We start from the raw sequence: 57380 nt of genomic DNA, 5'->3' as shown, positions 1-57380 counted from the left end.
GAAGCCGGTCGCGCCGTTCAGCCATGCTGTGGAGGCCGACGGCTTCGTGTTCGTCACCGGGCAGATGCCGGACACGCCGGCAATGCCGGGCGTGCTGCCCGATGGCATCGTGGCACAGACCGAAGCGGTGATGGAAAATCTGCGCGTGGTGCTCGCGGGGCTCGATCTCGGCTTCGAGCACATCACCATGACGCGGATCTATCTCACCGAATTCAAGCGCGACTACGTGGCGATGAACGAGACCTATCGCAGCTATTTTCCGCCGGATCGTTTGCCGGCGCGGACCTGTGTCGGCGTCACGGGCCTCGCTTATGACGCTCTGATCGAAATCGACCTAGTTTGTCGACGGCCCAGATAATGGTCGGTGCGAAGAGATGGAAAACCTAGTTCGCCTTTTCGATCAGGCTTTCCAGCAGGCGCTTCAGGTCGGCCGTTGCCTTGTTGCCGTAGTTCTCGGCGATATGGGCTTCCTGGCTCAGCGCCAGCGAGTTCAGCCGCTGGGTTAGTGTCTTGCCGCGGTCGGATATGAACATCACCACCTTGCGGCGGTCGTCGGGGTCCTGCACCCGGTAGACCAGTGCATCAGACACCATCCTATCGACCATCTTGGTCAGGGTCGGATGATTCAGCAGAACCGCATCGGCGAGGTCGCCCATGGAGTGGCCCTTACCGTCAGACAGCACTTTCAGAATGCGCCACTGTTCGACCGGCACGCCTTCCTTCTTGAAGCGAGCATCGAGCTGGCGATTAATCTCCCGGTTCGCCTGCGCCAGCAGATAAGCGAGGTGTTCGGTGATGGGCGTGCTCGGCGATTTGGCCACGGCTGGGAGACTTTGCTGGAAGGGGTGATGAATATTAAGCGACTTTGCCTGATCCATATGCACGGGAATCGTTGAATATTCAATATTTTCCTCTACGATATTTTCTTTCGCACGATTTTACTGCCGATAAATTGACGCCGCACCGCCGCTGACAACGTCGAAAGGAGAGCGACATGCTCTCGTCACTGCAGATTGCAACAACCGGCGCGCTGCCGATGCCGGCGCCATGGTTGCTGAAGGGCTTTCAGGACAGCGGGGAAGGTCGTGACGCGATTGCACGTCCCGATCTGTTTCCGCGGCGTCGCAATCGCGAAAAGCTGCGCGTCGTCAATTTTATCGGCCTGTCCGGCCCGGCCGGGATCTGGGGCCTGGCGGGCACCAATAGCATGATGCTCGCGGCATCGGAGATCAATCGGCGCGGCGGCATTCTCGGGCGCGAGATCGAGCCGGTGTTTCATGACGCCGGCGGCGATATCGATGGCGTTGTCCGCACGGCAGCCGACATGATCGCGGCTGGCGATGTCGATGTCATCATGGGCTCGCATATCAGCGCGGTCCGCGTCGCGTTGCGCAAGGTGATCGCCGGGCGCGTGCCCTATATCTATACGCCTGTCTATGAAGGCGGAGAACGCACGCCCGGCGTGATGGCGATCGGCGAGACGCCGCGCGATCAGTCGCGCCCGGCCATCGAATGGCTGGCGAATGAAAAGAAGGCGAAGCGCTGGTATCTGATCGGCAGCGATTACGTCTGGCCGTGGCTGGCCCACAAGGCCACCAAGACATACATCGCCGGTGCCGGAGGGCGCGTGGTGGGTGAGGAATTCGTTGCGCTTGGCGAGCAGAATCACGATGCCCAGATCGCCCGTATCCGGGCCGCCAAGCCGGATGTCGTGGTCATCTCGCTGATCGGCACCGACAGCATCGTGTTCAACCGCGCCTTCGCCGAACATGGTCTCTCGTCGAAGGTTCTCCGACTGGCGGGGGCCATGGATGAAACGCTGCTGCTCGGCATGGGCGCGGATAGCTCCGAGGGGCTCTATTGTGCATCGGGCTATTTCGTCGACCGTGCGTCGGCGGCGAATGATGCATTCCGTGCGCAATATGAAGCATCGTTCGGACGCTGTGCGCCTGTGCCGGGATCGGTCGCGCAGTCGAATTACGAGGGGCTTAGGTTTCTCGAATCCGTGGCGACCAAGGCGGGCTCATTCGACGTCCGGCCGATGCTGAACGCGGCGTCCAGCGTGGCCTATCACGGCGCCCGCGGTGAGGTCAGCATGCGCGGCGGGCGGGCGAAAATGCCGATCTATCTTGCCGAAGCAGACGGTCTGGATTTCAGGCTCATCCGGACATTCTAGGTCAGTCGCAGACCCGATCAGGACGATCCCGAAAAATAATACTTGAAAAGGAAAATATTTCTCTTTCTAATGATGCGTGAAAGGCGACACCGTCGTCGCCTTTTCGGTGTGGGCATCCCCGAAGAAATACCGCGCCGGTTGCATCGTGGATATTAGGAGAAATCATCGTGGCCGTTTCACTTCCCACTCCCGATCAACTCCTCGCCGTCGCCGATCAGTGCGGCCTCGCGCTGTCCGATGAGGACGTCACCTCGTTCCGCGCGCTGATGCAGGGATCCGTCGATGCCTACAACGTCGTGGCGGCGATGCCCGACGAAGTACCCGAAGTGAAATATCCGCGTACACCTGGCTATCGGCCCGCGCCGGAAGAGAACACGCGCAACGCCTGGTATCGCAAGTCGGTGGTGAAGGGTGCGCCCAGCGGCAAGCTCAAGGGCAAGACCGTCGCGCTGAAGGACAACATCATGCTGGCCGGTGTGCCGATGATGAACGGCTCCTCCACGCTGGAAGGCTATGTGCCGGATTTCGACGCTACCATCGTCACGCGCATGCTGGATGCCGGCGCCGAGATCATGGGCAAGGTGCATTGCGAATCCTTCTGCATGTCCGGCGGCAGCCACACCAATTCGACGGGTAACGTGCATAACCCGCACAAGATGGGCTATTCCGCCGGCGGGTCTTCGTCCGGCAGCGCCGTTGTCGTGGCGCTTGGCGAAGTCGACATGGCAATCGGCGGCGATCAGGGCGGCTCCATCCGCATGCCGTCGTCCTTCTCCGGCACCTATGGCATGAAGCCGACCTGGGGTCTGGTGCCTTATACGGGCATCATGCCGATCGAGATTTTCGTCGATCACACCGGCCCGATGACATCCAATGTCGCCGACAATGCGCTGTTGCTGGAAGTGCTTGCCGGCGATGACGGTTATGATCCGCGGATCAAGTCGCCGGAAGTGCCGGAATACACCAAGGCGCTCGGCGCCGGTGTCAAGGGCATGAAGATCGCCATCGTCAAGGAAGGTTTCGAGCAGCTCGGCGCCGAGGATGCGGTCAACCGCAGCGTTCGCGAAGCGGCCAAGCGCTTCGCCGATCTGGGCGCGACAGTGGAGACGATCTCGATCCCGATGCATCTCACCGCGGCGGCGGTCTGGACGCCGATCGGCACCGAAGGCATGACCCAGACCATGATGGTGGGGGACGGCTATGGCCTCAGTCGGTCGGATCTCTATTCGACCTCGCTGATGGATGCCCATCGCGGCTGGCGCGGGCAGGCGGACTCGCTGTCCGAAACCACCAAACTGCTGCTGCTGTTCGGCACCTATATCAATAACAATTTCGGCCCTCGTTTTTACGGCAAAGCACTGAACATCTCGCGTCGTGTCACAGCTGCCTATGACAAGGCACTGGCGAGCTATGATCTGTTGCTGATGCCGACCACACCGATGAAGGCGACACCGCTGCCGGCGCCCGGCGCGCCGCGTGAAGAAGTCGTCGGCCGCGCCTTCGAGATGATCTCCAACACCTCGCCCTTCGACATCTCGCATCATCCGGCGATGTCGATCCCCTGCGGCATGGTCGATGGTCTGCCGGTCGGGCTGATGCTGGTCGGCAAGCATTTCGATGAGATGACCATCTATCGCGCCGCGCACGCTTTCGAGCAGTCCGCCGATTGGAAGACGATGTGAGGCATCCATGCGGAGACGAGGGTCGGTGATCGCGCATGGATAATCTGATCATGGCGATCTTCGAGATCGCCAGTTTCGGGGCGATCGTCGTGCTGGTCGTGCTGGGGCTGGGGATCATCGCCAGCATGATGGGCATCTTCAATTTCGCGCAGGGCGAGTTCGTTCTGCTCGGGGCCTATGTCACCTACATTGTTCACACAGCGGGTTTGCCGGTGTGGCTCGGTATGGTCGCGGCACCATTTGTTGTCGGCGCACTGGGCTTCGTGCTCGAGCGGCTGATCGTCCGGCGCTTCTATGCTGCGCCGATCGTCGCCATGCTCGGTACCTATGCGCTCGGACTGATCATTCGCGAGATCGTGCGCGGCCTGATCGGCGGACTGTATCTCTCGGTGCCGGAGCCGGTCGGCGGCTCGGTGGCCATCGGCGGCATGCATTTCTCAACCTGGCGTCTGGTGATCATCGTGATCACTGCGCTGGTGATGGCAGGGAGCTATCTGCTTCTGGCGCGCACCGCGTTCGGCCTGCGCATCCGCGCTTCGCTGGAGAACCCGGCGCTGGCGCGAGCCTCCGGCATTTCGACCAACGCAATCTATGGCGCAACCTTCGCGTTCGGCGCCGCGCTCGCAGGTCTGGCCGGCGCGCTGATCGTGCCGGTGTTCACGCTGTTCGCCGATCTCGGCATTCGCTTTCTGATTCAGGGCTTCGTCGCCGTCATGGTCGGCGGCATCGGCTCCTTTGCCGGACCGGTGGCCGGCGCAGGCCTGATCGGCACGCTGAGTGCGGCGCTGCCCTGGGTCATCTCGCCCGTTATCGCCGATGTCGCCGTATTCGTGCTCGCCATCATCTTCATCAAATTCCGGCCGCAGGGCCTCGTTGCAGGAAAAGGGGTTTAGTCCAATGTCTCAAGACGCCAACACTCTCAGCCGTCGCCGCTTTCTCGGCAATGCGGCGCTGTTCGGTACGGCCATCGCCACCGGCGTCGGCAGCTGGGTCATCCCCGCAGGCTGGGCCAACGCGGCTGCCGGACCCATCAAGGTCGGTGTCGGTACCGATCTGACCGGGCCGATGGGCTATGCCGGCAATGCTGACGCCAATGTGGCCAGGATGGTGATCAAGGACATCAACGATGCCGGCGGACTGCTGGGTCGGCCGCTGGAACTGTATATCGAGGACACTGCGTCCAATGAATCCGTCGCGGTCGGCAATGTGCGTAAGCTGATCCAGCGCGAGAAGGTCGATCTGGTCATCGGCGGCATCACCTCGTCGATGCGCAACGCCATCAAGGACGTCATCGTCTCCCGCGGGAAGACGCTCTATATCTATCCGCAGCTCTATGAGGGCAAGGAGTGCACGCCCTATCTGTTCTGCACCGGGCCGACGCCGGCGCAGCAATGTGACGAATTCATCCCCTGGCTGATCAAGAATGGCGGCAAGAAGTTTGCGTTGCCCAGTGCCAATTACGTCTGGCCGCACACGTTGAACGTCTATGCGCGCAAGGTGATCGAGGCCAATGGCGGCGAGGTCGTGTTCGAGGAATACTACCCGCTCGACCAGATCGATTTTTCGTCGACCGTGAACCGCATCATTTCGAACAAGGTCGATGTCGTCTTCAACACCGTCATTCCGCCAGGTGTCGGACCGTTCTTCAAGCAGCTCTCCGAAGCAGGCTTCCTCAAGAATGGCGGACGGCTCGCCTGCGTCTACTATGACGAGAACACGCTCAGCATCAATCAGCCGGCCGAAATCGAGGGCCTCGCAAGCTGCCTCGATTACTTCAAGGCGCTGACGCCGGAAGATCCGTTCAGTGCCAAGCTCCAGGCGGCCTACGAAAAACAGTTCCCGGGCAATTTCCTGTTCGCGGCTGGCAGTGCCGCGACCGGCACCTATCGCGGCCTGAAACTGTGGGAGGCGGCCGTCAAGGAAGCCGGCAGTGTCGATCGAGATGCAGTTGCCAAGGCACTCGACCATGCCAAGATCGCCGAAGGCCCGGGCGGTCCAGCCGAGATGGTCCCCGGTCAGCGGCACTGCAAGATGAAGATGTATACGGCTGTGGCCAAGGGCGGAAAGTATGAAGTCGTCGCGCGCAGCGCCGGTCTCGTCGATCCCAAGGAATGCTGAGTCGATAGTTCGAACCTCGCGGGAGTGGCCGATATCACTCCCGCTTCTCTTTCTCTCATGCCGGCGACCTGATGACCGAGACGACGCCACTCTCTACCGTATCTCTGACGCGAGGCATCAGCGCATCTCGCCAATGGCGCGTGCTGCCGATGATCGAGATCGCAGTGCTGGTCATTGGCCTGCTGCTGCCGCTAGTGCTGCAGGACTATCTCACCGTCTATGCCACGCGCGTGCTGATCCTCTGCCTGTTCGCGCTGTCATTCGACCTGGTCTGGGGCTATGCCGGAATCATGAGTTTCGGCCAAGCTGTGTTTTTCGGCTCGGCCGGGTATGGCGTGGCGCTGCTGGCGCGCGATCTTGGCATTACGTCCATCCTGCTCGTGCTGCCCGCCGGCCTTCTGATCGGCTTCGCCTTTGCGCTGCTGCTCGGCGGCTTTCTGTTGCTTGGTCGCCATCCCGCCAGCGTCATCTTCGTCGCGCTGGGCACGCTGACCGGTTCCTATGCCTGCGATCGTCTGGCGCGGGGCTGGTACTATCTCGGCGGCCAGAACGGCATTCCCTCGATCCCGCCGATGACAATCGGCAGCTATGAGCTCACAGAGGGACCTGTCTATTACTACATGGCCATCGGCTTCCTGATCGTGGTCTATCTGCTCTGTCGTTTCCTGATGCGCTCGCAATTCGGCCTCGCGCTGGCCGGCCTGCGCGAGAACGAACAGCGCATCGCCTTCTTCGGCTACAAGGTGCAGCACCTCAAGGCGATCATCTTTTCGCTGAGCGGGGCTATCGCTGGGCTCGCCGGCAGTCTCTATGCGTTTCACGAAGGCTTCGTCTGGCCCAACATGCTGGGTGTCGTGATTTCCACCCAGGTGGTGCTCTATGTGTTGTTCGGCGGTTCCGGCACGCTGATCGGCGCCGTGATCGGCACGGTCGTCATTGAGGCCGTCAGCTTCTGGCTGTCGAACAGCTATCAGGACATCTGGCCGATCATTCTTGGCGTATTGCTGCTGCTGGTCATCCTGTTCCGGCCCGCAGGACTGATCAGCCTGTTGTTGTCAGAGCGGGAGCGGGTCGGCAGCTTCGGCCGTCCGGGGAAGCGATAGTCATGGCGCTTCTGGAAGCAAAAGGCCTCATCAAAATATTCGGCAAGCTCACGGCGCTGAACGGCGCCGATCTCACCATCGCTGCCAATGAATTTCACGGCCTGATCGGACCCAATGGCTCCGGCAAGAGCACGCTGATGAAATGCATCGCCGGTGCGGAGACGCCGACGCAAGGCACCGTCACTTTCGGCGGTCGCGATATCACGCAGGCCTCGCCAGCCGAGCGCGCCCGCGCCGGCATGAGTCTGAAATTCCAGATCACCAGCGTGCTTCCGGCTCTGACGCTGTACGACAACATCTTGCTGGCGCTGCAGGCACAGACATCGCTGCTCAATCTGGCGCTGTCGCGCACCCGCGGCGTGCTGCATGACAAGGTGATGGCGATGCTCGAACAGTTTCGCCTCGTCGATCGCGCCCACGAGCCGGCCTCCGCGCTGTCGCACGGGCAGCAGCAATGGCTTGAGATCGCCATGGCGCTGGCACCCGAGCCCAAGCTCCTGCTGCTCGACGAGCCGACCGGCGGTATGAGTCTGGAAGAGCGGCGCGTCACCGGCGAATTGCTGCAGCCGATCAAGGCGCGCTGTTCACTCGTCATCGTCGAGCACGATCTCGATTTCATCCGCGATATCTGCGACCGCCTGACCGTGCTGGATCAGGGCCAGATCCTGCAGACCGGCACGGTGCAGCATGTGCAGTCGTGCCCCAAAGTCCAGGAGGTCTATCTCCGCCGTGCCTGACGATAAATTCCTCGATATCCAGTCGCTGGATGCCGGTTACGGCCGCAGCCAGGTGCTGTTCGGCGTTACGGTCAGCGTGCCGTGGCGCGGCGGCGTCGCCATTCTCGGCCGCAACGGCGCCGGAAAAACCACGCTGATGAAGGCTATTGTCGGCGAGTTGCCGGTGCTCGGCGGTGCGGTGAGCCTCGATGGCCGCGATGTCGGCAAACTGCCGACCGAGCAGCGCATCCGCCGCGGCGTCGGCTATGTCCCGCAGGAACATTCGGTGTTTGCGAAACTCTCGGTGCGGGACAATCTCGCCGTCGGCGCGCTGACCAATCGCGACAGCGGGGCGGTCAACCGCGTGCTAGAGATCTTCCCGAAGCTCGGCCAGCGGCTCGATCAGTTTGCCGGCACATTGTCCGGCGGTGAGCGCAAGATGCTGGCGATCGGGCGCGCCATGCTGTCCGATCCCAAAATCTTGCTGCTGGATGAGCCCACTGAGGGCGTCTGGATCGGTGTCATCGAGGAAATTACCGAGCGCCTGATCCTGCTGGCGAAGGACATTGCCGTCGTCATCGTCGAGCAGCATCTCGATCTGGCGCTTCGGGTCGCGAGCCGCGCTTACGTGCTGGATCGCGGCCGGGTTGCATTGACAGGTTCGGCCGGCGAGATTCGCGACGATCCGAGATTGTTGCAGTATTTGGCGCCTTAGAGCCAAGCGGGGTCGTTGGCATCTACCTCTTTGCAGCCTTCGCTTCAGGGTGAATAGTGTCCGCGTTTGGCGCAAAGCGGACATCGTCATAAAACGCTTTTGATCCGGAAGTCCGGCCTTACTGAGTGTTCGAGGTCGCCTTTCGGAATGCCGGATTCCAGGCGGCACATTTATTCAGAGGTCTAAAGTGACATCATAAATTCCATGATCTTCTGCGTCGGCCATGACTTCGAAACCCAGCTCCCTACACATTTGAAGCATGATCGTGTTTTCGCGCATGATCTGGCCAACGATCTGTTTAAGCCCTTCGGAGCGGGAATACTCAATAATCAACTGCATCAAAGCCCAACCGAGCCCTCTGCCTTTGAGGTCCGATTGAAGGAGGATGGCATATTCACCGGAAACGCCGTCATCTTTACGATGCATCCTGACGACGCCAAGCGGCTCCTGGCTCGCCTCATCGAACGCGATGAATGCCATGGCCTTGGCATAATCAATCTGCGTCAAGCTTACGAGAAACGGGTGGGAGAATTCTTTGATGGCACCAAAGAATCGAAGCCTGAGATCGCCCTTATTAACGCGGGAGAGAAGCGTCAGAACCAGAGGTTCATCCGCCGCCGTGATCGGCCGCGTAAAAATTCTCCAGTCAGAATTGAGAACGAGATGTCGCTCCCATTCGACCGGGTAAGGACGAGCTGATCCACCGACTGCGTTCATGTGTGGCTCGTGGCTCGATCCTGCATTAAAAACTGCCCTGCAGCTTGGCAGAGAGCACCTTCAAAATACCTTCGTAAGTGGTGATCATCTTCTTGTGCCGATCGATTGTCTCGGCCGTTATGTCCTGCCAATCGGCACCGTTGGCGCGCTTGCCGATCTGCAGTTCGCCAGCTTCCATAGGCGACATGTGCTCGTGGCATTCGTCCAGAGCTTCCCTGATGCCATGTGCGTATGTTTCAAGATTTATCATGGGGGCCTCGTTGGTTATATGGTGCAGATGGGTAGCCCGTCGAATGTCTCTCGGTAGTTTGAAGCAGACGGTGGATCTCCTAGGCTGGATCGGAGATGCTATCAGCTAGGTTCCTTACGCAATAACGCGCGATGACCAATTCCTCGTTCGTCGGAATGATCCGTATTTCAACACTGCTATCCCAAGTGCTGATGCACGCGGATCCTGCATCGTTTGCGTCTGCATCGACGGTTAAGCCAAGCCAGCTCATCCGCTCGCAAACGCGCCGTCGAATTTCCTGTGCGTGCTCTCCAATCCCCCCTGTGAAGATCAGGCACTCCATGCCACCAAGGCTATTGACCATCATCGCTGTTTCTCTGGCGATGGACGTCACGAACAGATCGATGGCGTCGGAGGCATGCGGGTCTTTGCTGGCAAGCAGTGCTCGCATGTCGCCTGATAGTCCCGACACTCCAAGTAGCCCGGATTCTCGATAGAGCAGATTTTCGAGGTCGGTTGCCGACATTCCGCGCTCTTGCTGCAGATAGAGGAGCACGCCGGGATCAATGGCGCCGCAGCGGGTAGCCATCACCAGGCCGTCGAGCGGTGTGAAGCCCATCGTGGTGTCGATACTGGCGCCTCCACGCATGGCGCATAGGCTGGCGCCGCTACCCAGATGCGCGACAACGCATCGTTTCTCGGCGCAAGATGGTGAGAGTTCCAGGAATCGTCCGGCAATGAACTCGAATGATAGGCCGTGAAATCCATAGCGGCGGATGCCGGCGTCATGGAGCTGGCGTGGAATGGCAAAGCGGGTGGCGGAGGCGGGAAGTGAGTGGTGGAACGCCGTGTCGAAGCAGGCGATTTGGGGCAGTTCCGGCCTTTCGGTCATGATCGCACGTATCGGCGATAGACAGCGTGGCTGATGCAGTGGCGCTATCGGTGTCAGTTTTTCAAGCTCATTGACTATCGATCCCGTCAATCGAACCGGCGCTGCGAAGGCCAATCCGCCATGGACAACGCGATGACCAACTGCAACCAGATCGTCACTGGCAAGATAGCCATCGACCCAATTCAACGCATCAAGCAGCAGTTCTTCTCCGTGGCCGTCCGCGACCTTGCGATGCCGATCATAGAGAATGGCCCCGTCGGTCTCCCTGATCGTCAGGCGCGGCTCGGCGTCGTGCTCGTCCAGACTCCCCCGGCAGAGCAATCTCGGCTCTCCATCTGATACGATATCGAATAGCGCAAGCTTAATGCTTGAGGAGCCGGAATTCACGACAAGGACGGCATCAGGCATCGCTTGTCCTCAGTCGGCGGTGTGCTTGGGGAAGCGGTCTGGCCAGCTCCAATCGCGAATCTGCGGCATGTCTTCGCCATGGGCGCGCACATAAGTTGTGTGCTCCAGCAGCTTGTCGCGAAACTGCTGCTTGATCGCCGCTGCTGTGATGCCGAGGCGAGGAACGCGTTCGATGACATCGATGGCGAGATGGAAGCGGTCGAGCCGGTTCAGTACCACCATGTCGAACGGTGTGGTCGTCGTCCCTTCTTCCTCGAAGCCGTGCACATGCATGCCGGCATGGTTGGCGCGGCTATAGGTCAGGCGGTGGATCAGGTTGGGATAACCGTGAAAGGCGAAGATCACGGGCTTGTCCCGGGTGAACATGCCATCAAAGTCCCGGTCATCCAGTCCGTGCGGGTGCTGCGTCTTGGGTTGCAACGTCATCAAATCAACGATGTTGACGACACGGATCTTCAAGTCGGGTACGGCCTGCCGCAATAGGTCCACCGCGGCCATGGTTTCCAGGGTAGGCACGTCGCCACAACAGGCCATCACGACATCCGGTTCGCTGCCTGTGTCTTCGGTGCCAGCCCATGGCCAGATACCGATTCCGGCATCGCAATGAGTCGCAGCTTCCTCGATGCCGAGCCATTGCGGCGACGGCTGCTTGCCGGCAACGATGACGTTGATGCGGTCATACGTCCGAAGCACGTGATCGGCGATCCAGAGCAGGGTGTTTGCGTCGGGCGGGAAGTAGATCCGGACGATATCGGCCTTCTTGTTGGCAACCAGGTCGACAAAGCCCGGATCCTGATGACTGAAGCCGTTGTGGTCCTGGCGCCAGACATGGGATGTCAGAAGATAGTTGAGAGAGGCAACGGGGTGTCGCCAGGGTAGCGCCCGGGAAACTTTCAGCCATTTGGCGTGCTGATTGAACATTGAATCAACGATGTGGATGAAGGCCTCATAACAGGACAGCAGTCCGTGGCGGCCGGTCAGCAGATAGCCTTCCAGCCAGCCCTGGCAAAGATGCTCGCTGAGCACTTCCATCACCCGGCCGTCCTGGGCGAGGTGGACATCATACGGCTCGATTCCTTCCATCCAGACGCGCTCGGTCACGTCGAATACCGCGTCGAGCCTGTTGGATGCTGTCTCGTCTGGACCCATGATGCGAAAGTTGCGCGCAGCTGCGTTCAGCTTGATGACGTCGCGCAGGAATTGCCCCATCACGCGGGTCGCTTCGCCTTCGGTCCCGCCGGGATGGGGAACATCGATGGCGTAGTCGCGGAAGTCGGGCAGCTTCAGCTCGCGCTTCAGCAAACCGCCGTTGGCATGAGGATTCGCTCCCATGCGCCGGCGCCCCTGCGGCGCCAGAGCCTGCAACTCAGGTAGCAGCCGGCCGGCTTTGTCGAACAGATCGTCGATCCGGTAGCTGCGCATCCATTCTTCGAGCAGACTGAGATGTTCGGGATTGCCGCGCGGATTGACAATCGGTACCTGGTGAGCGCGCCAGAAACCTTCGACCTTCAAGCCGTCGACTTCCTTGGGGCCGGTCCAGCCCTTTGGACTGCGCATGACGATCATGGGCCATTTCGGCCGATCCACCGTTGCGCGACCGTCACGAGCGGAAGCCTGGATCGCACGAATCCTGTCGATCGCGCGCTCAAGCGTGTGTGCCATCAACGGGTGCATCATGGCGGGATCGCTGCCCTCGACGAACATCGGTTCATGACCGTAGCCATGAAACAGATGGCGTATTTCGTCGTCGCTCATCCGTCCCATCACGGTGGGACTGGCAATTTTGTAACCGTTGAGATGAAGAATGGGCAGTACCGCGCCGTCATGCTTCGGGCTCAAGAACTTGTTGGAGTGCCATGACGCGGCGAGGGGGCCTGTCTCCGCTTCTCCGTCTCCGACGACACAGGTGACGATCAGGTCGGGATTGTCGAAGGCTGCGCCATAGGCGTGTATCAGCGCATAGCCGAGTTCGCCGCCTTCATGGATGGAACCGGGAGTTTCCGGAGCCGCATGACTGGGAATGCCGCCCGGAAACGAGAACTGTCGAAACAGTTTCTGCAGTCCGTCTTCGTCCTGGGTAATGTCCGGATAGACCTCGCTATAGGTACCCTCCAGATATGTATTTGCTACCATCCCCGGGCCGCCATGGCCGGGGCCGCAGATATAGATCATGTCGAGGTCGTGGGCTCGAATAACGCGATTCAGGTGCGCGTAGATGAAGTTTAGCCCAGGCGTGGTTCCCCAATGGCCGAGCAGCCGGGGCTTGATGTGGTCCTTGCGCAACGGCTCGCGCAGCAGGGCGTTGTCGAGCAGATATATCTGACCCACCGACAGGTAATTTGCGGCGCGCCAATAGCGATCAATCAATTGCACCTCGCCGGTACTGAGGAAAGCTTCTCCATAACGTGGCATATGCTGCACCTTGATCCAGTCGCCGCGCAGCGGCAAAATATTTGCCGCCAATATTCGCAATAGCTTTGCCGTAAATTTCAGCGGCTTGCGGGCGCGTCGCCGCGCAATGTGCCGATCTTGAAGTGTTTCTTTGCGTAAGCGACGATTTGGCCATCGGTGGGATGGTCAACGGCCTCGACGCCGACAATGCGGCTGCCGATATGCGTATGCTCTCGCAGATAGGTCGCCAGTTCGGTTTTCGCCTGCGCCGGACCAATGATCAGAATCTCACCGGCATCACTCACCGCGCCCGCCACATCTTTCATCAGCCCCTTGTCTTCGTGGACATGACCGCTTCCGATTTCGTTGGCCTTGTGATGAATGTGGCGTGTCTCGAACGTCGGATGAAGATCGAGTTGATCTGTCCCGGTGAGGCCGACATGGAATATCTTCGCTTCGCGATGGTCGATCCAAACGACCGCATGATAATGATGCATCCTGTTTCCTTGTTTGCGATTTGCTTTCGCGTCTAACTTGCTCTTGCAGCTGTGTTATCCTCTGCAGAAGCCAGGTACATGCTTGCTGTTGCAGAATATCGTCGCAGAACAGTACGGCAAACGGCGAGCGGCCGTTTGACATACGTCAAACAGCCGTCACGTCAGAAACGATCTAATGGAAAAAGACCAGAACGCGCGTGATGATCTAGTTCACTTCATCCAAACCGCCAGAGCGGCGTAAGTTCCGAAGATAAGTTACAGGCCGACGATAAACGGAGTTTCGTTCCGGTGATCAGGCTGAAGGAACTTCGTTGTATGATTTGAGGGCGATCCGTGTCACCCAACATGTAGCCTCCACTTCAACCCGCGTGTCGTCCTGCTGACGATGCTCGATGGCGCCTCCACTGGCCTATTTTGGCATAAGCGCAGGAGATCGTCGTGAGTGCACCTTTGCTGATAGCCAGCGCCAGTGGCGATGAGCTCGAATTACGCCCGACAGGAAGTTGGACCGTCGTCAATGCGGCAACTCTGGAGCAACTATCTGCCAGCATAGCGCCGCAGCTCGCGCGGGCACGGTCGGTAACCGTGAACATGTCCGGCGTCCGGGAGCTCGACATGTTGGGCGCTTGGCTGATCGAGCGATTATCGCGACATTTGGCCAGCGGCGGCCAACGCGCGCACATTGTGGGAGCTGCAGAAGACTATATCGATCTGATCGAGGAATTGAGACAGGTCAATCGACGACGTAATCCGGATCCCACAGAGCGTAACTCCATCGCCGACAGATTGGAAATGCTGGGTCGGGCGGCGCTGGCTGCAGTTCTGGATCTGTCGGCTTTCCTTCAAATGCTCGGCGCGATTTGCCTGGCCGCTGTCGGTGTGCTTCGCCGCCCGAGATCGTTTCGGCTGACATCGCTGGTGTACCAGATCTATCGGGTTGGCTGGCAGGCGCTCCCGATCGTGGTCCTGATCACATTTCTGATCGGTGCCATCATCGCACAGCAGGGTATCTTCCACTTCCGCAAGTTCGGCGCGGAGGCATATGTAGTCGATATGGTCGGGATCCTGGTGTTGCGTGAACTCGGGGTTTTGATCGTTGCAATCATGGTCGCCGGAAGATCCGGGAGCGCCTACACCGCTGAACTGGGCTCCATGAAGATGCGCGAGGAGATTGATGCTCTATCGACGATGGGTCTTGATCCGGTCGATGTGCTGATCCTGCCTCGCGTCGTCGCGTTGATCGTCGCGTTGCCGATCCTAGCCTTCGTGGGGGCGGTCGCGGCGCTTTACGGGGGAGGCCTCGTCGCATGGTTTTATGGGAGAATGTCGCCGGTAACATTCATAGCCCGGTTACATGAGGCGATTTCGGTGACGCATTTCGAAGTGGGTATCATCAAGGCACCATTCATGGCGCTGGTGATCGGGATCGTCGCATGTAGTGAGGGGCTCCGCGTAAAAGGGAGCGCTGAATCCCTAGGCAAACAAACAACGACATCCGTCGTCAAATCGATCTTTCTCGTCATCGTTCTCGACGGACTATTCGCCGTGTTCTTCGCATCGATAGGAATGTAGCGATGCAGGAGACAGATACACATCTTGCCATTCATGTTGAGGACCTAGTTGTCGGTTTCGGTCGCCATATCGTCATCGATCGTCTTTCACTCGATGTTCGGCGCGGCGAAATCCTGGGGCTGGTCGGTGCCTCCGGTGGCGGGAAATCGGTGCTGATGCGGACCGTGATTGGTTTGATTGAGCGGAATAGCGGAAAGATCGAGGTCATGGGGAGCGATATCGGTCTGACGCCCGGGCGCCGGACAAGGGATGTCGCTGCAAAATGGGGAGTGTTGTTTCAGCAGGGGGCACTGTTCTCGTCACTTACGGCATTGCAGAACGTCGAGTTTCCACTTCGCGAGAATGCAACGCTCTCGGACGAGCTCATGACCGAGATTGCGAGTGCCAAGCTGGAAATGGTGGGTCTCGCGCCGGAAGACGGTGCCAAGTTTCCGTCGGAACTTTCCGGCGGCATGACAAAGCGAGTCGCGCTTGCACGCGCATTGGCGCTGGATCCGGCCATCGTCTTTCTCGATGAACCGACTTCCGGCCTCGATCCTATCGCAGCTGGCGATTTCGATACGCTGATCAAGACGTTGCAGAAGACGCTGGGACTCACGGTCTTCATGGTCACGCACGATCTCGCCAGTCTGAATACCGTTTGTGATCGCGTTGCCGCCCTGGCTGATGGAAAAATCGTCACGATCGGACCGATGAGCGAGCTGCTTCGATCCGAGCATCCATGGGTTAAGGCTTATTTCCACGGCAAGCGCTCCCTCATGCTCCAACCAAAGGCGATTTGATATGGAAACGCGCGCTCCTTTCGTCATCGTCGGCGCATTCGTTCTCGCAGCTATCGCTGCGGTATTCGGCTTTATATTCTGGCTGCATAGCACCGGAAATTCAGGTCCGCGGACTACCTATCAGATTCAGTTCGACGGCTCTGTGCCGGGTCTGCTGGTGGGCGCCGCGGTGCTCTTTAACGGCATTCGCGTAGGGGAGGTGACGCGTCTCGATTTGGCGGCCGATAGCCCCAGTCGCGTCAATGCAAGCATCTCGGTTGTGAACACCACTCCCGTTCGCCGTGACACAAAGGTGGGATTGGACTTCCAGGGACTGACGGGGGTGCCGGTAATCGCATTGGAGGGAGGTAAATTGTTGACGAATTCCGCTCCCGTGACGATGCTGGTAGCCGAACCCGGCGCTGGCCGCAGTATGACACAAGCGGCACGCGATGCCCTTGGGCGGGTCGACGGCGTTCTGGCGGACAATGCCGCGCCGCTCAAAAGCACGATCGCCAATCTTCAAGTGTTCTCAGAAGGACTCGCTCGCAACACTGGAAAGCTCGACGGAATTGTCAGCGGTCTGGAGCGAATGACGGGCGGCGGCGCTTCTCCGGTATCTAAGGTGACCTATAATCTTCGCGCTGCTGTTGATTTCCCGGCACCAACCAAAATACTTAAGGGGCAGTTCGCGATACCCGAGCCAACAGCTGTCGTCCTTTTGCAGACGCAACGATTCTTGTTTTCGCAGCCCAAGGACACGGCGGCCTTCCCCGATGCGCAGTGGGCAGACAGCATCCCCAAGCTCATCCAGGCGAAGATCTTGGAGAGTTTCGAAAACTACGACGTAACACATGCACCCACGCGGCCGCTGGACGGCGTTCAGCCCGATTATCAGCTTTTGATCGATGTCAGACGATTTGACGTTGGGCCTGATGAAACACCTGCGGCAGAAATTGAGTTGTCTACAAAGATTCTGGATAAGGATGGAAAGGTCATGGCTTCACGGATATTTCGCCAGAGCCAGAGGATCGAAAAGCTGGATGCACCAGGAACCGTTCGGGCTTTCGACTCCGCTTTCTCAAGCCTTGCCAAAGAGCTCGTCTCTTGGACTACCCAGAGTTTCTGACTTCGGAATCAGCAATGGTTGGCTTGTCCGCTTTGCGATCGAGATTTTAGCGGCTGGAAGCGTCTTGGCTCCGATCTCAACCCGTGTGCAGGGCGCCTGGCGAGCTCGGCCATCGGGGTTGTACGGGCGATGTGGACGTCCAGCCTTCCGTGCTGCTACGTGTTCGGTCGCATTCATCTTGATCGTTTGTCCGGGCCCCGTTTCGCATGCAGAATTCCACTGGCCAGAGGAGGCGGATGTCGCTGGCGGGCATCCGTCTTGACCGGGCTTCGTCAGTTGCATTGCCCCAGCAAATCGCGGCGCAGATGCGCGACGGGATTCTGCACGGGACGCTGCCGGCGGGCACCCAGTTTCTCGGTTCGCGGGAGATTGCGCGCGAGCTTGGTTGCTCGCGCATGGTGGTGTTGAGTGCCTGGGACATCCTCTACGCCGAAGGCTATCTGGAATCGATGCCGCGCGGCGGTGTCTCGGTCGCCGCAGTGAGCCGCAACGCGGCATCGCCGGTGGACGTGTCTGCGGATACCTCTCGTATCGCCGGTCCCATCTCTCAGCGCTGGCAGTCGCTGATTGGCTTCACCTATGAGACCAATTGGGCGTCCGATTTCAGCCCCGGTGCGCCCGATATCTCGACCTTTCCGTTCGGCGACTGGGCTCGGTTGCTGCGCCAGACGTCGCTGCAACCCGACAAGGAGGAATGCCTCGATTTGTCCCCGGCCGGGCTTCCCGAGCTTCGGCGCGAGATCGCGGATTTCCTCGGCGCGGTACGTGGTCTCGTCTGCACGCCTGAGCAGATCGTCGTGACCTCGGGCACTTCCAGCGCGCTCGACCTGTGCAGCCGCATGATCCTCGATCATGGCGACGAAGTTTGGGTGGAGGAACCGGGCTTCGTCGAGGCGCAGTGGTCGCTGACAGCGGCGGGCGGTAAACTGGTGCCGATACCGGTGGACGACAAGGGGCTGTGCGTCACCGAGGGCATTCGCCGCGCGCCGAAGGCGAAGCTGATCGTGGTGACGCCGTCGCATCAATATCCGCTCGGCGTCAGCATGGGGTTGGAGCGGCGGCTGGAATTGCTCGACTGGGCCAATCGCAACGATGTCTGGATTGTCGAGGACGACTACAATTCCGAGTTCCGACATCAGGACAGCATGATCGCGTCGCTGAAGTCGCTCGACCGCGAGCAGCGCGTGATCTATCTCGGCACCTTCTCCAAGATCATGATGCCGAGCTTGCGCCTGGGCTATATCGTCGCGCCGGAGCGCTTCGTCGAGATCTTCACCAAGGGCCGCGCGCGTATCGACGTGCACAGTTCCGGCATCGGCCAGCGCGCGCTCGCCGAATTCATGCGCGAGGGCCATCTGCTGCGCCATCTCCGCCGCATGCGAAAAGTCTATGCGGAGCGGCAGAAGGCCCTGATGGATGCGATCCGTCAGTATTTGCCTGATGATCTCACCGTCGCTCCCTGCGCAACCGGTCTTCATCTCGTCGCTCTGTTCACCGAGCGCCTGAAGGCGCGGATGAGCGATGTGGAGGCGGCACGGTTGTTGAAGCAAGCGGGTCTCCACGTGCAGCCGCTATCGCAGAACCATCTGGAGACGCCGATCTATGCCGGCCTCGTATTGGGCTACGGCCGCCTCAAGCCCACCGATGCGACGCGCCTGATCGCGAAAATGGCGCAGATTCTCGGTGTGAAGCCATCTGCAGCGAAAAAATAATCCGATCCGCCATATGCGTTTCCCGGCAGTGGTCACGCGCCCGCGAATTGCGCAATCTTCGGCGGGGTGCTCCCGGCCGCCGCCAAGGCGCGATCGCGTCGAACCATCGATAGCGCGATAACTGCCGCACATCCTGCGTCTGAATGGATCGGCGCGCCGATGGGATCGTTGCTGCATTCGCGTGCAGCATTTGCACTGTAACCAAGCACCTTGGCCCATCGCTCGCGCGTTACGCTGCGTCCGGCAATCTGGCCTAGTCGTTTCCAGCGAGTCTGGCTCTATCCGGATGCGCGCGACGCGCCAAGATTTGCAGAACGAGGTTCGACAGGGGACGGTGGCAGATGATGGCTGATCGCGGACGTTTGTTGAGATTGACGGGCAGCGTGCTGCTCATGGTGCTCACACCAGCGGCGGCACAGGCGCAGACGCGTGCGGAGACGCTGCGTCAGGTGACCGGTAACAATATCCCCACGCTGGACCCGACCACGCCGGGGGCGACGCGCGAGGCGTTCGGCGTCTCGACCAGCATCTATGACCGCCTTGTGGCCTTCGACCGCAAGCGCGACGAGAACGGCGTCTGGGTATTCGACCGCAGCAAGATCCGCGGCGAATTGGCCGAGAGCTATGAGGTCAGCCCGGACGGGCTGAAGATCACCTTCAAGCTGCGCGATACCAAGTGGCACGATGGCACGCCCGTCACCGCAGAAGACGTGAAATGGTCGCTCGATCGTGCCGTCACGGCCAAATCTATTGCTGCAGGGCAAATGGGCACGGGATCGCTGACCAAGGCCGAGCAGTTCGCGATGGTCGATGATCGCACGATCACTGTAACACTACCCAAAGCGGATCGTCTGGCGCTGGCCAATCTCGCCACACCGCTGGCGCCGATCTTCAACAGCAAGCTCGCGAAGCAGCATGCGACAGCCGAAGATCCCTGGGCTCAGGAATGGCTGAAGACCAATACCGCCGGCTCGGGCGCCTACACGGTCGAGATGTTCAAGCCGGGTGAACAGTTGATCCTGAAGCGCAACGACAACTGGAAGAGCGGTCGTGACGGCAAGCTTCCTTACTTCAAGCGCGTTATCGAACAGACCATCGGCGATCCCGCTACGCGGGCCAATCTGATCGAGAAGGGCGATGCCGACATCGCCATCGATCTGCAGGCCAGCGACGTACCGTCGCTGCAACAGCGCGGCAAGGTCAAGGTGGAATCGACGCCGCAGACCAACGGCTTCACCATGATCGCCTTCAACACGCAGATGGCGCCGTTCGACAATCTCAAGGTCCGTCAGGCCATCGCCATGGCGCTGCCCTATAACGACATGTTCAGCGCAGCAATCTTCAAACGTGGCTTTCCGCTGTTCGGCGCATCGTGGACGTCGCCGCCGAATGCCGATTTCCCGCAGCCGATGCCGGCGAAGACCGATATGGCCAAGGCCAAGCAGCTTCTGGCTGAAGCCGGTTTCGAGAAGGGCTTCAAGACCACTTTCAGCATCAATGTCGGCTCCGCCGCTGTCACCGAGCCGATGGCGGCGCTGCTGAAGGAGGCGCTGGCGAAGCTCAACATTGAGGTCGACGTGCAGAAGCTGCCGGACTCGCAGATGTCGACGCAGATCACCGAGAAGAAGCTGCCGTTCTTCACCGAAGGTTCCACCGCCTGGCTGCCGACCACCGATTACTTCTTCCGCAATTTCTTCACCGGTAACCAGCGCTGGAATTACAGCTCCTGGAATGACGAGCTGGTGGTGAAACTGGCCAATCAGGCTCGGTTCGAGCAGGATCAGGCCAAGTATGATGAGATGGGCAAGCAGATGATCGCGGAATACGTCAAGGAAATTCCGCTGGTGCTCTTGTGGCAGGCTAACCAGGACGCCGTGACGATCCCGCAACTCGATGGCTACACCTACTGGTTTCACCGCCAAGTCGACTTCCGCGATCTCGCCCGCAAGTAAGCGAAGACGAACGACCCGACGATGTAGCCCTTGTGCTGCATCGCCGGCCCTGAACGAAAGCGGGACCAACGCGCGTGACGAATATCTGGGAAATCGGAACCGACATCGGTGGCACCTTCACCGATATCATCGCCATTCGGCGCGACACGTCAGAGACGCGGATCGCCAAAGTGCCGTCGCGCCCACATGCGCCGGTGCAGGCGATGCTGGAAGCGATCGAGGCGGTCGGCCTGCGCAAGAGCGATGTGAAGCGTTTCATTCATGGCACCACCCGGATCACCAATGCGATCGTCGAGGAGCGTCTGCCCAGGATCGCCCTGATCGCGACCAAGGGGTTCGAGGACGTTCTGGAGATCGCCAGATATCGCCGCCGCGATCTCTATCGTCTGGACATCGCGCCAAAGGCCAAGGCGCTGGTGCCGCGTGAATTGTGCTTCGCGCTCGATGAGCGTCTCGACCATGAAGGTCAGGTTTTGAAGCCGCTGGCCGAAGCCGAGATCGAACGCCTGATCGCCTGGCTGAAGGAGACCGGCGTGGAAAGCGTCGCCGTCTCGCTGCTGCATGCCTATGCCAATCCCGTCCATGAACAGATGCTGGCGGAACGGCTGAAGACCATCGTGCCGCATGTCTCGCTGTCGCATGAGATCAATCCCGAAGCGCGCGAATATGAGCGCACGTCGTCGACGGCGTTCAATGCGGCGGCGATGCCAATTGCGGTGGAATATCTGAGCGAGCTTGAAGAGCGTCTGCCCATCGGTCCGGGCCTGCAGGTCTTTCATTCCGCCGGCGCGATGATCCCGATTTCTGCCGTCAAACGCCGCCCGCTGGTGATGGCGATGTCTGGCCCGGCCGCCGGCGTCGCGGCCTCGGTCAGCATCGCGCGCCAGCTCAAAAAATCCCGCGTGCTCACTTTCGATATGGGCGGCACGACGACCGACGTCTGCCTCATCGTCGATGGTCAGGCGGAGATGGCCGACGGCAAGATGCTTGGCGATCGCCCGCTGCGTCAGCCGATGCTCGCGGTGCATTCCATCGGCGCCGGCGGTGGCTCCATCGTGCGCGCGGGCGCAGGCGGTCTGACCGTCGGGCCGGAAAGTGCCGGCTCCGAGCCGGGCCCAGCCTGCTATGGCCGTGGCGGCACCAGGCCGACCATCACCGATGCCAATGCGCTGCTCGGTTATCTCAACCCCGAAACCAAGCTCGGCGACCGCATCGGCATAGCTGTCGATGCCGCAGCCCGCGTGATCGAGCCGATCGCGCAGGGCCTTGGACTCAGCCTTACTGAGACCGCGCTCGGCATCATCCGCGTCGCGAATGCCACCATGGCCCGCGCGCTGCGCCGCGTGACGGTCGAACGCGGCATCGATGGTCGCGACTGTACGCTGTTGGCGTTTGGCGGTGGTGGCCCGATGCATGCGGCGGGCCTCGCCGAACTCTACGGGATCACAGAGATCGTGGTGCCCGCTGCGTCCAGCGCCTTCTCCGCGCTGGGATGTCTGACTGCGGATTTCAGCTTCCTGCAGCAGCAGACGTTGCGCGTGGCGCTGGACGGAATTGACCTGGCCAAGGTCACGCAGCGCATCGAAGCGCTGGTCGAGCAGACCTTTGCACCTCTGCTGGCCAATGCGATTCCGCGCGCGTCGATCCAGACCGAACTGGTCGCGCTGATGCGCTATGCCGCGCAGGCCGATGCGATCCCGGTGCCGTTCACGATGCCGCTGGACGTCGACAAGCTGCGGCAGGACTTCCTCGTCAAGCATCGCGAATTGTTCGGCTATGCGACCAGCGAGAGCTGCGTGATCGAATCCGTGCGTGCGCAGGCCCGCCAGCCCTCGACCACCGAAGTCAGCCGTCCAAAGACGGCGCTGCGCACCATGGCGACTCCCAGGCGCCGCTGTTCGTTCGATGGCGCACTGGATGTGATGACCGATGTGATCGATCGCAGCGCGATGACCGACACCATTATTGGCCCTGCGATCATCGAAGACGCTTGGTCCACCGTGGTGCTGCCACCGCAATGGCAGGCGACGCCGGATGCCAATGGCAACCTCTATCTCGCGAAGGTGATGTCATGAAGCTCGACCCGTTCGCCGTCGAGGTGATCCGCCATGGCCTGTCGGCCGCAGCGGAAGAGATGAGCCTGGTGATGACACGTTCGGCGCGTTCACCGCTGCTGCGCGAGGCCGGTGATCTGTCTTCGGCGATCACCGATGCGCAGGGCGAACTGGTCGGGCAGGGCCGCGACATCCCCGTTCATCTCGGCGCCATGGCCTATACGATCCGCGAATTGCTGAAGGTCGTGCCGGCTGCGACGCTGAGCGAAGGCGATGTGCTGATCTATAATCTCGGCGCGCTCGGCGGCAATCACCTCAACGACGTTAAGGTCGTTCGCCCGGTGTTCTTCGAGGGGGACATCGTCGCTTTCGCCGTCAGTCTCGCGCATTGGCCCGATATCGGCGGCACCTGGCCTGGCAGCTATCTCGCCAAGGCCATCGACACCTTTCAGGAAGCACTGCGGATTCCGCCGATCAAGATCGCCACGGCAGCAGGCGTCAGCGATGCCATCGTCCAGTTCCTCAAGGTGAATGTCCGCGATCCCGAATCCTGCGAGGGCGATCTGCTCGGCCAGATTGCCTGCACACTGGCCGGCGAAAAGCGCATCGTCGAATTGTGCAAGCAGCACGGCAAGGCAATGTTCGTGGCGGCGCTGTCGCGGCTGCACGATCTCTCCGAAGCCGAAATGCGCGAAGCCATTCTCGGGCTACCTGACGGCGTCTATGAAGGCGAAGATTTCCTCGATGACGGCGGCCCTGGCGATGAACCGGCCCGCATCCATGTCAAGATCACGATCAAGGGCGACGAAGCGACGTTCGATCTGTCCGGCAGTTGCGACCGGGTCTCGAATTTCTGCAATACGACGTCCTTCATCGCGAAATCCGCGGTGGCCTATAGCGCGCGCATCATGAGCGGGCGTGATATGCAGCAGAATGGCGGCGCGTTGCGTCCGCTCACCATCATCACCCGTCCGGGCTCGATCTTCGAACCCGGTCTCACCGCGCCGGTGGCGGCCGGTAATCACGAGACGTCGCTGCGCATCGTCGATGCGATCTTCCTGGCCATGCAGGATGTGATTCCGGAGCGGCTGTCGTCGGGCGGCGCCACCACGTCAGGCATGCTCTCTTTCGCCGAGCCGCGGCAGGATGGCTCGTGGAAGATGCTGTACGAGGTCCATGCCGGCGGCGAGGGCGCGCGGCATGACCGCGCCGGCTGCGCTGCGACCCGCGTGCACCTGACGAACACCTCCAACACGCCGGCGGAGGCCATCGAGGCCAACTACAATATTCGCGTCGAGCAGCAGGCGATCCGCTGGGGCTCCGGCGGCGCTGGCGCCTATCCGGGCGGCGACGGTGTCGTGCGCAGCTACCGCATCCTTGCGCCGAGCATGCATCTGACCAGTTGCGTCGAGCGCAAGCTTATTCCCCCGTTTGGCCTGAAGGGCGGCGCACCCGGCAAGACCGCACGCCTCACGCTCACGCGGGGCGACGAGGTGATCGATGTCGAGGGCAAGTCGAACCTCGTGCTGCAACGGGACGATCTCATCACCATCGAGATGTGCGGCGGCGGCGGCTATGGCCGCGCGTGATGCACCTCCGCAAGGAAAAGGATAATCGATGAGCAGACTTTTGCGGACGGGCCTCAATGCAGGCGATAGCGCACCCCTGACCGTGGTTGGCGGCGAAGGCGTATATTTCCATCTGCAGGATGGGCGTCGCCTGATCGACGGCAGCAATACCGGTGGCGGGCTCGGTCATCGCCACCCGAAAATGGTGGAAGCCATTCGTGCAGCCGCGGATACGCCGGTCGTCAACGAAGGCTGGACCTGGATCGGTCGCGAGAAAGCTGCCGATGATCTGATCGGCACGGCCTTTGCGGGCGAAGAGGATTGGGTCGGCGGCGTGCGCTTCTGCATCAGCGGCAGCGAGGCCAACGACATGGCGCTATCGTTGTGCCAGGCCCTGTCGCAGAAGACGGCATTGGCGACGCGCGAGCGCGCCTATCACGGCCTCGTCGGTCTCTCGCGCAGCATGACTGTGCAGCCGCACTGGCATGGTGGGCTCGCCGTGCAGGCCGGCGGTTCGCGTCTGCCGGCCCCGATGGCGCCGGTGAAGATCCTGCCTGCACCTGACGGGGCGATCTTTGGCGCGCCGCTGAGCAACCAGCCGGTGAAGGATGTTCTCGCCGATGCTGGCACTATTCTGGCGGACACGGCGGCGACCATCATCGACTACACGCAGGGTGGCAATTACTACGACGGCGAATATCAGGACGAGGTCGCTGATCACGCCGCCAAGGCGAATTCGATCTGGATTGCCGACGAAGTCGTCACCGGTGCCGGCCGCTCCGGCCGCTGGTTCGCTTTCCAAGGCGCCAAGAGCCGTCCGGATATCGTCACCATGGGCAAGTCGCTCGGCGGTGGTGCTGCAGCGGTTGCCGCAGTGGTGGTCTCGAAGAAGATCGTCGAGCAGCTCAAGGGATCGAGCTGGCAGAACTACGGCACGCTCCGCGGCCATCCGATCAGCATGGCCGCCATCAGCGCCTATCTCAATGTGGTTACGGAAGAAGACATTCTGGCGCGCGTGCGCGCCATGGAAGTGTTCTTCACGAAGCGCCTGCTCGAAATCGCGCGTAACCATCCGAGCGTCAGCCGCGTTGCCGGCCAGGGCCTGCACTGGACCGTCGAAGTACATGGGCCCGACTGGCGTTCATGGGCCGCCGACACCATGGAAAATCCGATCGCCTCACGCGTCGCCGCGCGGGCGATGGAAGCCGGCGCAGTGATTGGCACCAGCGGCGAGCAGACCTCGCTGTTCCTGGCTCCGCCGCTGATCATCAGCGAGCAGGATGCCGAGCGGCTGCTCGCAGCGCTCGACCACGGACTCGAACTTGCCGACCAGGAACATGCGCGTTCCGGCGACCTCAACTGACACACGACAACAGAGACTTGAAGATGCAAGACGAACAGGACATCCGCGCCGTCATCGCCGGCTATTTCGAAGCGCTCTATCGCGGCGATGTCGCCGGCTTCCGTCGGGTGTTGCACCCGCAGGTGCGGCTATCCTCGGCAACCGATGGCACGCTCGTCAATCTCGATCTCGAAACCTATATGGGCATGGTTGCCGCGCGGCCGTCATCGGCGTCGCGGGGCGACCCGCGCGAGGACGAGATCGTGAGCGTGTCTGTGGCATCGCCGACTACGGCCCATGCGCGCGTCAAGGACATGTATCTGCCGAAGCGCTTCGTCAACGAACTTTCCTTCATCAAGATCGATAGCCGCTGGCAGATCATTGCCAAGGTGTGGCACTTCTTCGCCTGATTAATTGCTGAAATGTACCTGTCAGGAGGCTTGCCGTGAATGCTGTCTCTCCGTTCTGGCCGCCCGGCGAACCGCACACGCTGCCGCTGCCTGAAGGCGTCCTCTACGACGCGCTGGTACGGGCGGCGACAGCGCGGCCGGATCATCCGGCCACGCTGTTCTACGGCGGAGTTCTCACTTACGCGGAATTGTTACGGCAGGTAGACGCGCTTGCCGGCTATCTGCAGAACATCTGCGGGGTGAAGCGCGGTGACCGCGTGATGGTCGCGCTGCAGAATTCGCCGCAATATGTGATCGCGTATTACGCCGTCATGCGGGCCGACGCCGTGGTTGTGCCGATCAACCCGATGAACAAGACCGCCGAACTCGACTATATCGCGTCCGACAGCGGCGCCACGGTGGCGATCGTCGGCAGCGATCTCGTCGATGTTTTTGCACCGCTGCTTGGCAACGTCATCAACAGCATCATCGTCGCGCACTATCGCGACTATGTGCCCGAGACATCGCCTTACACGCTGCCAGCCTGCGTGACGCAAAACGGATCGTGCCCCACGGCGCCGGGTTGGCGCGCCTGGGATTATGTGATCGCTCGCAACGAGACGCCGTCGCCGATGACCGCGACGCCAGCCGATCTCTGCCTGTTCCCTTACACATCCGGCACCACGGGCAAGCCGAAGGCCTGCATGCATCTGCACTCGAGCGTGCTATTCACGGCAGTGCTGCAGGCGCGCTGGTACCGGCTCGGTGGCGACGATGTGCTGACTGGCGCGCAGCCGTTCTTTCATGTGGCGGGCATGCAGGGCTCGATGAATGCGGCGATCTCGGTCGGCGCGACGCTGATGCTGATGGCGCGCTGGGATAAGGACCTGATCCCTGATCTGTTCGAGGCCCATGGCGTTACCTTCTGGAACGCGGCGCCGACCATGATCGTCGACGTGCTCTCCAGCCCGACATTTCGTGAAGCGTGTTTTGCGAAGCTCAAGGTCATCACCGGCGGCGGCGCGGCAATGCCGGTGGCGGTGGCCGAACGGTTGAAGACCCGCTTTAGCCTCGAATTCGTCGAGGGCTACGGCATGACCGAGACCATGTCGCCGACCCACATCAATCCGATGGAAGTGCCGAGGCGGCAGTGCCTCGGCATCCCGGTGCATCAGACGGATGCGCGGATCATCGATCCAGACACGCTGACCGAGCTCGGCAGTGACGCAATCGGCGAGATCGTGGTCAACGGCCCGCAGGTGCTGCAAAACTACTGGAACAAGCCTGAAGCGAACGAGACCGCATTCGTCACGCTGGGCGGCAAGCGCTTCCTGCGCACCGGCGATCTCGGCTATCGCGATCGTGACGGCTATTTCTTCGCGGTCGACCGGCTGAAGCGGATGATCAATGTCAGTGGCTTCAAGGTGTGGCCGGCGGAAGTCGAGTCCATCATGTATGGCCATCCCGCCATCAAGGAGTGCTGCATCATCTCGACGCCGGACAGCTATCGCGGAGAGTCGGTGAAGGCGCTGGTGGTGCTGCATGATGCGGCCAAATCGTCGACAACGGCAGACGAGATCATCGGCTGGGCGCGCGGCGCCATGGCCAATTACAAGACGCCACGCTCGGTGGTGCTGGTCGATAGCCTGCCGCGCTCGGAAAGCAACAAGATCAGTTGGCGGTCGCTGCAGGAAGCGGAGTGGGCATGACGACAGCAACCTCGCCAGCGGCCGAGCTTGGTCCCGAAGGACAGTTCTGGGCCCATCTGCGCGCCGGCAGACTGATGATCCAGCGTTCGCACTCGACCGGCGAATATGTGTTCTATCCACGCCTGATCGCGCCCCGCAGCGGCGCAGACGATCTCGAATTCGTCGAAGTTAGTGGCTTCGGCACGGTCTATTCGACCACCATCATGCGGCGGCCCGCGAAGCACGGCGGCGACTACAATGCCTGCGTCGTCGAGCTCGACGAGGGCGTCCGCATGCTTAGTCGCGTCATTGAGTGCGCGCCGGATGAGGTTCATATCGGTATGCGCCTGCAGGCCGTGATCGCGCCGGTGGATTTCGGCACCTATGCCAATAGCGAGCAGCCCATCGTGCTGTTTCGTCCCGTGGGAGCCGCGCCATGACCGCATCCTCGTTGCGTGGCAAGAGCGCCATCGTCGGTATCGGCACCTACGGCCTCGGCCGTGCGCCGGGGATGTCGGCGATGGATCTGATGGCGGGCGCCACTGCGCGCGCGGTCGCCGATGCGGGTCTGCAGTTGAGGGACATCGACGGCATCTGCGGTGGCACGCTGTATCACATGTTCCCGACGCTCTCGATGGGTGAGTATCTCGGCATCCGCCCGAAATGGGCCTGCTCCGACATGACCGGCGGCTCGTCCTTCCTGTCACACCTCCTGCAGGCGACCATGGCCATCGAGGCAGGGCTCTGCACTACGGTGCTGATCGCTTATGGCTCCAATCTCAAAGGGGCCGGTACCTTCGGCATCCACGAACTGCCGACCTTCGAGAAAGTCTACGGCCTGATGTCGCCGCTGCCCGGTTACGCGATGTGCGCCGCGCGGCACATGTATGAATACGGCACCACGCGCGCGCAGATGGCGGAAGTTGCCGTGGCCGCGCGGCAATGGGCACAACTGCACCCTGACGCAACGATGAAGGCGCCGCTGACCATCGACGATGTGCTGGCATCGCCGCTGGTGGCCGATCCGCTCTCGCGGCTGGATTGCTGCCTGATGAGTGATGGTGGTGCGGCCATCATCGTCACCAGTCCCGATCGTGCGAAAGCGCTGAAGCAAAAGCCGGTCTATTTCCTCGGCGGCGCCGGCGCGAGCTGGAGCCGCGAAGTCTCGCAGATCCCGGATTTCTGTACGACGCCGACGGCGGAATGCGCGCCGCGGGCATTCGAGATGGCGGGCATCACCACGGCTGATGTCGATGTGTTGCAGCTCTACGATGCCTTCACCATCAATGTCATCATGTTCCTGGAAGACATGAGATTCTGCAAGAAAGGCGAGGGCGGCGCGTTTGTCTCCGGTGGCCGGATCGCGCCGGGTGGTGCTCTGCCCGTCAATACCAATGGTGGTGGATTGTCGTTTGTGCATCCAGGCATGTATGGGCTGTTCACGCTGATCGAAGCGACGGAGCAATTACGCGGCAATGCCGGCGCACGGCAGATCGCGGGTGCCGAGATCGCGATCGCTCATGGCAATGGCTGCACCTTCTCGCATGAATTTACGGCCGTGCTTGGCGGCGCCAACACGCTGTAATGACAGATCTGTTGATGTTCACACTTTGTGGATAATGGGCGATCTGGCCCGCTAGTGTCTGCAGACTGCGAATCTGCAGCGTGACCGCGGACTGTCTCAGATGCAGTTTTTTGGCCGCAGCCGTGACCGAGCGATCGCGGTGAACGGCGGTCAGCGCGCAACTGGCGACGGATCAATTCCCGTGGAAACCGGCTCACCAGCCTCGCAACCTCTATAAGGAAAACTTTGCTCTGGCCAAAGATAAGAATATTTTACTAATTCTACAAACTGGGATGTTGTTGGTGCGCGGACGGCCGAACGGCACGACGCTTTGAAAATGGCCCCGCAGAGGGCAGCGATGAGGGAACGGCTATGGATGAACGCGTGACATTGCGTTCGCATCTCGATCGCGCGGGGGCGAAGACGCCAAACCGGCTTGCGATCGCCGCCGTGATCGAGGGAATCGCCGCCGCATCCATCGAACTTGCCGACCTTATTGCCGACGGCCCGCTGGCCGGCATTACCGGTCGTCTCAGCGGCGTGAATTCCGACGGCGATGCGCAGAAGGACATCGATCTTGTCGCAGACAGGATAATGCGCCGCGCGCTGCTCGTGACCCCCGTCGCCGCGATTCTGTCGGAAGAGGCAGAATTGCCCGAAATCCTCGATGTCGCCGCGCCGCTCTGTGTCGCGATCGATCCGCTGGATGGCTCCGCCAATCTTGAGAACAACATCTCGGTCGGCACCATCTTCTCGATCCGTCCGCGCGGTAACGATGTGGTTTCCACCTTCTTCGAGCCCGGCACAGCCCAATGCGCCGCGGGCTTCGTGGTCTACGGTCCCCAGACCACGTTGGTGCTGGCGCATAACGGGCGCGTCGATATCTTTATTCTCGACCGCCGCGCACGTGAATTCCTGCTTGTCGCACAAGGCGTCAGGATTGCGCCCAATACGCCGGAATTCGCCATCAACGCGTCGAACCGGCGGCACTGGCACGGTCCGGTGCGGACCTATATCGACGAATGCCTGGCCGGCATTGGTGGCGACGGCGGTGCCGATTTCAACATGCGCTGGATCGGCTCGCTGGTCGCCGAGTCACTTCGCATTCTCGTCCGCGGCGGCGTGTTCCTTTATCCGGCCGACGCGCGCCCCGGATACCGCGAAGGGCGCCTACGCCTTTTATACGAAGCGCACCCGATGGCGTTGGTCATGGAGTGGGCCGGAGGCTCCGCAACCACCGGCCGTCGCCGCATCCTCGAAGTTTCGGCGCGAACACCGCACCAGCGCGTGCCGCTGATCATGGGCTCGATGCGCGGCGTTCGCGACGTCGCCGCCATTCACGAAGGAATCGAGCCGATGTTCGACAATAGCGACGCGCCGCTATTTGCGCGGCGCGGCCTGTTTCGCTGAGCCGGAGATAGAGCAAAAATGTCGCGCAGCTATCCCATCATATCGATCACGGGTTCGTCGGGCGCCGGCACCACCTCGGTGAAAAAGACGTTCGAGAACATCTTCCGTCGCGAGAAAGTCGCGGCCGCCTATATCGAGGGCGATGCGTTTCATCGCTACAACCGCGTCGAAATGCGCATGAAGATGCTGGAGGAAGGCGAGAAGGGCAACAAGCACTTCAGCCACTTCAGCCCGGAAACCAACCTGTTCGAGGAGCTGGAGAAAGTCTTCCGCGACTACGGCGAATCCGGCACCGGCACCGCCCGTCATTACGTGCACGACGAGGACGAAGCCAAATTATACGGGGCGGCACCGGGGACCTTTACCGAATGGGGTCCGCTGCCGGACAAGTCCGATCTGCTATTTTACGAAGGCCTGCATGGCGCTGTGGTGACCGACAAGGTCAATATCGCCCAGCATGCTGACCTCAAGGTCGGCGTCGTTCCCGTCATCAATCTGGAGTGGATTCAGAAGCTGCATCGCGACCGTAAGGATCGCGGCTACACGCAGGAAGCCGTCACCGACACCATCCTGCGGCGGATGCCGGACTATGTGAACTACATCTGCCCGCAATTTGCCGAGACCGACATCAACTTCCAGCGTGTGCCGACGGTCGATACCTCGAACCCCTTCATCGCGCGGTGGATCCCGACGCCGGATGAATCGATGGTGGTGATCCGGTTGAAGAATCCGCGCGGCATCGATTTCCCCTATCTGCTGTCGATGATCCCCAACAGCTTCATGTCGCGCGCCAACTCGATCGTGATCCACGGCTCGAAGCTGGATCTGGCGATGCAGCTCATCCTCACCCCGCTGATCCTGCAATTGATGGAACGCAAAAGGCGCACGGTATGAATATTCAGAGTCCCGCTCCCCAGATGGATCAAGCGACCGTTCCGCACGCGGATATGGCAAGTGCGATTCGCTTTCTCGCGATCGATGCGGTGGAAAAGGCGAAGTCGGGCCATCCCGGCATGCCGATGGGTATGGCCGACGCGGCGACAGTGCTGTTCTCACGCTTCCTCAAATTCGATGCCGCCGATCCGGCCTGGCCAGACCGCGACCGCTTCATCTTGTCCGCCGGCCACGGCTCGATGTTGCTCTACGCGCTGCTGCATCTGACCGGATCGGCGGAGGTGACGCTCGATCAGTTGCAGTCGTTCCGGCAATGGGGCTCGAAGACACCCGGCCATCCCGAATACGGCCACACCGCGGGCGTTGAGACGACCACCGGCCCGCTCGGCCAGGGTATCGCCACAGCGGTCGGCATGGCTTTGGCCGAACGCCTGATGAATGCGCGCTTCGGCGACGGCCTCGTCGATCACTACACGTACGTGATCGCCGGCGATGGCTGCTTGATGGAGGGCCTCAGCCACGAGGCGATCTCGCTGGCGGGACATCTGCGGCTCAATCGTCTGATCGTGCTGTTCGACGATAACGAGATATCGATCGACGGCGCGACCTCGCTGTCGTGTTCGGACGATCAGCTTGCGCGCTTCGCTGCATCGGGATGGTCGGCCAGTCGCGTCAACGGCCATGATCCCGAGGCCGTGGCCGCGGCCATTGCACGGGCGCGCGACAACGACCGCCCATCGCTGATCGCGTGCCGCACGGTGATCGGCTTCGGCGCGCCAAATCGGCAAGGCAGTGAGAAGGCGCATGGCGCGCCGCTGGGCGCGGACGAGATCGCGAGGACGCGCGACGCGCTGCACTGGCCACACGCACCGTTCCACGTTCCCGATGCGGTGGCGGGACAATGGCGCGCGGTCGGCGCGCGCGGACAGACGGCGCATGCGGAATGGGCGGGGCGCGTTGCGCGTCTGGACGGCGCTGTGCGGGACTACTTCCAGGCCGCGCTGAAGGGCCAGCTCTCCGGCGGATACGACAATGCGCTGGCCAAGATTCGCGCCCACTTCTTGCAGGAGCGGCCGAAGATCGCCACCCGGCAGGCCTCGCAACTCGTCATCGATGTCATTGCCGATGTCCTGCCGAATCTGCTCGGCGGATCGGCTGACCTCACCCATTCGAACCTCACGCGCGCCAGGATGCAGGCGCCGATCCAGCACGATGCCTTCGACGGCAGCTACGTTCATTACGGCGTGCGCGAGCATGCCATGGCTGCGGCGATGAACGGCGTCGCTTTGCATGGCGGCCTCATTCCCTATGGCGGCACCTTCCTGTGCTTTGCCGATTACAGCCGCCCCGCGATCCGGCTGGCCGCGTTGATGGGCATCCGCGTCATTCACGTGATGACGCACGACTCGATCGGGCTTGGCGAGGACGGCCCGACCCATCAGCCGGTCGAGCACCTGGCTTCCCTGCGCGCGATTCCAAATCTGCTGGTGTTCCGTCCCGGCGACGCCGTCGAGACTGCCGAGGCCTGGGATTGCGCGTTGCGGACGCCGCATGCGCCGTCGGTGCTTTGCCTGTCGCGTCAGGCGCTGCCTGTGTTCCGCGAGGGCATCGATTCCACCAATCGGGTCGCGCGCGGTGCCTATGTCGTCATCGAGCCGGAAGGTGGTCGCGACGTCACCCTGATCGCGACCGGCTCCGAAGTGTCGATTGCGATTGTTGCGGCCAAGCTGCTTGCCGATGACGGCATCCGCGCCGCGGTGGTGTCGGCGCCGTGTTTCGATCTGTTCCGGCAACAGCCCGGCGACTATCGGGCGGCAATTCTCGGCAGTGCTCCGCGCGTCGGTGTCGAGGCCGCGATCGAAGGCGATTGGGCGCGCTGGCTTGGCGATGGCGGTGAGTTCGTCGGCATGACCGGATTCGGCGCCTCGGCGCCTGCGGATGATCTGTATCGCGAATTCGGTATCACCGCCGCGGCGGTCGCAACGGCGGCGATGCGCTGCATTGCCCGCTCGCGCATCGCTGCCGCCGAATGAGTTGTTCGGGACAAGACAACGGAATGGAGGACCTATGGCACGCATTACACTGAGGCAACTGCTCGATCACGCCGCCGAACATGGCTACGGCGTGCCGGCCTTCAACATCAACAACATGGAGCAGGGCCTGGCGATCATGGAGGCCGCCGCCGAGGTCGATGCGCCGGTCATCATCCAGGCCTCGCGCGGCGCGCGCTCCTACGCCAACGACTTCATGCTGGCGAGGATGATCGATGCGCTGGAAGAGATGCATCCGCAGATCCCGCTGTGCCTGCACCAGGACCACGGCAACGAAGAGTCCACTTGCGCCACCGCGCTACAGCACGGCTTTACCTCGGTCATGATGGACGGCTCGCTGAAGGCCGACGCCAAGACTGCTGCTGACTACGATTACAATGTCGACATCACGCGTCGCGTGGTCGATATCGCGCACTGGATCGGCGCCTCTGTCGAAGGCGAACTCGGCGTACTCGGTTCATTGGAGCATGGCGGTGGCGAGCAGGAGGACGGCCACGGTGTCGAGGGCAAGGTCAGCCACGACCAGTTGCTCACCGATCCGGATCAAGCGGTCGATTTCGTCCGTGCCACCAAGGTTGACGCGCTGGCGATCGCGATGGGGACTTCGCACGGCGCCTACAAGTTCTCGCGCAAGCCGGACGGCGACATTCTCGCCATGACGGTCGTCGAAGAAATTCACCGCCGGCTGCCGAATACGCATCTGGTGATGCACGGATCGTCATCAGTGCCGCAGCCTCTGCAGGATATCTTCAATCAATTTGGTGGCGAGATGCCGCAGACTTGGGGCGTGCCGGTCGAGGAAATTGTGCGCGGCATCAAACACGGCGTCCGCAAGGTCAATATCGACACCGACTGCCGCCTCGCAATGACCTCCGCCTTCCGGAAGGTTGCCGCGCAAACCAGAGGCGAATTCGATCCGCGAAAATTCCTGAAACCGGCGATGGACGCGATGCGCGACCTCTGCCGCGAACGCTTCGAACAATTCGGCACCGCGGGCCACGCCGCGAAGATCAAGGTGATTCCGCTGGCCGAAATGGCGAAGCGTTATCGCAGTGGCGCGCTCGACCCGAAGATCGGCAACATCGCGCAAGCTGCCGAGTGAACAGACCTTATTCCATCCGGTGACGCCGGATCCAAACGAGGAGGCCACCATGAATGAACACGCTTCGATCACGATCCGCGGCAAGGATCGCTACAAGTCCGGCGTCATGGAATACAAGAAGATGGGCTATTGGGAGCCCGACTATGTACCCAAGGACACCGACATCATCGCATTGTTCCGGGTGACGCCGCAGGATGGCGTCGATCCGATCGAGGCTTCGGCAGCAGTGGCCGGCGAATCCTCGACCGCGACCTGGACCGTGGTGTGGACCGACCGCCTCACGGCTGCGGAAAAATACCGCGCCAAGTGTTTTCGGGTCGATCCGGTGCCGAATTCGCCCGGCCAGTACTTTGCCTATATCGCCTACGATCTCGACCTGTTCGAGAACGGCTCGATCGCCAACCTATCGGCCTCGATCATTGGCAACGTGTTCGGCTTCAAGCCGCTGAAGGCTCTGCGGTTGGAAGACATGCGGCTTCCGGTCGCCTACGTGAAGACGTTCCAGGGCCCGGCCACCGGCATCGTGGTCGAGCGAGAGCGTATGGATAAGTTCGGCCGCCCACTGCTTGGCGCGACTGTGAAGCCGAAGTTGGGTCTGTCCGGTCGTAACTACGGCCGCGTCGTCTATGAGGCGCTGAAGGGCGGGCTCGACTTCACCAAGGACGACGAGAACATCAACTCGCAGCCCTTCATGCATTGGCGCGAACGTTTTCTCTATTGCATGGAGGCGGTCAACAAGGCGCAGGCGGCGTCCGGCGAGATCAAGGGCACATATCTCAACGTCACCGCCGGTACCATGGAGGACATGTACGAACGCGCCGAATTCGCCAAGCAGCTCGGTTCCGTCATCATCATGATCGACCTCGTCATCGGCTACACTGCAATCCAGTCGATGGCGAAATGGGCGCGCAAGAACGACATGATCCTGCATCTGCACCGCGCGGGACACTCGACCTATACGCGGCAGCGCAATCACGGCGTCTCGTTCCGCGTCATCGCCAAATGGATGCGGCTCGCCGGCGTCGATCACATCCATGCCGGGACGGTCGTCGGCAAGCTCGAAGGCGATCCGGCGACGACGCGCGGCTATTACGACATCTGCCGCGAAGACTACAATCCGATGCGGCTCGAACACGGCGTGTTCTTCGAGCAGAACTGGGCCAGCCTCAACAAGATGATGCCGGTCGCATCGGGCGGAATCCATGCCGGCCAGATGCATCAGTTGCTCGATCACCTTGGCGAAGACGTCATCCTGCAATTCGGTGGCGGCACCATCGGCCATCCGATGGGTATCCAGGCCGGCGCCACCGCCAACCGCGTCGCGTTGGAAGCGATGATCCTCGCTCGCAACGAAGGCCGCGACTACCTGCATGAAGGCGAGGAGATTCTTGCCAAGGCGGCGATGACCTGCACACCGCTGAAGGCGGCGCTCGAGACATGGAAGAACGTCACCTTCAATTATGAATCCACTGACATGCCCGACTACGCCCCCACCGCCAGCGTCTCGCTGTAAGGAGTACGATCATGCGCATTACCCAGGGCTGCTTCTCGTTCCTGCCCGATCTCACTGATGAACAGATTTCAAAACAGGTGCAGTATTGCCTCGCCAATGGCTGGGCCGTGAACATCGAATTCACCGACGATCCGCATCCCCGCAACAATTTCTGGGAAATGTGGGGCCTGCCGATGTTCGATCTGCGCGACGCCGCTGGCGTGCTGATGGAACTGACCGAATGCCGCAAGGTGTATGGCGATCGCTACATCCGGCTGTCGGCATTCGACTCGAGTCATGGTTGGGAATCGGTGCGGCTCTCCTTCATCGTCAACCGTCCGAAGGAAGAGCCAGGTTTCCGGCTCGAGCGGCATGAGGTGGAAGGCCGCAACATCCGCTATACGACCAAATCCTATGCCGTCGATCGCCCCGAAGGCCAGCGCTACGGTGGGTCGTGAGCACGCTGACGGTGGTCGATAGCGCCGGGGACGCGCCGCCGGCGACGCAGGTCGATCTGCGCCGTGAGTTCGACGAGGTCGGCATCGGCGAGGTGCTCGATCAGCTCGATCGTGAATTGATCGGGCTGAAGCCGGTGAAAACGCGGATTCGCGAGATTGCTTCGCTGCTGCTGATCGAGCGCATCCGCAAGCGCATGGACCTAGCGTCGGGCAACCCGACGCTGCACATGTCGTTCACAGGCAATCCCGGCACCGGCAAGACTACGGTGGCGCTGCGCATCGCCAGCATCCTGCATAAATTGGGTTTCGTGCGGCGAGGGCAGGTGGTGTCGGTGACGCGCGACGAACTGGTCGGGCAATATATCGGCCATACCGCGCCGAAGACGAAGGAGATCCTGAAGAAGGCGATGGGCGGCGTGTTGTTCATCGACGAGGCCTACTACCTGCATCGGCCCGATAACGAGCGCGATTACGGCCAGGAGGCGATCGAGATCCTGCTGCAAGTGATGGAATCGCAGCGCGAGGATCTGGTGGTGATCCTCGCCGGCTACGGCGACCGCATGGACAAGTTCTTCGGCAGCAATCCCGGCTTCCGCTCGCGCATCGCCCACCATATCGATTTCCCCGACTATGCCGACGACGAATTGCTCGCCATTTCCGAATTGATGCTCGGCGATATGAACTACAAATTCAGCGCCGATGCGCGTGCGGCGTTCGTCCGCTACATCGCGCTGCGCAAGACCCAGCCGCTGTTCTCCAACGCCCGTTCGATCCGCAACGCGCTCGATCGCATGCGGCTGCGTCAGGCCAACCGGCTTGTCGCCGATCTCGACCGCGTGCTGAGCGTCGATGACATCATGTCACTGGAGGCTTCGGATGTGCTCGCGAGCCGAGTGTTCTCGAACGGTTCTGGTGGGTAATGGCGCCCGACCGAACACGCTGCCGACTAGTCGAGGTCTATTTTGGTGACCCTTGGTCTCCTAGCAGCGCGGTCTAGCCGGAGACTTTCGGGAATTGGACGGCTACTGGGACCGGTTTTGCCACCTAGGGACCCTCTCGCTTGAAAGAAAAACCCTCAAATGCGGGCCCATCTCCACAGATTGAGCCAAACAAGCCGTCCACTGGCTCATTTGTTCAGCGAGGCTATCGGTACTTCCAGAGTGTAGATGAAGCCTGATGGTGGATAAGCCAAACGCACAGTGCCGTTCAGTTGCCGTCCGAGCGATTCCATCATGCGTGTGCCAAAGCTGCGGCGGACGGGCGGATTGACCAGCGCGCCGCCGCTTTCGATCCAGCTCAAGGTCAGTTGCTGCGACGCCTGGTCGATCGTCCAGTCGACCTTAACAATGCCACTCGGGTCCGAAAGCGCTCCGAACTTGGTGGCGTTGGTGCAAAGTTCGTTGAGTGTCATCGCCAGGGCGATAACTGCGCCCGACCCCATATCTACTTCGGGTCCTGAGACAGCGAAGCGGCCAACTCCCTTGTTGTCATAGGGCTCGGTGGCATTACGGATTGTCATCTCGAGTCCGGCACTCGCCCAACTGACTTGCATCAAGAGGTCATGAGCTCGACCGAGCGCAAGAAGCCGCCCCTCGATGGCTTGCTGCGCATGCTGAACGCTGGTGGCGGTCCGAAGGCTTTGTGAAGCGATCGCACTTACAGTTGCGAGGGTATTCTTGATGCGGTGGTGCAATTCGCCGAGCACAAGCTTTTGCAGCTTGTCGGCTGCTTCCCGCTCCTTGGCGTCTATGCCGGCCTGCGCGAGCAACAGCTTGGCATCTATTCCAGCCTGTTCCAGCAATAGTCGTAAGCTGTCGTTCTCGGCCGTCAGTGTCTCTTCCGCGACAGACTGGCTTGGCCGCGTCGGATTGACGGTCAAACCTGCCTGGCCAGAAACGACCTCAAGGGTGCCTGCACCGATCATGTCTTGCAGTTCGGCGATCATTTCCTTGCTGTCGATGGGCTTACCAAAGAAGCGGCTGTTCTCCGGTTTCTCGTCGCTTGAGGGGGTTATCTGGCCGGATACCAGGATGATCTTGATCTGTGGCCAGCGTTCATGGACCGCATGAGCAAGCTTCAATCCATCCATACTACCGGGCATCTGGATGTCCGAAAACAAGAGCGAAATGTCGGATCGCGCCTCGAGCACGCTGATGGCTTGATCGGCGTTCGTCGCTTCGACGGCCGTAAATCCTGCATCCTCAACGATGTCGACAGCTCGCATACGCAGCACCATCTCGTCTTCGACGACAAGCACGTTGGTCTTATCTCGAGATGATGACACCTAAGCTGCTCCCATCAAGGCGGGAGCACACACGGCCCTCAGTCACCGAGCGCCTATCGTACCGAGGTGATGTGAAGGAACCTAGCGATTTTTACATCCGAAGTCGACATAATCCTGGGATTGCCTATCACGCGTCATGTAAGGGAACATTCTGCTGGTCGATGATGCGTGTCGCGAGGAGGTTAAAAATGCGCTGCCAGGCACGCTCCTAAAAGGGCGGTGGCCCCCGACGGAATTCGCCCTGGGGCGGCGGAACCTCCCCGTCGATCTGGACTATGCGCCTCACCAGAAGTTAGACGAGCTCAGTTGGTCTTGAGGTTGTAGAGCTTGCGCAATCTTTCTTGCGTGCCGTCAATCGCGCGGACTGTATTGAGCTCTGCGGTGAGCCTCAATTGCACGTCGGCTGCTCGGTGAAGTGAGAGAATGCCCCAGTTCGTCTCAAAGCGAGGGTCTGCGATCTCGTCAATGATCACGGCCGTGACATCTTCGCACCCGTAGCAGCTGCGGATTTGCAGCAATGCCGCATGTTCGAGGTCGTGTCTGGAAAGCAGCGACTTCGCCATAGTGGGTATTCCCTTGCGTCATCGTTTGAGCCAACCCTGAAGATCAGATCAGGCCTTTAGTTTCGCAGAAACGGCAAGTATGGCGGGCGACTTCTAAATCATCACCAGCTTGATCTCACCGTCGTTGGCTGCAACCAGTTCCATCTGCTCGCGCGCCAGTTTCTCGATCAGCGGCCTGTTGGCGTGGAAGTACCTTTTGGCCTGATCTTTGGTTGGAAACTTGGTCGTCAGGGTACACGCAATCCGGCGGTTGCCGTGTCTTATGTCGAACGCCACGCGCTGAAAGTCATCAGGCGCCTGAACCTGTGTCGAAATAGCAATCATGTTTGGATCCATAAAGCTCGGCGAAAGCCCGAACTCCAGGAACATTACGACGTCTATGCGTTCAATGTATGTGGACGAGGGCGGCCCTGAAGGCGATCTCGCTCTCGCTGCGGTTCTCCGTCGGTTAGCCCAGGATAGATTGGTATAGAGCCAGGTAGCGATCTGCCATTCTATCGACGGTAAAGTGCTCAGAAACCGCCGCCCGGCAGGCGCGTCTATCCAGTTCGCCAATGCGCTCAACGGCTTGAACAGCTTCGAGGGCGCTATTGACCAGGAAACCTGTCACGCCATCTGTGATCAATTCGGGCATCGATCCGCGGTTACGCGCGATCACCGGTGTTCCGCAGGCAAGCGCCTCAACAACTGATAACCCGAATGGTTCGTCGAAATTGATCAGGTGAAGCAATGCCTGTGCGGATCCCAGAACGCGTGTCCGCTCCAGACCTCCGACCGGACCGAGATAAGTCGCGGACCTTCCCAGTGCTGGCACCACATGACGTCGATGATAGTCCGCATCCTGAACGATACCGGCCATGATGAGGTGGCGGCCCGCCGCTTCGGCAGTTGCTATCGCTTCCGCAGCCCCTTTATCGGGATGAATGCGACCGAAGAATAGAAGATCGTCGCTGCCAAGCGGATCGAAGGGAAACTCGTCGATCGGAATGCCGTGATGGATCGTTGCCGCATAGCGAAGGTCGGGATGGCGATTGGCATCGCTGATTGCGACATAATGGACACGATCCTCATACTCCTTGAAAACCGGAACAATACGGGCTGATGAAAAGCCGTGAATGGTTGTGACGACTGGCGTGTCCACAAGGCGAGAGAAGCCCAGCGGTACAAAATCTGCCTGATTGTGGATGATGTCGAATTCGCCGGCCCGCTCGAAGACATTTGCAACATGCAGGAGTTCCCACGCCTTGGCGTCGAGCGACGGGTCCTCAGAGTATGGTGCCGGCACGACACCTGCGAGATTTCCCGATGTCAAACTGTCCTTCGTGGCAAACAACGTGACGTCAACTCCCCGCAAGAGCAGTGCCTCCGTCAGCAAGCTCGTCACGAGTTCCCACGGGCCGTAATGCCGGGGAGGAGTTCGCCAGGATATAGGCGCTAACATCGCGACACGCATCGTGTTTAGCCTCGCAGGATGGATGGCGGATAATCAGCTACGTCAATCCGGGCACGGCGGATATATGGCCGACGGATTGGTGGAGGCCCGCTGTAAATTGGATTGACGCGACGACTCAGGAGCGCATGGTGAATGTCATCGATGGCTGGTTCGATGGTGTCATCATCACTGCAGAATGAGAGGCGCTCTGCCCGTCATCTGTCAAGAGCAAGCGCCCCGATCGCTGCAGAACGGCGCGCGGCGCCTTCAGATAAACAGGCAGGAAGCGACCTTTTGTAAATGCTGTTTCGAAAGTGAGGCTCGACATGGTGGCTATGTATCGCCAACCAAACCTGGAAGTCACAGTCACTCCACATCCCCTGCTTTTCTGGGAATGGCAGGTGCAGGACGATGGTGATCTGTTCAACAGTGGCTTCAGCAGCACACGATGGAAGGCTCGGTATGATGGAAACGCAGCGCTTTTCGAGGTCCTGGCAGGCGGATTTTACTCTGAGCCTCTGTTTGACTGATTGTTAAAAGTGCCGCAACGCGGTCTTGCCCGCAAGGCAATCCGATCTTGTTGGGCTAGCGCGGTTCTTCAATAGGCGCCCAGTGCGTGGGATCAATCCGGGTGACGTTGACGCATCCTGCTTCAGCAAGGGTAATAATCCAGTCGCCGTCGTTCCACCATGCGCGGCAGGCGGTTCGCATTTTTTCCGCCTCGGATTCCATGGCATGATCCGAATTGTCATCGTATCCGCCAGCCAGGAATATTGGCGTTCCGTCTTGTGGTGCGGTGTCTATAGGTAGCCAATTCAACGGTTCATGTCCTTGCAGTGGTGGAAGAAATAAAGCTGATGTTGTCCGACGCGATGACTACGTGCCGCGCACGCGGTTCACGTTGATTTTGCGACAATGTGGGGTGGACGTCGGTGTTTGAAGGCTGAGATGCAGAGGATTCCTTTTTCGGCTTCGTCGGCAAGAAGCATAAGTAGCCGGTACACCTCGGGACTGCTCTGGGCGGCTGCCAAACGTCTGTACCGAGCAGCACGCGCGCCGTTCATGGACAGGCCGTCGTCAGATGCTGCGTGTCTGCCAGCCTGATGGAGGTCATGTGGTCGTCCGAATGACTGGTTGCGAAGCGATAATGGCATCGAGTGCTGCTCTACCGAGTTGCCGCGCTTCATCTTCGTAAAGCGGTGATGGCATATCGCCCATCGTATCCCAGGTCTTTCTGATTGCCTTCGCAGCAACCTCGACCGCCGCCTCATATTCGGACTGCTCGTTACATCTGGCGTGCTGCGGCGTGTGTTGAAGGTCATTCACGGCACTGAATTCCAGCTCTGACATTGAGAAACCCTCTCAAGTTGAGATCGCGTAAGCTTTTCTTCCGTTAAGCCGAGGGCTTGGCGTCAAGCAGGTTGTCGCGCGTTCCGGCTGGAGTGGTCTAGTCTCGGCGAATAACGACGGCACCAATAACAAGAAGAGCTAAAAAGACCGGCAGTAGTATTGCGGGCACAAGGCAATCCCGGAATCGATCTTCCGACACTCTGACATGATCGCCCCCTTGTTGAGGCGGGAGCGGGGCTCTCGGTCATCGCTAAAAGCCGAAGTCCTCACGGTGATGCTTGAATCTTACGCTTCCGGTCGGAAATTACGAATGGAAGATATTATTTTGGAAGCACGAATTGTGTCGCTGCCAAAGTGCCGATCGCGAGTTAGTAGCTGGATTACTGGATAGGTCTTCACACTTCCGGTGTTTGTAGCCGATGCTTCTTCGCATCGGCGATTAGTTGCAGTTGTCCAGCTTTTCGCATGGCAAGCGTTCGCTCATCTCCGTGAGGGAGTTGAGCAGCTGTCGCAAGCGCGATCATCGCGGCGTGCTCAGCTTCGAGGTGAGAAGCTTTCACTGTCCGGACCTGTGTTGTTGCGATTCCAAAGTACATTCGGAGGTAGGCATGGCAGTCCCGAGACATTGGGCGGGAGCGCGACCGAACTCTCTGTCACCGGTGAATGCCTAAGGACGGCCGATGATGCGGTGCAGTAGATTCCCTTTATGTTCGCGAGTCGACCTAATTCGAAGGTTCTGATTTGTCGCCGGAATCGCTGAGGTCAATCCACTGGACTGCGCGTGCCTTGGGTGGCTGGCTCAGGAGAATAGGGGGCGCCTACGGATACATGCGGCTGCGGTATGGCGGGGTTGAAGAAAGCCGGATGTCGTCGTGCGGGTCTGCGTCCGGCTCTAGGCGGAGCGGCGCAGACGATATTTTCTGTCGACGACAGGTGGCGTTGCAACCAGCTTTACAGTCCACTTTGCTGCCGATGCATCCATCACGACGGATCTCACCGATCCCGTGACTGTTTGACCGTTCAGCTGAAGTGCGCGCGGCAGCCCGTGATATTGAGCCAGACGAGCGCGCCTGGCCTCGACGAGGTCCGTAATTTCGATGACCTGCATCTGCGACTCCAGAGTTGGCGCGGTACGCTCGACAAGACCCGCGCTACAGGACGGGTAGCATCGTATGGTTAATGAAATGCGTCAGATCGTCTTCAGCAATTCCGATGCTGAAGGCAAGTCAGCGGGCGGGATTGCCATCCAGATTTTGGGACCCCGTATGAGCGCTCGCGGCCCTTCATTGTCGCAAATGAGCCACTCGGTTTCGTCCCAGATGACGAGGCATGGAAATGTCTGAGGTAGCTTGTCTTTGTTTCCGCGTATCCATGTTCCACCCGCAACGATGATCCGTTCATCGTCCTTCGGTGCGGTGCTGATTGGTTGCCACCCGTCGCCCATTTGATCGCCCCTTTGTCTGCGCCTCAGTGCGACTCAAACGCGAGGCCGCAACGTCCAGTTAAAGCGTGCAGACCTTGGCTGCCACATGAAACTTGCTCCCGATTGGCAGGCAGCTAGGCGATTACGGAAGGGCTGTGCATCAAGTCGCATAGTGTCGCGACGAATTTGATTGACCGTCACGGGCATAGGCGCATGGTTCCACCATGGCCTTCAATTTCACCTCCGACGTCAAATCCAAGCAAAAAGATTGCTGGCTAATTTTGAACTTCAGCGGAGAGGAGATTTCCCTGTCGTTCGACGATGCAATCGAGCTTAAGATTCAAATCAATCATGTCCTGGAAACGGGAACTCCCAACGAACGGAAGATCGTGAGCGAAGCAGACAGCTGGTCGGCGCTGTGTGTGCCAAATGCGGGCGGTTTCGGGGTTGCCTTTGTCCTGTCGGCGACGTCGACGATAAAACTATGGCTGGATGCCAGGCAGGCCGAGCGCTTTTCTGCAGAACTTCAGACGTTTATCGATCTGGTTGGGAGTCGGAGTTGAAGGGCTTCTGGCATGGCTATGTCGAACTGGTATTGGCCGGCGTGACGTACGAAGCCAGTTACGACATCCTGGATGGCATGGTTCAATTGACCATTGGCCAGTTGATCGTGGTCGCAGAACCGCTGCCGGGTGCGACGTATGAGGAAAGTGCGCTCTACGCTTTGGAACAGTTCGCGACCGGTAAAATCGTCGCGCGGGGCTAGAGCCGCTCCCCGGGTGCTGGGTCAGCTCGCTGCCACTTCGCCTGCTTTTGTCGTCTCATAGGCAATGTCTGTCTTGTTCATGATGAGGGGCGATAGCCACCCGAGATCGACAAGGCGCTGGTATTTGCTGCGATCGATATTGCCAGCCGTATATTTTGCGCCGCCGTGCAGGACGATCTCACGGATCAGTTCCAGGTCTTCATGTGTCATGATTGCTCCATCTGGCATGATCGCCGATGCGCGTCGGAGCGCCCCGGAAGGGGATTGGACATTTTGATTGAATTTTCTGGTTCTCGATCACCGCGAACGCGGTAGCGCTATCGAGCGCATGGATCATGCGTCGGGTGCCCGTGACCTCAGATGCTGCAGCTATGCTGGCGATGCGCTCTGTTCGACTATTTCTTTCGGGGCTTTTCCGCCTCGGGGTGCATCAGGCCCTTCATGGTCGGAGCTGCTGCGATCGTCTTGGCCTTGTCCTTCTTGGGCTTCTTTACTTCGCGATTGTTCCGTTGTTCGCCTTTGGCCATGGTTTGGTCCTCCGCCCGCACTGGGCTTCGGTGACATTAGCACGTCGGTTGGGTCTCCCGGAGATTATGTTGCCTAAAGCCGCTGTCGCATCGCGGGCGGACGACCGCCACCCGTCATCCTGGCAGCCGACAGCCGCATCAATTCAGGAGATGGAAGTTTGCTTGATTGACTCCTTCCTGAATTCAGGGTTGCTATCGTTGAGAGACAACCGGGAGAACTGAAGTGACCACTGGCGTAGTAAAATGGTTCAATGCGACGAAGGGCTTCGGCTTTATCCAGCCGGACGATGGCAGCAAAGACGTCTTTGTTCACATCTCGGCCGTCGAGAAGGCGGGGCTGAGCACTTTGAATGAAGGGGCCAAGGTCAGCTTTGAGGAAGTGGCCAACCGTGGCAAGACGTCGGCGGAAAACCTTCGGGTTGGCTGATCGGGCCTCTTTTGCCTGGCGCCGCAAGTCTGGTGGCGCCCGGCTGTCGGCCAAATGACCACATAACTGGCAGCCCGTCGGACTTGTCCCGGCGGGCGTTTCGCGATGATTTCAGCGGCCGGTTGGTGTCGCGTCGGCTTTCGCGAATGATGGTCAGGAATGCTCGTTTGGGCCAAGTAAATTCAAGCTGCCGTGCAGCTATCCATATCGTTGTGCATGATTGTCTGGCTGGCGCGGCTATCCCATTTGACCGTGACGCTACTCCAGTCCTTGGCGATGACGGTGCCAAAGTCATTTTTATCGTTCTTCCAAAAGACTGTCGTTCCGAGAACGAGCGCCCTTGATTTTTCACCGGTCACTGTGCGTCTCCCAAAAGTTCTACTTGCCGTTTGGTGAAAGGTGCCAACCACGGACGAGCTGGGCGTGCTGAGAAGCCACGTACGATTGCTTCTACGGTAAAGCTAAGTCAGCTCTTATTTGTCCATCGCTGCGAGCAGGCTTCTTATATCGATCGTCGCGATGTTCGAGTAACTGTCCGAAATCGCATACGGGAAGATAATTTGATCGCCATGCCGCATTGCGCCGCATGTATAGACGACGTTCGGCACATATCCTTCGCGCTCGGACGGCGCAGGCCGAAGGAGCGGTTCGTCCAGGCGCCCCAGCACCTTCGTCGGGTCGTTTTTGTCGAGCAGTGCTGCTCCTATCGAATACTTGCGGACCGGGCCGACACCGTGGGTCAGCAATAGCCAGCCCTCATCTAATTCGATAGGTGAGCCGCAGTTGCCGATTTGAATGAACTCCCAAGGGGCGGCCGGCTTCAGGATCGGCGTGCCGCCATCCCATGTATAAAGATCATCCGAATAGATCAGGTAGAGGTTTTCATTGTCTTGCCGCGCGATCATCGCGAACCGCCCGTCGATTTTCCGGGGGAAAAGTGCCATGCCCTTGTTATGTGATGCGCTGCCTCTGAGGGCTGAAAAGCGAAACGTGACGAAGTCGGACGTCTCGATGATCTCCGAGCGGATCGCCCTGCCGCTATAGGCCGTGTACGTCGCGTAATAGACAGTTCGCTCGGAGTGCTCGAATTTCACAAAGCGCGCATCCTCGATGCCGTTCGATTGCGACTCCGTAATCGGAAAAATGACCCGCTCACTGATATCCTCGCTGCTACGAAACGTGACGGCGACATCCTCGCCGCCAGGCCCAGACCCGAGGTGTTGAACTGCTGGATTTGATGCGAGGCGTGCGGTCGGATCGATGCTCACGGTCCCGTCGGTATCTACAAGGCCGGTGCGAAATGTCAGGGATGACACATGGCCTTCTCCGACGGCGCGCAGGCTGAGGATGAAGCGCAGGGCGCCGGCTGTCGTTCCCGATTGATCGGGGTGAGGCACGATGCTCGGATTGAAGAGTGCTGATGCTTCAAACGAGTATTCACTCAGGAAATAGGCGCCGACTAGCTGACGCTGAATCGTCGTGAACCGGCTATGGCCGTGGAATGCATCTTCCATTTCGTCAGCGCGGGCCTCGAATGTCTGAAGCAGATTCCGGTGGCGACCCAGAAAGTTTTCAAGCACGTCGGCCAACTGATGCTCTGCCTGCTCGGGACTGAGCGCAAGAATCCGGTCGACAATATGATTGGCGCGCGTCTTATCTGTCGGATTGAGATCGCGTGGCTCCGTCGCAGGTTTAAACGGCCGTACGATGACTCGGGATGCATCGGGCCGGAGATAGAGCGCCTGGCGATTCAGTATCGGAGATGAGGGCAAAAGGAATCTCAATTGTCTGCTGAGAGGGGGGCGCGCCGCGATCAGGCCACGCGGGTCGCGGATTTGGATTGATCCTCGGCGATACGTGCCATGTGCCGAATTTCGGATAGTCCGAGCAGGTAGGATACGACTGACTCGCCACCGCGGTTTTCATTCGCACGGTCCGGATGCAGTCCATCACGGCAGCTTCCTGTCTCCAGATCGACGAGCGGGATAGAAAGGTCATTGCTGCCGAGGAACCATGCGAAGACCCGGGCGGCTTCGCTCTTCCATTCAATGTTCTGGTCGGCGCGCCACGCCGCAAGGCTGGCCGCGATGGTGGCAGCAGCCTCGACAGGCTGTTGGTCGAAGCTGCGCGGCTGGCGCCGGATGTCGTGAAATCCCTCCGTGCCCACCGGCCTGAACTGACCGCTGGCCGAGGTCTGCTGTGTCAGCAGCCAGCGCAGGCTTCTCAGCCCGGCATTGAGATAGTCCGGCCGTTTCATCGCTGTGCCGGTGAGAATCAAGGCTTGGCAGAGTCTAGCGTTGTCATAGGAAAGTCCGTCTTCGAACCACACCCAATCACTCGTCTCGACTTTCTCAAGAAGCGAGACGAGCCTGTCGGCCAGAATCGTCCGGATTGCATTGGCACGGCTATTGTCGGTGACGGTCGTGCAATACGCATCGAGTCCCAGCAATACGAACGCCCACGCACGGGGCGAGAGGAAATCGCCGACCTTTGGTAAGGCCTCCGCAAAGAGTGCTGCGGCCCAGGTCCGCCGAGAGGGGGTCGCATCCGAAAGAGCGCAAACGCCCAGCGCCCAAAGCGTGCGCCCATGACTGTCTTCCGATCCGCTTTCTTCCAGCCAGCTGCGATCGAAAGCCATGAAATTTCGAAACCGGTGCGTTTCGGGATTCCACGCATGCTGGACGAAAGCTGCAAAGCGGGAGGTCAGGACCTCCGACAGACGCAATTCCCCTGGCGTGTTCAATGCGCATGCCAGCAGCAGCGCGCGGGCATTGTCGTCGATACAATACCCATGCAGGCGATCCGGAACACAGTGGACCGCATGCTGGAATAGCCCGGTGTCGTCGCACATTGACAAGAAGTGACCAATGCGCATCTCGGGAGGTGCGCGACTATCTCGCAGGAGCGTACTCGTATCCGACTTTGCAATGGTCTTAAGCCTGTGGCGGCGACCCGCGTTCTCGAAAACGGACATGTACCGATCGGCCGTCCGTTCCCAGGTCATGGAGCGGCTGCTGGCATAGGCGCGTTTGCGCATTGCTTGGCGCAGTGGTGCATTGATCAGAAGCTTTTCGATCTCGACGCCGATCGCATTCGCATCCGCGAACGGGACGATAATGCCGCGGCCATCGGCAAGCAATTCGCGGGCATGCCAATAGGGAGTCGATACCACGGCCTTTCCCAAGCCAAAACTATAGGCCAGGGTGCCTGACGTCATCTGAGATTCGTTCAGATAAGGCGTGACGTAGACATCGCACATCGAGATGAAATCGAGCAAGGTCTCTTGGTCAACGAAGCGATCAAGGAAGACAACGTGATCCGCGACGCCAGCTTCGCGGGCCCTTGCAATGAGGGATTCGCGATAGGTCTCGCCTTCGTCATGTACCAGATTTGGATGGGTTGCACCCAATACGACATAGACCGCACCCGGGCAGGTGCTCAGGATGGACGGCATCGCATCGATCATGAATTCGATGCCCTTATTAGGTGAAAGCAGGCCGAACGTCAGAATGACAGACCTGCCGGCAAAGCCGAGCCTCGTCTTTGCATCGTCGGGCTCCACAAAAGCGAACTCCGGAATTCCATGTGGAATGATCTCGATCTTCTCTTCCGCGACCTGATAGATGGTCCGAAGCAGTTCCCGACCTTTCTCCGCCATCACCACCACTTTCGACGACATCTCGACAACGCGTGTGAAGACATCTTTTTGTGCGGCGGTGGGCTCTGCAAGAACCGTATGGAGTGTCGTCACGATGGGCATCTTGAGCAGCGAGAGAAGCTGGATGATATCGCTCCCGGCTTCGCCGCCGAAGATACCGAACTCATGTTGAAGCGACACCACGTCGAAATGGCCGTTGTTCAGGAATTCTGCTGCACGTATGTAGTCGTTGATCAGCTCGTCGTTGATCTGAATGCCAACGGTGGCTGGATAGTCATAGAAATGACCGTGATCGGTCATTGCCACGATGACGGTTTTGGAGTCTGCGCGGGCGGCTGCTACTGCGCTTTGCAGATCGGTAGTGAACGTGGCGATCCCACATCGGCGTGGAAGTGAATTGCCAATGAATGCAATGCGGCTGAACACCGTCAATCTGCTGCCTCGCGATTTCAATGTTGAAAGGGCAATCGCTCAAAATTGGCAATGCTGCGCCAGCCGCGGCATATCGGACAATTTCGTGACAAAAGCAGCGCGCTCGGCAGGGACCATCAGGGTCATCAATGCGCGCGAGCGCAGGGTGCGCTCTTTCTTCGCGAATAGCCATCAGTATCTTCGAGGGCTGGGAGGCGGAACAAGTCGGTGGGAGATCAGCGAGACAACGGTGATAATAAATCGGTCTTTCAGTGCCAGCCGTGGTAACGCTCGGGCTTACACAGCGGGAGTACGATATGGCCAAGGGAAATCGCGAAACCAAGAAACCGAAGAAGGTACCGGTCAAGACGATCGCTGCTGCAGAGAGCCTCAAGGGCGGCGGTCCCAAGATCATGCCGGCGCTGGGGGCGGTCAGAAAGAAATAGTACCACTCCTCGCGCGGTAGCACTGGACGTTTCCCGTCCGGCGTTGAACAGAGAGCCCGCTCACGCGGCGACGATGCGCGAACGTTACGTCATCGAAATGTTCACAGATCGAGGAAAGACATGTCGATCAAGACGGCCATTCGAGATGCGTACGGCACACCAGCGATGTTCGCCGGCTCCAAGACAGGGCAGGAAGATGCACCGTTTGTTTTCATCAATGTTGGCGGCGAGGAACGTCGGATGAGATCTGCCGAGTGGGAAGCGCTGCCGCCATGGCTAGGCGAGCGCCCGGCCTGGGCAGGCAAAGGCTGACATTCAAGCTCTCTACTTGTCCGCTGGAACGTAAGTGCATACGGCGACTTGTCGGGCTTGAACAATACCGACCAGAAAATGTGAGGCCCTGCAGTGGCGGGGCCCTTTTTATTGGAAGGACCCCCAAGGCCGATGGCACTGCTCTATCCACACCGTCAGCATCTCTCTCGGAGGCTTCAGGTCTGACCTTGTCGGCCACCCGCAAGCGGCGCGCGCATAAGCTGGCGAACGAACCGTCAACAGTTGTTCAGAATGAGCAGAAAAACGCTGTTCAGAACGAAAACGGGGCGTGTCGATAAGGAATTGAAATCGCTTGCTAAAACATGGCTGGGGCGGGAGGGATCGAACCTCCGAATGGGGGAATCAAAATCCCCTGCCTTACCGCTTGGCTACGCCCCAACGGCCGAGGCGACAACAGGCGGGGCGGGCCCGCGGATCGCTTTGGCTCCGTCGGTCTATAGAGAGAGCTCCGCAATTTCAACCACCTGACAGCGGTGTTCCCCGCTTCCGGATGCGCCGGACTTTTGTGCAATTGGGGTGTCGGCTTCTACCGCTGCGCGTGAGCCCCTGACGCACTGAATTTTCCGATTTTCGCGGTCGCATATTAGGCGATAGGGCCTGTGAGCTGGCCCTCGGCGACGTTCCCGAAGCCTGTCCGCGGGCGCGGGCACTCGCCCAACACGCCATAGAATGTGTTCGGAACGACGGTTCTAGAGCTGTATATGTGGGACGTGCTTGAGCGAGACCTCATCGAGGGCCTCGCTATAACCGGCATCCGCGTAGCGGATGACGCCGAGGCCCGTGTCGTTGTCGAGGCTCATGACGAGGCGTTCTGCCGCGGCGGCCGTGCCGTCGGCGATCAGGGTGACCCCGGCGCTGGTCATGTAGCCGGCATAGCCGCCGCCGCCGGAATGAACGGCGACGAGATCGGCCTGGGATGAACACAGCGCCATTGCGTCGAGCAGCGGCCAGTCAGCGATGGCATCTGAACCGTCACGCATGTTCTCGGTCATGATGTTTGGATGCGCCATGCCGGCGGCGTCGAGATGATCGCGCGAGAAGGCGACCGGTCCCTTGAGCGTGCCATTGGCGACGAGTCCATTGACGCCCAGCGCCAATTCGCTGCGCTCGCCATGACCGAGCCAGGCGATGCGGGCCGGTAAGCCCTCGAAAGGCACATACTGGCGAGCGAGCTTGATCCAGTTCGAGACGATCTGGTTATCGCCGAACAGGCGCAGCACGAGATCGTCGATGGCACGGATGTCGTCGGGATCGCCCGACAGTGCCATCCAGCGGAACGGACCGATGGCGCGCGCAAAGAGCGGGCGCAGATAGGCTTCCGTGAAAATGGGGATGTCAAAGGCATTTGCGACGCCGCCTTCCTTGGCGTGGGTGCGAATGAGGTTGCCATTGTCGAACACCTCCGCGCCGCGCGACTGGAACGTCAGCATGGCGCGCACATGATCGACAATCGACGCCCGGCTCTCCTCCATCAATTGTTCCGGCGCTGTCTTGCGCATGATGCGCGCTTCCTCGAGTGAGCGCGTGCGCGGCACATAACCGTAGACGAGATCGTGGGCTGCGGTCTGGTCGGTCACCACATCGGGGATGATGCCGCGCCGGGCGACTTCCGGATAGATATCGGCGGCATTGCCGACGAGACCGACCGACAATGCGCGCCGCTCCGCCTTCGCGGCGGCGATCATATCCAGCGCAGAATCAAGATCCGGGGCGATCACTTCGAGATAACCGATCTCCTTGCGCTTGCGTGCGCGCTCCGGATCGATGTCAACGGTGAGAATCGCCGCACCGGCCATGCGGCCTGCCAGCGGCTGCGAGCCGCCCATGCCGCCGAGCCCAGCGGTGAGGATAAAGCGCCCGGTGAGTGTGCCGCCAAAGCGGCGCTCGGCAATGCGCATGAAGATCTCGTAGGTGCCCTGAATGACACCTTGCGAGCCGATATACTGCCAGGCGCCGGCCGTGAGTCCGCCCCAGCAGATCAGACCCTTGCGTTCGAGTTCGTAGAAGATCTCGGCCTTGGCCCATTGTCCCACGATGTTGCAATTCGCCATGATGACGAGCGGCGCCTTGGCGTGGGTGCGGAGCAGGCCCACGGGCTTGCCGGACTGGATGACGAGAGTCTGGTCCTCCTCCATGGTCATCAGCGCCTGCACGATGGCCTTGTGTGCGGGCCAGTTACGGGCCGCGCGCCCCAGGGCCGCATAGACGACGAGGTTCGACGGATCCTCACCGACCGCGAGCACGTTTTCCAGAAGGCGCAACAGACCTTCCTGTCGCCAGCCCTTGGCGCGCAGCTTTGGGCCGCCAGGAATCGGAAAATCGGGGTGCCGTGGATTCGCTGATGTCATGACGGACTCCTGTCGTGTCTCAGGCCAGTGCGTAGCGTGCGATCTCGATGCCCATGGCGCGTTCGACGGAGGGATAGACCGCCGGATCCTTGACGCTGGAGGCAAGCGGAATGATCGTCTTCGGCACATGGAACAGATGCACGTTCATGCCGACTTCGAGATGGCCGACGCTCATCGGCTCAGCCTCGTCGGATAGCGTGGCGATGATGTCCGGGAAGGTCGCGAGACGCTTACCATTTGCGTCGACGATGGCCATGTATTCGTTCATCACATGCAGCGTGATGGCGCGGTCGCCTTCGCCGATGGTCAGGGTGCCGATGTCGAAGGCTTCCGGTGTGTAGACCACATTCTTTGCGGTGATCTTGCCGCTGCCGAGGATGGAGCCGCCGGTGTCCTTGCAGATCGCGTCGATCACGGCAGTCGGTCCTTTCGGCTCGGCCGCGAGAATGGCTTCACCGAGGCGCAGCGCGAGCGAGATGCCGCCGAGAGCAGCGTTGTCGCGCACATAAGATGCGCGGACCGGATTGCGGCAGGAGGCAATGAAGCCGCCAGACATGTCGCCGGCTGTACGCAGGATCGGCGAGACCTTGGCGGTGGCGCCGCGCACGGTGAGCTCGATATAGCGGTTCTCGGCGCGGTTGCCGCCGGCGGCTGTCTGGATCATCGGTTCGGGCGAGCCGGCAAGGCCGATCGATCCCATGTCGCCGGTCGGATGTGCGCGCATGTCGCCGACGGCATCGACCACCTTGGTGCCGAGCAGCGCCGAAGGCAGCCAGGCGTTCATGGTGGAGGACTTGCCGTTCTGACCGATGATGAGGCCTTTCAGCGGTTCACCCAGCGCGTCCTGCAGCAGTTGCACGGCGCGGACGTAATCCTTGCCCTGCATCTCCCAGGCGGTGGTCGACGCCGGCGCGCCGATCGCAGCGGCCGTGGCGACCCAGTCGTCATCGTCGAGTTCGTCGATCGACACGAGTTCGGGCTTGCCGACGAGAATCGCGGCGCGGCCGAGCATGCGCCCGTGATCTGCCCAGCCGCCGCCACCGGCAGCGTAGACACCGCCGCCGCGCACGGCGGCTTCAATATCGCGTTCGGTCAGAATACGTCCCATCGGAATGTCTCCTCGGCAGATGTTCTTGTGTTCGATATGTGGTCGGTGATCGGAACGGCGGGCGTCACGCCACCGGCAGTCGCTCTGAGAGAAGCAGCGGTGGCCGCACGAATTGTCCGCTGCCAGGTTCGGCGAGAACCTTGCTGCCATCGAAAGCAAGCTGGCCGCGCACGTAGGTCGCAGCCACGGTCCACGGCAGCGTGATGCCGTTATAGGGGGACCAGCCGACCACGTTGTTGCCGCTTGCGGCACCGTCATAGATGATGGGCTTGTCCACCAGCACGGTGATGTCGGCGTCGAGGCCAGGCGCCAGCGCGCCCTTGCGATCGTCGATGCGGAAGTGCCGCGCCGGATTGAACGACATCAGCTTCGCGGCATGGGTCAGCGGCAATTTGCGTTCGACGAGGCCCTTTACCAGTAGCGGCACCATGGCCTCTAAGCCGGGGACGCCGGACGCATTGGCAAGCATGTCCGGATTGATCTTGCGATCTTCCGACCAACTGACGTGATCGGTCGAGACCAGCGAGACGCGTCCGGCTGCAAGCTCTGCCCACAGCGCTTCGACATCGGCGCGGGGGCGCACCGGCGGATTGATCTTGGCCTTGCCGCCGAGGCGGGAGACGTCGTTCTCCTCGTCGAGCACGAGATAGTGGATGCAGCATTCCACTGTGGCGTGATAGCCCCCGGAGCGATACCACGCCGCAATATCATAACCGCGTGCGACAGAACAATGCACCACATGGGCGGGACAACCGGTCTCGGCGCCGGTCTCATAGATCTGCAGCATCGCCAGGATTTCGGCGAGCGGCGGGCGCGACATGGCATGGGCGCGCCAGTCGGTGACGCCCTTGGCCTTCACCTTGGCGACGGCATCGCGGATGAATTCGTCGTCCTCGTTGTGGACACCGGCTGCGAGGCCGGTCGGCGCAATGGCGGCGAAGCAGTCGGCGAGCAGCGGCGCGGGGATGCGCGGAAAGCGCTTGGGGTCAGTGCCGAAGGTGGAGAACTTGAAGGCGGCGACGCCGGCCTTCGCCTGTTCGGCGATGCGTGCCGGACCCTCTTCGGGGTCGATGGTGCCATAGAGCGCGAAATCCACGCGCGCTTGCTTGCTCGCATGGGCAATCTTGCGCTCGACCGCAGCAGCGGAACAAACCAGATCACCTTCGTCATAGGGCATGTCGACGATAGTGGTCACACCGCCGGCTGCGGCGGAGCGCGTCGACCAGACGAAGTCTTCCTGGTTGCGCTGTGACAGCGAGTGGACCTGTGCGTCGATGGCGCCGGGCAGGATCATGCCGGACTTGAAGTCCTGCCGCTCGCGTGCGGCAGGCGGCGTGCCTTCGCCGACCGCACCCACGCGCCCGTCTTGGACCGCGACCCAGCCGTTCTCGATGATGCTGTCGTGACCGATCACCTTGCCGGTGAGAACCAGATCGAAATCCATGTGTAACTCCACATTCGCCGCCGGCGAGCCGGCTTGTCGTGATGGCCCTGCCGGACCGTATGTCCTAGAGCCTGTGCTCCAGCCGCGCGATCAGGCGCACGACCGGCAACAGCAGGAGCAGATAGATGATCGCCGCGAGGATCAGCGGCGATGAGTTGTAGGTGAGCGAGCGCGCCAGATTGGCGGAATGCAGCAGCTCCGGCACCGAGATGACGCTGGCCAGCGTCGTGAGCTTCACCAGCTCGACCGTGTTCGAGAGCAGATCGGGCAGCACGTTGCGGATCGCCTGCGGCAGCGTCACGTAAAGCAATGTCTGTGTGGCGGAGAGTCCGGTCGACCGCGCGGCCTCGCGCTGGCCCTTCGGCACGCTAACCATGCCGGCGCGATAGATCTCGCCGTAGTAACTTGCCGAATTGATCAGGAAGGCGACGGCCACAGCCACCAGCGCGGGCACGCGCAGCCCGATAAAGGGCAGGCCCGCATAGACGAAGACCAGCAGCACCAGCGGCGGAAAGGCGCGGAAGAAATCGACGGCGGCGATCGCCGGCCAGCGCAGCAGGCGATAGGGGCTGGTGGTCAGCAACATCACGAGGATACCGCTGACGAGGCCGATCGGGATCAGGAAGGAGCATAGCAGAAGCGTCTGCAGCAAGCCCTGCAGCAGGAACGGTGCGACCTTCGCCATGACGTCGAGATTGAAGAATTCCTGGGTGAACTGCTCCATCAGTGCTCACCCCACCGATAGTTGCGTTCGAGCGTACGGGAGGCGATCACCAGTGGAATGAAGACCAGCACGTAAAGTAGCGCGCCCATGGTCAGCGGCGTCGCATTGGCGGACATCGACAGCGCGGAATTGGCGCGGCCAAGAATCTCGTTGACACCGATGGCGCTGCCAAGCGCGAGGTTCTTGGTGATGGAGATCGCGCGGTTGGTGAGCGGCGGAATGCCGAGGCGGACCGCCTGCGGCAGGATCACATAGCGCAGCGTCTGAGCGAAGGTGAGCCCTGTTGAGCGCGCGGCCAGCCACTGGCCCTTCGGCACTGAGGTAATGCCGGCCCAGAAGATCTCCTCGGCAAAGGCCGCAAGCACCGCGCCGAGGGACATCCACAGCACGATGAGGCTGGGCAGGACGATGCCGATATTTGGGAAGCCGAAGAATAATACCAGGATGATTGCGAGCGGCGGCAGCGAGCGGAAAATGTCGACGAACACGATGATGAGGAAATTGACCGGCTTCCAGCCGATCGCCCGGAGCGCCGCGAGGCCGAAGCCGGCGCCGATACCGGTGATGACCACCGCGAGGCCGGCAAGAATGGTAACGCCGGCGCCCTGCAAAATCTCCCAGCCGTACTTCATCGCGATATCCGCATTGAAGAAGGTGAAGACGAAGCGGTCCCAGTTGCTCATCGCGTCGGCGGCGGTCATGACCTAGTGCCTGATCTGCGCGAGGAAACGTTTGGTGCGATCTTCCTGCGGCCGGAGGAAAACGTCTTCGGCACTGCCTTGCTCGATGACGAGACCGCCATCGAGGAACACGACCTTGTCGGCGGCCTCGCGGGCGAAATTCATCTCGTGGCTGGCGATCACCATGGTGATGCCGCGGGCACGCAGATCCTTGACGACGGCGAGCACGCTGCCGACGAGTTCCGGGTCGAGCGCCGAGGTCGGCTCGTCCATCAGGATGATCTTGGGATTGAGCGCGAGCGAACGTGCAATGCCGATGCGTTGCTGCTGGCCGCCGGAGAGTTGTGCAGGATAGGACGCTGCCTTGTCGGGCAGGCCCACCAGCGCCAGCATCTCCGCGGCACGGGCATTGGCGTCGGCTGTGCTCATGCCGGCGACCTTGCGCAGGGCCAGCGTGATGTTCTTCTGCACGGTGAGGTGCGGATAAAGGTTGAAGCTCTGGAATACCATGCCGATCTGTCGCCGTGCGGCATTGATATCGGTGCGCGGCGACAAAAGGTCGACATTGTCCATGATGATGGAGCCGCCATCCGGCTCCTCCAGACGATTGCAGCAGCGCAGCAAGGTGCTCTTGCCCGAACCGGATGGGCCGATCAGAAAGACCAGCTTGCCCG

The 57380-nt window shown here is 60.5% G+C and carries 57 protein-coding genes and 1 tRNA gene (2 of these 58 only partly in view); 32 read left to right on the top strand and 26 right to left on the bottom strand.

Features of this window, described 5'->3' with window-relative positions:
* On the top strand, nucleotides 1–358 hold the 3' portion of the coding sequence (locus HP556_RS06535; RefSeq protein ID WP_089266022.1) for a RidA family protein. Its footprint begins 29 nt before the window's first position; the window shows 358 of its 387 coding nt (coding positions 30–387); the start codon falls outside the window, past its left edge; it ends in the stop codon at nucleotides 356–358.
* A gap of 25 nt (nucleotides 359–383) precedes the next feature.
* On the opposite strand, the gene HP556_RS06530 is transcribed toward HP556_RS06535, so the two are convergent.
* Nucleotides 384–821, bottom strand: a complete 438-nt coding sequence (locus HP556_RS06530) for a MarR family winged helix-turn-helix transcriptional regulator (protein WP_175366344.1) — start codon at nucleotides 819–821, stop codon at nucleotides 384–386.
* Between the two features lie 173 nt (nucleotides 822–994).
* Between HP556_RS06530 and HP556_RS06525 the strand changes: the two genes are divergently transcribed.
* From HP556_RS06525 to HP556_RS06495, 7 genes are all read left to right on the top strand, one after another.
* A complete protein-coding gene (locus HP556_RS06525; RefSeq protein ID WP_175366343.1) occupies nucleotides 995–2176 on the top strand; it encodes a substrate-binding domain-containing protein in 1182 nt (393 codons plus the stop codon).
* A 167-nt stretch (nucleotides 2177–2343) separates the two neighbouring features.
* Nucleotides 2344–3858, top strand: a complete 1515-nt coding sequence (locus HP556_RS06520; protein ID WP_175366342.1) for an amidase — start codon at nucleotides 2344–2346, stop codon at nucleotides 3856–3858.
* 35 nt (nucleotides 3859–3893) lie between these two features.
* Nucleotides 3894–4751 (top strand): branched-chain amino acid ABC transporter permease, encoded by an 858-nt coding sequence (locus HP556_RS06515; RefSeq protein WP_175366341.1) that lies wholly within the window; start codon nucleotides 3894–3896, stop codon nucleotides 4749–4751.
* A gap of 4 nt (nucleotides 4752–4755) precedes the next feature.
* The gene (locus HP556_RS06510; protein ID WP_120287020.1) at nucleotides 4756–5976 is read left to right on the top strand and encodes a substrate-binding protein; all 1221 of its coding nucleotides are present in this window, start codon (nucleotides 4756–4758) and stop codon (nucleotides 5974–5976) included.
* Nucleotides 5977–6047: 71 nt separating this feature from the next.
* Nucleotides 6048–7079 carry a branched-chain amino acid ABC transporter permease gene (locus HP556_RS06505; RefSeq protein ID WP_175366340.1) on the top strand — a complete coding sequence of 344 codons (1032 nt, stop codon included), beginning with the start codon at nucleotides 6048–6050 and terminating at the stop codon, nucleotides 7077–7079.
* Nucleotides 7080–7081: 2 nt separating this feature from the next.
* Nucleotides 7082–7816 (top strand): ABC transporter ATP-binding protein, encoded by a 735-nt coding sequence (locus HP556_RS06500; protein WP_175366339.1) that lies wholly within the window; start codon nucleotides 7082–7084, stop codon nucleotides 7814–7816.
* The gene (locus HP556_RS06495; protein ID WP_175366338.1) at nucleotides 7809–8510 is read left to right on the top strand and encodes an ABC transporter ATP-binding protein; all 702 of its coding nucleotides are present in this window, start codon (nucleotides 7809–7811) and stop codon (nucleotides 8508–8510) included. Before HP556_RS06500 ends, HP556_RS06495 begins: the two co-directional genes overlap by 8 nt.
* A gap of 174 nt (nucleotides 8511–8684) precedes the next feature.
* Here the strand turns inward: HP556_RS06495 and HP556_RS06490 are convergent, their stop codons facing one another.
* The 5 genes from HP556_RS06490 to HP556_RS06470 form a co-directional block, all read right to left on the bottom strand.
* Nucleotides 8685–9227: a GNAT family N-acetyltransferase gene (locus HP556_RS06490; RefSeq protein ID WP_175366337.1), complete on the bottom strand. Its 543-nt coding sequence runs from the start codon at nucleotides 9225–9227 to the stop codon at nucleotides 8685–8687.
* 25 nt (nucleotides 9228–9252) lie between these two features.
* On the bottom strand, nucleotides 9253–9477 hold the full coding sequence (locus HP556_RS06485; RefSeq protein ID WP_175366336.1) for a hypothetical protein: 225 nt from the start codon (nucleotides 9475–9477) through the stop codon (nucleotides 9253–9255).
* A gap of 79 nt (nucleotides 9478–9556) precedes the next feature.
* Nucleotides 9557–10756 (bottom strand): acetate/propionate family kinase, encoded by a 1200-nt coding sequence (locus tag HP556_RS06480; protein ID WP_175366335.1) that lies wholly within the window; start codon nucleotides 10754–10756, stop codon nucleotides 9557–9559.
* Between the two features lie 9 nt (nucleotides 10757–10765).
* Entirely contained in the window at nucleotides 10766–13168 is a 2403-nt protein-coding gene (locus HP556_RS06475) for a phosphoketolase family protein (RefSeq protein ID WP_175366334.1), read from the bottom strand.
* 77 nt (nucleotides 13169–13245) lie between these two features.
* Nucleotides 13246–13644, bottom strand: coding sequence for a translational machinery protein (locus HP556_RS06470; RefSeq protein ID WP_175366333.1), 399 nt, complete (start codon nucleotides 13642–13644; stop codon nucleotides 13246–13248).
* 438 nt (nucleotides 13645–14082) lie between these two features.
* Between HP556_RS06470 and HP556_RS06465 the strand changes: the two genes are divergently transcribed.
* The 12 genes from HP556_RS06465 (at nucleotide 14083) to HP556_RS06410 (ending at nucleotide 29396) form a co-directional block, all read left to right on the top strand.
* On the top strand, nucleotides 14083–15216 hold the full coding sequence (locus HP556_RS06465) for an MlaE family ABC transporter permease (RefSeq protein WP_420878649.1): 1134 nt from the start codon (nucleotides 14083–14085) through the stop codon (nucleotides 15214–15216).
* 2 nt (nucleotides 15217–15218) lie between these two features.
* Nucleotides 15219–15998: an ABC transporter ATP-binding protein gene (locus HP556_RS06460; RefSeq protein WP_120287014.1), complete on the top strand. Its 780-nt coding sequence runs from the start codon at nucleotides 15219–15221 to the stop codon at nucleotides 15996–15998.
* A gap of 1 nt (nucleotide 15999) precedes the next feature.
* Complete coding sequence (locus HP556_RS06455; protein WP_175366332.1) at nucleotides 16000–17106, top strand: ABC-type transport auxiliary lipoprotein family protein; 1107 nt, start codon at nucleotides 16000–16002, stop codon at nucleotides 17104–17106.
* A gap of 206 nt (nucleotides 17107–17312) precedes the next feature.
* Nucleotides 17313–18818 carry a MocR-like pyridoxine biosynthesis transcription factor PdxR gene (gene pdxR / locus HP556_RS06450; RefSeq protein ID WP_175366331.1) on the top strand — a complete coding sequence of 502 codons (1506 nt, stop codon included), beginning with the start codon at nucleotides 17313–17315 and terminating at the stop codon, nucleotides 18816–18818.
* 341 nt (nucleotides 18819–19159) lie between these two features.
* On the top strand, nucleotides 19160–20770 hold the full coding sequence (locus HP556_RS06445) for an ABC transporter substrate-binding protein (protein WP_175366330.1): 1611 nt from the start codon (nucleotides 19160–19162) through the stop codon (nucleotides 20768–20770).
* Nucleotides 20771–20844: 74 nt separating this feature from the next.
* Nucleotides 20845–22845: a hydantoinase/oxoprolinase family protein gene (locus tag HP556_RS06440; RefSeq protein WP_175366329.1), complete on the top strand. Its 2001-nt coding sequence runs from the start codon at nucleotides 20845–20847 to the stop codon at nucleotides 22843–22845.
* Nucleotides 22842–24413, top strand: a complete 1572-nt coding sequence (locus tag HP556_RS06435) for a hydantoinase B/oxoprolinase family protein (RefSeq protein WP_175366328.1) — start codon at nucleotides 22842–22844, stop codon at nucleotides 24411–24413. Before HP556_RS06440 ends, HP556_RS06435 begins: the two co-directional genes overlap by 4 nt.
* Before the next feature lie 28 nt (nucleotides 24414–24441).
* Complete coding sequence (locus tag HP556_RS06430; protein WP_175366327.1) at nucleotides 24442–25755, top strand: aminotransferase class III-fold pyridoxal phosphate-dependent enzyme; 1314 nt, start codon at nucleotides 24442–24444, stop codon at nucleotides 25753–25755.
* Between the two features lie 23 nt (nucleotides 25756–25778).
* Nucleotides 25779–26144 (top strand): nuclear transport factor 2 family protein, encoded by a 366-nt coding sequence (locus HP556_RS06425; protein ID WP_175366326.1) that lies wholly within the window; start codon nucleotides 25779–25781, stop codon nucleotides 26142–26144.
* Nucleotides 26145–26179: 35 nt separating this feature from the next.
* A complete protein-coding gene (locus tag HP556_RS06420) occupies nucleotides 26180–27832 on the top strand; it encodes a long-chain-fatty-acid--CoA ligase (protein WP_175366325.1) in 1653 nt (550 codons plus the stop codon).
* Nucleotides 27829–28251, top strand: a complete 423-nt coding sequence (locus HP556_RS06415; RefSeq protein ID WP_175366324.1) for a Zn-ribbon domain-containing OB-fold protein — start codon at nucleotides 27829–27831, stop codon at nucleotides 28249–28251. Before HP556_RS06420 ends, HP556_RS06415 begins: the two co-directional genes overlap by 4 nt.
* Complete coding sequence (locus HP556_RS06410) at nucleotides 28248–29396, top strand: acetyl-CoA acetyltransferase (RefSeq protein ID WP_175366323.1); 1149 nt, start codon at nucleotides 28248–28250, stop codon at nucleotides 29394–29396. Before HP556_RS06415 ends, HP556_RS06410 begins: the two co-directional genes overlap by 4 nt.
* On the opposite strand, the gene HP556_RS06405 is transcribed toward HP556_RS06410, so the two are convergent.
* The gene (locus HP556_RS06405) at nucleotides 29362–29550 is read right to left on the bottom strand and encodes a helix-turn-helix domain-containing protein (protein ID WP_175366373.1); all 189 of its coding nucleotides are present in this window, start codon (nucleotides 29548–29550) and stop codon (nucleotides 29362–29364) included. The genes HP556_RS06410 and HP556_RS06405 overlap by 35 nt on opposite strands.
* Nucleotides 29551–29747: 197 nt before the next feature.
* Here HP556_RS06405 and HP556_RS06400 point away from each other — a divergent pair, with 197 nt between their 5' ends.
* The 7 genes from HP556_RS06400 to cbbX are packed head-to-tail and all read left to right on the top strand — an operon-like array spanning nucleotide 29748 to nucleotide 37702.
* A complete protein-coding gene (locus HP556_RS06400) occupies nucleotides 29748–30785 on the top strand; it encodes a class 1 fructose-bisphosphatase (protein ID WP_175366322.1) in 1038 nt (345 codons plus the stop codon).
* Nucleotides 30786–30803: 18 nt separating this feature from the next.
* Nucleotides 30804–31679: a phosphoribulokinase gene (locus tag HP556_RS06395; RefSeq protein WP_175366321.1), complete on the top strand. Its 876-nt coding sequence runs from the start codon at nucleotides 30804–30806 to the stop codon at nucleotides 31677–31679.
* A complete protein-coding gene (gene tkt / locus HP556_RS06390; RefSeq protein ID WP_175366320.1) occupies nucleotides 31676–33712 on the top strand; it encodes a transketolase in 2037 nt (678 codons plus the stop codon). The genes HP556_RS06395 and tkt overlap by 4 nt, the downstream gene beginning before the upstream one ends.
* A gap of 34 nt (nucleotides 33713–33746) precedes the next feature.
* On the top strand, nucleotides 33747–34832 hold the full coding sequence (gene fba / locus HP556_RS06385; protein WP_175366319.1) for a class II fructose-bisphosphate aldolase: 1086 nt from the start codon (nucleotides 33747–33749) through the stop codon (nucleotides 34830–34832).
* Nucleotides 34833–34881: 49 nt separating this feature from the next.
* Nucleotides 34882–36345 (top strand): form I ribulose bisphosphate carboxylase large subunit, encoded by a 1464-nt coding sequence (locus tag HP556_RS06380; RefSeq protein ID WP_089266271.1) that lies wholly within the window; start codon nucleotides 34882–34884, stop codon nucleotides 36343–36345.
* Nucleotides 36346–36356: 11 nt separating this feature from the next.
* Nucleotides 36357–36782, top strand: a complete 426-nt coding sequence (locus tag HP556_RS06375) for a ribulose bisphosphate carboxylase small subunit (protein ID WP_068729086.1) — start codon at nucleotides 36357–36359, stop codon at nucleotides 36780–36782.
* Between the two features lie 5 nt (nucleotides 36783–36787).
* The gene (gene cbbX / locus HP556_RS06370) at nucleotides 36788–37702 is read left to right on the top strand and encodes a CbbX protein (RefSeq protein WP_175366372.1); all 915 of its coding nucleotides are present in this window, start codon (nucleotides 36788–36790) and stop codon (nucleotides 37700–37702) included.
* A 206-nt stretch (nucleotides 37703–37908) separates the two neighbouring features.
* Here cbbX and HP556_RS06365 read toward each other — a convergent pair whose 3' ends face one another.
* The 7 genes from HP556_RS06365 to HP556_RS06335 form a co-directional block, all read right to left on the bottom strand.
* Nucleotides 37909–39039, bottom strand: coding sequence for a sensor histidine kinase (locus HP556_RS06365; protein ID WP_309943611.1), 1131 nt, complete (start codon nucleotides 39037–39039; stop codon nucleotides 37909–37911).
* 329 nt (nucleotides 39040–39368) lie between these two features.
* Nucleotides 39369–39629 carry a hypothetical protein gene (locus HP556_RS06360; RefSeq protein ID WP_089266051.1) on the bottom strand — a complete coding sequence of 87 codons (261 nt, stop codon included), beginning with the start codon at nucleotides 39627–39629 and terminating at the stop codon, nucleotides 39369–39371.
* A 93-nt stretch (nucleotides 39630–39722) separates the two neighbouring features.
* Complete coding sequence (locus HP556_RS06355) at nucleotides 39723–39998, bottom strand: hypothetical protein (RefSeq protein WP_246297440.1); 276 nt, start codon at nucleotides 39996–39998, stop codon at nucleotides 39723–39725.
* A gap of 79 nt (nucleotides 39999–40077) precedes the next feature.
* On the bottom strand, nucleotides 40078–41013 hold the full coding sequence (locus tag HP556_RS06350) for a glycosyltransferase family 4 protein (RefSeq protein ID WP_210269098.1): 936 nt from the start codon (nucleotides 41011–41013) through the stop codon (nucleotides 40078–40080).
* 633 nt (nucleotides 41014–41646) lie between these two features.
* Entirely contained in the window at nucleotides 41647–41793 is a 147-nt protein-coding gene (locus tag HP556_RS06345) for a hypothetical protein (RefSeq protein WP_158596715.1), read from the bottom strand.
* Between the two features lie 378 nt (nucleotides 41794–42171).
* Nucleotides 42172–42411, bottom strand: a complete 240-nt coding sequence (locus tag HP556_RS06340) for a hypothetical protein (protein WP_175366317.1) — start codon at nucleotides 42409–42411, stop codon at nucleotides 42172–42174.
* A gap of 892 nt (nucleotides 42412–43303) precedes the next feature.
* On the bottom strand, nucleotides 43304–43519 hold the full coding sequence (locus tag HP556_RS06335) for a hypothetical protein (protein ID WP_147421564.1): 216 nt from the start codon (nucleotides 43517–43519) through the stop codon (nucleotides 43304–43306).
* A 539-nt stretch (nucleotides 43520–44058) separates the two neighbouring features.
* On the opposite strand from HP556_RS06335, the gene HP556_RS06330 reads away from it, so the two are divergent.
* On the top strand, nucleotides 44059–44397 hold the full coding sequence (locus HP556_RS06330) for a hypothetical protein (protein WP_068734854.1): 339 nt from the start codon (nucleotides 44059–44061) through the stop codon (nucleotides 44395–44397).
* Entirely contained in the window at nucleotides 44394–44600 is a 207-nt protein-coding gene (locus HP556_RS06325; protein ID WP_089266057.1) for a hypothetical protein, read from the top strand. The genes HP556_RS06330 and HP556_RS06325 overlap by 4 nt, the downstream gene beginning before the upstream one ends.
* 21 nt (nucleotides 44601–44621) lie before the next feature.
* Here the strand turns inward: HP556_RS06325 and HP556_RS06320 are convergent, their stop codons facing one another.
* Together HP556_RS06320 and HP556_RS30380 are read right to left on the bottom strand one after the other, a co-directional pair.
* On the bottom strand, nucleotides 44622–44810 hold the full coding sequence (locus tag HP556_RS06320) for a hypothetical protein (RefSeq protein ID WP_093756915.1): 189 nt from the start codon (nucleotides 44808–44810) through the stop codon (nucleotides 44622–44624).
* Nucleotides 44811–44995: 185 nt separating this feature from the next.
* On the bottom strand, nucleotides 44996–45127 hold the full coding sequence (locus HP556_RS30380) for a hypothetical protein (protein WP_256461247.1): 132 nt from the start codon (nucleotides 45125–45127) through the stop codon (nucleotides 44996–44998).
* A 223-nt stretch (nucleotides 45128–45350) separates the two neighbouring features.
* Between HP556_RS30380 and HP556_RS06315 the strand changes: the two genes are divergently transcribed.
* Nucleotides 45351–45554 (top strand): cold-shock protein, encoded by a 204-nt coding sequence (locus tag HP556_RS06315; RefSeq protein WP_068734860.1) that lies wholly within the window; start codon nucleotides 45351–45353, stop codon nucleotides 45552–45554.
* A gap of 182 nt (nucleotides 45555–45736) precedes the next feature.
* Here the strand turns inward: HP556_RS06315 and HP556_RS06310 are convergent, their stop codons facing one another.
* The 3 genes from HP556_RS06310 to HP556_RS06300 form a co-directional block, all read right to left on the bottom strand.
* Nucleotides 45737–45913 (bottom strand): hypothetical protein, encoded by a 177-nt coding sequence (locus HP556_RS06310; protein ID WP_158596714.1) that lies wholly within the window; start codon nucleotides 45911–45913, stop codon nucleotides 45737–45739.
* 114 nt (nucleotides 45914–46027) lie between these two features.
* Nucleotides 46028–47326 carry a glycoside hydrolase family 130 protein gene (locus HP556_RS06305; protein WP_175366316.1) on the bottom strand — a complete coding sequence of 433 codons (1299 nt, stop codon included), beginning with the start codon at nucleotides 47324–47326 and terminating at the stop codon, nucleotides 46028–46030.
* Nucleotides 47327–47367: 41 nt separating this feature from the next.
* Nucleotides 47368–49644 carry a glycosyltransferase family 4 protein gene (locus HP556_RS06300; protein WP_175366315.1) on the bottom strand — a complete coding sequence of 759 codons (2277 nt, stop codon included), beginning with the start codon at nucleotides 49642–49644 and terminating at the stop codon, nucleotides 47368–47370.
* Nucleotides 49645–49940: 296 nt separating this feature from the next.
* Between HP556_RS06300 and HP556_RS30375 the strand changes: the two genes are divergently transcribed.
* Nucleotides 49941–50069: a hypothetical protein gene (locus HP556_RS30375; RefSeq protein ID WP_256461248.1), complete on the top strand. Its 129-nt coding sequence runs from the start codon at nucleotides 49941–49943 to the stop codon at nucleotides 50067–50069.
* A gap of 120 nt (nucleotides 50070–50189) precedes the next feature.
* Nucleotides 50190–50381: a hypothetical protein gene (locus HP556_RS06295; RefSeq protein WP_068735371.1), complete on the top strand. Its 192-nt coding sequence runs from the start codon at nucleotides 50190–50192 to the stop codon at nucleotides 50379–50381.
* 324 nt (nucleotides 50382–50705) lie between these two features.
* On the opposite strand, the gene HP556_RS06290 is transcribed toward HP556_RS06295, so the two are convergent.
* The 7 genes from HP556_RS06290 to HP556_RS06260 form a co-directional block, all read right to left on the bottom strand.
* Nucleotides 50706–50780: transfer RNA gene (locus HP556_RS06290), tRNA-Gln, on the bottom strand.
* A 311-nt stretch (nucleotides 50781–51091) separates the two neighbouring features.
* On the bottom strand, nucleotides 51092–52750 hold the full coding sequence (locus HP556_RS06285; protein WP_175366314.1) for a urocanate hydratase: 1659 nt from the start codon (nucleotides 52748–52750) through the stop codon (nucleotides 51092–51094).
* Nucleotides 52751–52769: 19 nt separating this feature from the next.
* Entirely contained in the window at nucleotides 52770–53858 is a 1089-nt protein-coding gene (locus HP556_RS06280; RefSeq protein WP_175366313.1) for a DUF917 domain-containing protein, read from the bottom strand.
* Between the two features lie 64 nt (nucleotides 53859–53922).
* Nucleotides 53923–55302, bottom strand: a complete 1380-nt coding sequence (locus HP556_RS06275; protein ID WP_175366312.1) for a dihydroorotase — start codon at nucleotides 55300–55302, stop codon at nucleotides 53923–53925.
* A 64-nt stretch (nucleotides 55303–55366) separates the two neighbouring features.
* Nucleotides 55367–56026 carry an amino acid ABC transporter permease gene (locus tag HP556_RS06270; RefSeq protein ID WP_089266064.1) on the bottom strand — a complete coding sequence of 220 codons (660 nt, stop codon included), beginning with the start codon at nucleotides 56024–56026 and terminating at the stop codon, nucleotides 55367–55369.
* Nucleotides 56026–56727, bottom strand: a complete 702-nt coding sequence (locus tag HP556_RS06265) for an amino acid ABC transporter permease (RefSeq protein ID WP_199711958.1) — start codon at nucleotides 56725–56727, stop codon at nucleotides 56026–56028. The genes HP556_RS06270 and HP556_RS06265 overlap by 1 nt, the downstream gene beginning before the upstream one ends.
* Nucleotides 56728–56730: 3 nt before the next feature.
* On the bottom strand, nucleotides 56731–57380 hold the 3' portion of the coding sequence (locus tag HP556_RS06260; protein WP_120286992.1) for an amino acid ABC transporter ATP-binding protein. 112 nt of this gene lie beyond the right edge of the window; 650 of the gene's 762 nt are visible here — the last part of the coding sequence; the start codon falls outside the window, past its right edge; it ends in the stop codon at nucleotides 56731–56733.

Origin of the sequence: Tardiphaga robiniae (assembly GCF_013359755.1) — a bacterium.
Taxonomy (GTDB): Bacteria; Pseudomonadota; Alphaproteobacteria; order Rhizobiales; family Xanthobacteraceae; genus Tardiphaga; species Tardiphaga robiniae.
Note: the sequence above shows the minus strand (reverse complement) of the source record. Positions and strands in the feature narration are given on the sequence as shown.

Excerpts from the sequence above, each read along its gene's own strand:
- HP556_RS06525 (WP_175366343.1), top strand. The coding sequence starts at position 995 with ATGCTCTCGTCACTGCAGATTGCAACAACCGGCGCGCTGCCGATGCCG.
- HP556_RS06515 (WP_175366341.1), top strand. The coding sequence starts at position 3,894 with ATGGATAATCTGATCATGGCGATCTTCGAGATCGCCAGTTTCGGGGCG.
- HP556_RS06510 (WP_120287020.1), top strand. The coding sequence starts at position 4,756 with ATGTCTCAAGACGCCAACACTCTCAGCCGTCGCCGCTTTCTCGGCAAT.
- HP556_RS06505 (WP_175366340.1), top strand. The coding sequence starts at position 6,048 with ATGACCGAGACGACGCCACTCTCTACCGTATCTCTGACGCGAGGCATC.
- HP556_RS06500 (WP_175366339.1), top strand. The coding sequence starts at position 7,082 with ATGGCGCTTCTGGAAGCAAAAGGCCTCATCAAAATATTCGGCAAGCTC.
- HP556_RS06490 (WP_175366337.1), bottom strand. The coding sequence starts at position 9,227 with ATGAACGCAGTCGGTGGATCAGCTCGTCCTTACCCGGTCGAATGGGAG.
- HP556_RS06485 (WP_175366336.1), bottom strand. The coding sequence starts at position 9,477 with ATGATAAATCTTGAAACATACGCACATGGCATCAGGGAAGCTCTGGAC.
- HP556_RS06480 (WP_175366335.1), bottom strand. The coding sequence starts at position 10,756 with ATGCCTGATGCCGTCCTTGTCGTGAATTCCGGCTCCTCAAGCATTAAG.
- HP556_RS06475 (WP_175366334.1), bottom strand. The coding sequence starts at position 13,168 with ATGCCACGTTATGGAGAAGCTTTCCTCAGTACCGGCGAGGTGCAATTG.
- HP556_RS06470 (WP_175366333.1), bottom strand. The coding sequence starts at position 13,644 with ATGCATCATTATCATGCGGTCGTTTGGATCGACCATCGCGAAGCGAAG.
- HP556_RS06460 (WP_120287014.1), top strand. The coding sequence starts at position 15,219 with ATGCAGGAGACAGATACACATCTTGCCATTCATGTTGAGGACCTAGTT.
- HP556_RS06455 (WP_175366332.1), top strand. The coding sequence starts at position 16,000 with ATGGAAACGCGCGCTCCTTTCGTCATCGTCGGCGCATTCGTTCTCGCA.
- pdxR (WP_175366331.1), top strand. The coding sequence starts at position 17,313 with ATGCAGAATTCCACTGGCCAGAGGAGGCGGATGTCGCTGGCGGGCATC.
- HP556_RS06445 (WP_175366330.1), top strand. The coding sequence starts at position 19,160 with ATGATGGCTGATCGCGGACGTTTGTTGAGATTGACGGGCAGCGTGCTG.
- HP556_RS06435 (WP_175366328.1), top strand. The coding sequence starts at position 22,842 with ATGAAGCTCGACCCGTTCGCCGTCGAGGTGATCCGCCATGGCCTGTCG.
- HP556_RS06430 (WP_175366327.1), top strand. The coding sequence starts at position 24,442 with ATGAGCAGACTTTTGCGGACGGGCCTCAATGCAGGCGATAGCGCACCC.
- HP556_RS06425 (WP_175366326.1), top strand. The coding sequence starts at position 25,779 with ATGCAAGACGAACAGGACATCCGCGCCGTCATCGCCGGCTATTTCGAA.
- HP556_RS06415 (WP_175366324.1), top strand. The coding sequence starts at position 27,829 with ATGACGACAGCAACCTCGCCAGCGGCCGAGCTTGGTCCCGAAGGACAG.
- HP556_RS06410 (WP_175366323.1), top strand. The coding sequence starts at position 28,248 with ATGACCGCATCCTCGTTGCGTGGCAAGAGCGCCATCGTCGGTATCGGC.
- HP556_RS06400 (WP_175366322.1), top strand. The coding sequence starts at position 29,748 with ATGGATGAACGCGTGACATTGCGTTCGCATCTCGATCGCGCGGGGGCG.
- HP556_RS06395 (WP_175366321.1), top strand. The coding sequence starts at position 30,804 with ATGTCGCGCAGCTATCCCATCATATCGATCACGGGTTCGTCGGGCGCC.
- tkt (WP_175366320.1), top strand. The coding sequence starts at position 31,676 with ATGAATATTCAGAGTCCCGCTCCCCAGATGGATCAAGCGACCGTTCCG.
- fba (WP_175366319.1), top strand. The coding sequence starts at position 33,747 with ATGGCACGCATTACACTGAGGCAACTGCTCGATCACGCCGCCGAACAT.
- HP556_RS06380 (WP_089266271.1), top strand. The coding sequence starts at position 34,882 with ATGAATGAACACGCTTCGATCACGATCCGCGGCAAGGATCGCTACAAG.
- HP556_RS06375 (WP_068729086.1), top strand. The coding sequence starts at position 36,357 with ATGCGCATTACCCAGGGCTGCTTCTCGTTCCTGCCCGATCTCACTGAT.
- HP556_RS06360 (WP_089266051.1), bottom strand. The coding sequence starts at position 39,629 with ATGGCGAAGTCGCTGCTTTCCAGACACGACCTCGAACATGCGGCATTG.
- HP556_RS06355 (WP_246297440.1), bottom strand. The coding sequence starts at position 39,998 with ATGTTCCTGGAGTTCGGGCTTTCGCCGAGCTTTATGGATCCAAACATG.
- HP556_RS06345 (WP_158596715.1), bottom strand. The coding sequence starts at position 41,793 with ATGGAATCCGAGGCGGAAAAAATGCGAACCGCCTGCCGCGCATGGTGG.
- HP556_RS06340 (WP_175366317.1), bottom strand. The coding sequence starts at position 42,411 with ATGTCAGAGCTGGAATTCAGTGCCGTGAATGACCTTCAACACACGCCG.
- HP556_RS06335 (WP_147421564.1), bottom strand. The coding sequence starts at position 43,519 with ATGCAGGTCATCGAAATTACGGACCTCGTCGAGGCCAGGCGCGCTCGT.
- HP556_RS06330 (WP_068734854.1), top strand. The coding sequence starts at position 44,059 with ATGGCCTTCAATTTCACCTCCGACGTCAAATCCAAGCAAAAAGATTGC.
- HP556_RS06320 (WP_093756915.1), bottom strand. The coding sequence starts at position 44,810 with ATGACACATGAAGACCTGGAACTGATCCGTGAGATCGTCCTGCACGGC.
- HP556_RS30380 (WP_256461247.1), bottom strand. The coding sequence starts at position 45,127 with ATGGCCAAAGGCGAACAACGGAACAATCGCGAAGTAAAGAAGCCCAAG.
- HP556_RS30375 (WP_256461248.1), top strand. The coding sequence starts at position 49,941 with ATGGCCAAGGGAAATCGCGAAACCAAGAAACCGAAGAAGGTACCGGTC.
- HP556_RS06295 (WP_068735371.1), top strand. The coding sequence starts at position 50,190 with ATGTCGATCAAGACGGCCATTCGAGATGCGTACGGCACACCAGCGATG.
- HP556_RS06285 (WP_175366314.1), bottom strand. The coding sequence starts at position 52,750 with ATGACATCAGCGAATCCACGGCACCCCGATTTTCCGATTCCTGGCGGC.
- HP556_RS06280 (WP_175366313.1), bottom strand. The coding sequence starts at position 53,858 with ATGGGACGTATTCTGACCGAACGCGATATTGAAGCCGCCGTGCGCGGC.
- HP556_RS06275 (WP_175366312.1), bottom strand. The coding sequence starts at position 55,302 with ATGGATTTCGATCTGGTTCTCACCGGCAAGGTGATCGGTCACGACAGC.
- HP556_RS06270 (WP_089266064.1), bottom strand. The coding sequence starts at position 56,026 with ATGGAGCAGTTCACCCAGGAATTCTTCAATCTCGACGTCATGGCGAAG.
- HP556_RS06265 (WP_199711958.1), bottom strand. The coding sequence starts at position 56,727 with ATGACCGCCGCCGACGCGATGAGCAACTGGGACCGCTTCGTCTTCACC.